Here is a 57,671-nt window from a genome sequence, read left to right on the forward strand (position 1 = left end):
GCGCCCCACAACGCGGCGCTTCGATACGAGCTGCGCGAGCGCACCCGCGAAGAGGCCGCCGCCATCCGCCGGGTCGAAATTCAAGATGCACTGCGCGCGGGCGACGTCGATCCCAACGGCGTGCTCCTGCCCGCGATCGGCGTGGCCGATCAGGAGGCCACCCTGCACATGCCCGAAATCGCGCACGCCCTCCAGGAGCACTTTGCCGATCTCGGCACCACGGTGGTCGTCACCCATCCCTACGAGGGCGGTCACCCGGATCACGATGCCACCGCCTTCGCGGTGCATGCCGCCGTCGCGCGATCGCCGTTTCCCATCGCGCTGGCCGAAATGTCCTCGTACCACACGCGGCAAGGCACCTTGGTCACCGCCGCATTTCGGAGCGAGCCTCCGCCGCCCTGTCCTGCGCGGCTCGATGGCGCGCTCGATGCGCAACACCGAGCGCGCAAGCGGCGCATGCTCGATGCGTACCGCACACAGACGAAAATCCTGGAGCCCTTCGGCACCGATGCCGAGCCCTTGCGCTGCGCACCTTCCTACGATTTCACCCGGCCGCCGCACGAAGGAAAGCTCCACTACGAGAGTCTCCCCTTCGATTGGACCGGCACCCGCTGGCGCGAGTTCGCGCGCGAAGCCCTGGCTGCGTTGACGTAGACAGCGACTCAGCGGCGCGGCTGGAACCAGCGTTCGACGCGTGCGAGCAACTTGTCGGCGCCGTCGTACGCGGTTTCCATTTCACGGACCACGGATTCGTCGGCACCATTTTCAGGGGCGGAGGCCTGCAGGATCGCGAGGCGCTGGGCAAGCGCCGCGTGTTGCTGCTCCACCATCGCCAGGATGCGGGGAGAATCGCCTCGCTGGCGCGGATTCGTCTTTTCGACCCGTGTGCGCATGGCTTTCATCCGGGTGTCGAGGTCGCGAACGCCCTCGCGGAGGATCGCCATCCGAACGCTGATCGGAATCTCCTTCGGCTCGGTCGCGTGCGCCGCCTTCGACGCAGCGGCCGAGGTACCCGCAGGAGGGGTAGGATCGGCTTGAGCGGAACGAACAGCCGCAAACGCAGCAACCGCAAGAGCTGCTGAGAAGAAGCGATTTGGAGTGTTCATGGAGGGTTACTCTCCTCAGTGCATCCGATGTGCTCACACGAGTAACCCGTTGCGCTGGAGCGGATGATCAGCTTGCCAGCTGTTCGGTCCGACGGCGCTCGAAGCAGCTCGAGAGGAACGGTTCGGCGTGCCCGAGAAACTCCTCCGCGCGATCCTCATGCCCCAAGAGACCGGCGTCGGGGAGCACCTTCAACTGAGCGCCCCCTCGGAATTGGTCCGCCATGACCTTCGCCTTGGCCAATGGAAAGAGCGTATCCCGGCTACCCCATATAAGGAGCGTGGGCGCTTCGAGGTGACGATGCACCTCCGCGAGGTCGTCGACGACCCTTGGGTCGAAGCGCTGGAGCAACCGCATCTGCCCCTCGAGCACCGGGTGTGCATCGAGCATCGGTTGAACGAACCACTCGCGGAACTCTCCCTCGATGGAGCGCGGATCGGTGAAGAACGAACCGAATGCGCACATCGAATTGCGAAACCATTCCATGCGCAAGCACGCCCCATAGAGGCGGAGTGCCCCGGGGACGATCCGCAAACCTTTCATCGCCGTCTCGATGAGCCATGGGTGATGGCCGGGAATCTCGGTGTTGCCCAGCACCATGCCCGCCACCCGCGCGTCGCCCTTCGCTGCAAGGCGCACCGCGCTGCCGCCGCTGTCGTGCGCCACGTAGGCGAAGCGCGAGAGCCCGAGCTTGTCCACCACCCGCCGCACGGTCTCGGCGTGCTCCATCAAGCCGATGGGCGGATTCGACTCGGACGTCGTGTGGCCGGTCCCCGGCAGGTCGATCAAGTGACACGAGAAGCGCGCCGCGAGGCGAGGCACCAAGTGGCGAAACGTGGCGGCATGCAGTGGCCATCCGTGAACGAAGAGCAGATCCGGCCCTCGCCCGAAACGCCAGTGTGCAATGCGGCTATGCCCTACGTCGATGACGTCGTGGGGTCCTTTTTTCAGGGTTGCGCAAACTGCGCCCAGCTCCTCGGCCATGGTTTCATCCTCCGGTGCTGGGACGATGCGACCTTCGTCCCGATGCGGCAATTACCCGCCGAGGTAAGCGACGCCCTGACGCGATGACGCTAGGCTGGGCGCATGCGCCCCGACATCGGACTTTTCCCCGCGGTTCTTCGCCATTGGCGCGTACGCCGCGGGTGGAGCCAGCTCGATCTGGCCCTGCACGCCAACGTTTCGGCCCGGCACGTGAGCTTTCTCGAAACGGGACGCGCGCAGCCGAGCCGGGATATGGTGCTGCGCCTGGGCGAGACCTTCGATCTGTCGTTGCGCGATCGAAACGCCATGCTGCGCGCCGCGGGTTTCGAGCATGCCTTCGCCGAGCCCGCCTTCGATGGAGGCCTTCCGCCGCCGCTCGCCCAAGCCATCGAGCGCATGTCGGCGCAGCAGGAACCGTATCCGCTGATGGTGTTGAACCGGCAGTACGACGTGCTCCGCGTCAATGAAAGCGCCGGTCGGTTGTTCGGCCTTTTTCTGGCGCATACGGCGCCGGTTTCGCCGGGCGGGTTGAACTTGGTGAAGCTGATGTTCGAGCCGTACATTGCGCAGCATGTGCTCGTCGATTGGGAGCGCACCGCGCGCGAGGCCATTTCACGCATCCACCGCGAGCTGCTCGCACGGCCGAACGATGCGGGCCTCGCTGCGTTGTTGCAATCCCTGCTTGCCCATCCGCACGTCCCGAAGGAGTGGCGCCAACCAGATCTCTCCACACCGAGCGAGCCTATCGTGGTGTTTCGATTGCGCCACGGGGACACCGAGCTAGCGTTTCTCACGACCATCACGGTGTTTCAGGCCCCGCAGAACGTATTGCTCGATGAAATCGTCATCGAGAGCTACTTCCCATTCGACGACCGGACGGCTGCCTTCTGCACCGATCTTGCGCGCGCATAAAAGCAGCGGCGCTGCTATCGTGCGCGGCGGGAACGACAATGCCGAAAAACCCGCGATTCTGGATCATCTTTGGCGCGCTCATCGTCGGAGGCGCCTTCCTCTATGTGCGGTTCAAGAGCCCCCACACCCAGGAAAGCACCGGTGGACCGGCGGCAGATTCGTCCCCGGCGGCAGCCTCTGGGAGCGGAGAATCTCCCGCCAAAGGCAACGCCGTCACCTCCAGCGGGGAGCCGCCGGTGCGGATTTCGGCGCTCAAGCCGCGCTCGGGAAAGCCCCTCGACGAATACGTGAATCCGTTCATCGGCACCGGCGGTGATGGACACACCTACCCCGGCGCCACGGTGCCCTTCGGCATGGTGCAAGTGAGCCCCGAGACGGACGTGCGGCACTTCAAGGAGAGCTGGCCCTGGGCAACGGGCTATCGCTACAGCGATAAGACGATTCTGGGATTCGCGCATACGCACTTCAGCGGCACCGGCCACTCGGACATGGGCGACGTGCTGCTGATGCCCACGGTGGGCACGCTGCAGCTCGATCCCGGAACGCCGGACAATCCCGATGCGGGCTACCGCTCGCGGTTCTCGCACGAAGATGAAAAGGCGAGCCCCGGCTATTACTCGGTGATCCTCAAGGACTCGAACACCAAGGTGGAGCTCACGGCCACGAACCGCGTGGGCATGCACCGCTACACGTTCTCGCAGAACGATCACGCGCACGTCATTTTGGATTTGGTGAGCAGCATTTACAATTACGAGGGCAAAGTATTGCTCTCGCAGCTCCGCGTGGAGAACGATCGCCTGGTGACGGGCATGCGGCAAACGCGCGGGTGGGCGAAAAACCGCACGGTGTACTTCGCCATCGAGTTCTCCAAGCCGTTCGGCTCCTATGGCATCGCCAACGACGCCGAGGAAGAGTACCGAGGCATGGGGCGGCAAGGAAAGCTGCTGGAGAATTACCCCGACGTATCGGGCAAGAAGCTGAAGGCGTATTTCAACTTCGATGTGGCGGCGGGCGATGTCATCCAGGCCAAAGTCTCCATTTCGTCCGTGGGCATCGATGGTGCGTTGAAGAATCTGCGCGCGGAGGCGCCGAATTGGGACTTCGACGGCATCCGCAACGCGGCGAAGGAATCCTGGCGCAACGAGCTATCCCGGATGGACGTGGATGGCGACGACAAGAAAAAGACGATTCTGTACACGTCGCTCTACCACACGATGCTCGCGCCGGTAACGTACATGGATGTCGACCATCGCTACCGCGGGCTCGACCAAGCCATTCATACGGCCGATGGGTATACGAATTACCATATCTTTTCGCTATGGGACACGTTCCGGGCGGAGCATCCGCTGTTTACGATTCTGCAGCCGGAGCGCGATGGCGAGATGATTCGCTCGATGCTGGCGCACCGCGAACAGAGTGTGCACCACATTCTGCCGATCTGGTCGTTCGGCTCCAACGAGACATGGTGCATGATTGGCTACCACGCGGTGCCGGTCATTGCCGATGCATTCCTGAAAGGGATCAAGAACTTCGACGGCAAGGCCGCGTACGAGGCGATGAAGGCCAGTGCGACGTATGCGCCGTACGGCGGATTGGGCGACTACATGAAGTACGGGTACGTGCCCATCGACAAGGAAAAAGAGGGTGCGTCGAAGACGTTGGAATACGCCTACGACGATTGGACCATCGCCCAGGTGGCCAAGGCCATGGGCAAGACGGACGATCAGCAAGAGTTCACCAAGCGCGCGGCGTACTTCCGGCACGTGTACGACAGCGCCACGGGCTTCATGCGCGCGAAGAAGAGCGACGGGCACTTCCGCGAGCCGTTCGACCCGCTGTTTGCGCAGTACGGGAGCGACTACACGGAGGGCAATGCGTGGCAATACTCCTTCTTCGTGCCGCACGACGTGCACGGGCTCATCGAGTTGATGGGCGGCAAGGAGAAGTTCGTCGAGAAGCTCGACAAGCTTTTCACGCTGAAGGCGAGCGACGACAAGTTCAAGCAGGTGGAAGACATCGGCGGCTTGATTGGCCAGTACGCACACGGCAACGAGCCGAGCCAGCACATTGCGTACATGTACAGCTACGCGGGGCAGCCGTGGCGCACGCAGGAGCGAATCCACCAGATCATGTCGACGATGTTCGACGATACGCCGGAGGGCATGAGCGGCAACGAGGACTGCGGGCAGATGTCCGCGTGGTACATCTTCAGCGCGCTCGGCTTCTATCCGGTGAGCCCGGGCAGCCTGGAATACGTGTTCGGCACGCCCACGTTCCCGCGTGCGGCGCTGGACGTGGGCGGCGGCAAGGTGTTCACCGTCACGGCGGAGAACGTCTCCGACACGAACATCTACATCCAATCCGTGACGCTCAACGATCAGCCTTACGACAAGGCCTTCTTGCGCCACGAGGACATCATGAAGGGCGGCACCCTTCGCTTCACCATGGGCCCCCACGCCAACCGCGAATGGGCCACTGCGCCGGCCGCCGCCCCGTACTCGATGAGCAAATAAGGACGCCCCAAGGGGGGCGGCATTCGTCCCGCAGAAGAAGGTAATCGCCAAGACGCCAAGGCCGCCAGGATCGCCAGATGAATCGACAATAAACCTAAAATGAGGGTTTATTGTTGGTTCACCTGGCGATCCTGGCGTCTCTTTTTGGCGTCCTGGCGGTTCTCTTTCTTCTAGCCGCTATTCGGCGGCCGTGGGCGTCGCAGGAAGGGCGGCGATCTCCACCTCGGAGACCGGTTCGACCTTTCCGAGCTCGCTGCCGAAGACGCCTTCCCAACGCGAGATGACCACCGACGCGAGGCCGTTGCCGATGACGTTGATCATGGTGCGGGCCATGTCCATCAACTCGTCGACGGCGAGAAGCATCGCGATGCCGGCCTCCCCGGGGAGACCGAAGCTGGCACAGGTGCCGGCAATGATGACCAACGTCGCACGCGGCACACCGGCCACGCCCTTCGACGTCAGCATGAAGGTCAGCATCATCATCAGCTGCTTGCCCAGCGGCATGTCCACGTGCGCTGCCTGGGCAATCGTCAGGCTGGCCACCACGAGGTAGAGCGTCGACCCGTCGAGGTTGAACGAGTAGCCCGTCGGAATGACGAAGCTCGCCACACGGCGCGGTGCACCGAATTCGACCATGCGCTCCAAAAGGCTGGGAAGCGCCGCCTCGCTCGAGGCCGTCGAAAACGCGGTCAGCGCCGGCTCCTTGACGGCACGCAGGAACTTGCTCAGGCGGATCCCGGCGATGAGCATGATCGGGATGAACACGAAGCAGAACAGCGCGATCAGCGCGAGGTACAGCGTTCCCACCAAGGTCGCGTACTGGCGAACCAAGTAGAACACCGCCGACCAGCCTTTGAGCTCGACCCCGCCAACCTTGTGGCCCGCAGCCATGTGGCTCACGTTGTAAGCCATCGCGCCGAACACGCCGATCGGCGTCAGGCGCATGATGATGTCCGTGTACTTGAACATCACCTTGGCGACGGCGTCGAAGAACTTCAGCACCGGCTTGCCTTGCGGCCCGATGCGCGTGAGCGCGACGCCGAACAAGGTCGCGAAGATGACGACCGGCAGGATGTCGCCGTCGGAGGCGTGCTTGATCAAGTTCGACGGGAACGCGTGCAGCGCAATGTCCCAGCCGCTCAGCGACGCGTTCGCCGGCGCCACACCGTGGGCCGACATATCGAGCGGAAGGTTCTCACCCGGCTTGATCAGATTCGTAATGATCAATCCGAGGACGAGCGCGATGGTGGTGACGACTTCGAAATAGAGAAGCGCCTTGCCGCCCATGCGGCCAACCGACTTCAAGTCACCGGTCTGCGCGATACCGACGATGATCGTCGACACCAGCAAGGGAACGATGAGTCCCTTGATGAGCGAGATGAACGCCTTCGAACAGAAGTGGAAGATGTGATAGACGGTCGGATACTGATCCTGCGGGAAAAACCCGCCCAAAACGATGCCCAGGAACAGCCCGACGAAGATGTAGAACGTACCCGATCGGTACCAGCGTCGCGGTGTGGGCGTATCGACTGCCGCTCCGGCAGAGTGGGCGTGATCCAGCATCGAGTCTCCTCCGTGAAAGGCTGCACCTTATCTCGAGTCGCGGGCACGTGCCGCGGCTTTCATTTGAGTCGGAGTCAGATACGTTTTCTCCTGAAAGATTCATGGATACTGTTTGCGATTGACGCGCGCCGTTTTGTGATGCAAGTGAAAGTCGTTTTCACTTGATCCTCGAGGATGTTCTTATGCGTCGCGCCTATTTTCTCGCGTCTTTCGCTCTTCCGGTGCTCACGTTTTTCGCGTGCGGGGAGGGAGATGGGATCGCCGTCTTCCCTGGACCTCCTGGACATGATGCTTCGCTTCCGCGGGAGGACGCATCCAGTTCCGATGCGGGTGTTCAGGACGGCAACATCGTTGACGCAGGTTATGACGCGGCGGGCGACGGCGGGTGGAAGCCTCCGGTGGCGTGCGGCGCCGCATTGCCGGGACCGCCGCTGGCGCCCAACCTGACCGAGGCCGAGCCCGGGTATGGCGAGCAGCTCGCGCAGACGGAGACGGCGGGGGTGCCCGACCCCTTCGATTACGGCGGGCAGTCCGAGATGATGCGCGCCGTGGTTCACTACATGTTCGAAGAGCCGGCAGATCGCCCCGCAACGGCGACGCGTGCGCAGGCCGCAGAACACGAGAACATGGGGCGCGCGTTTCTCGCCTCCGCGGCGCGCGGCCGCGACGGACGGCTCGACGTTCCCTTTTTGCGACGTGGTTTGCACTACCATTACCCGTGCAGCCGTCCGCTGCCGGCGACGCTCGACGAGCTACGCGCGCGCTACGGCGACTACCGCACGTGGTCCGACGAGACCATCGCGTGCTCGAAGCCAAAAAACGGTCCCCGCCGCATCTTCGCCAACGGCGAAAAAGGCATCTTCGTCGCCGAAACCCTGGTCGACGCCGGCGTGCGCGAGACCGAAGTCATCTTCACGCGCCTCCGCAACGACGGCCAACTCGACTTCGCAGCCTACACCGCCGAGGGCCAACTCACCGACCGCAGCACCTTCGCCACGAACAGCGGCGGCACCATCACCGCCGCCGCGCCGTACATCTGCATGACCTGCCACTTGAACAGCACCAACGGCGGCTTCACGACCCTGCGCCCTACGGGCACCGGCGCGGGATGCAAAGACGCCGGCCCTTGAGATCGTGATCGTCTCACGTGATCGTCTCACGTGATCGTGATCGTGATCGTGATCGTGATCGTGATCGCGCACGCGCTCGTGCTCGAAGAGACAGCGGGAGCGCTTCGCACGGACCGCTTCGTGCACGAGCGCGTGCGCGTGCACGACCACGATCACGTAAGACGATCACGATCACGTAAGACGATCACGATCACGTAAGACGACCACGATCACGTAAGACGATCACGATCACGTAAGACGATCTGGTGACACGATCACATTACGGAATGACGAAATCCCGTACGACCGCCATGTGCTGCATGTTCGTCGCGCCGCTGTCGCTCGAGCGGACCGGCGAAACGCTGGAAAGCGGCGTAAAAACGCGTGAATCGAACACGAGGCCATTGGCGAACGAGGCGCTGCCGATCGTCACGGATGTAGCAAGGTTGTTCAATTTGCCATTGGCCAGAACCCAGTCGTACGGCTTGCTGCGGCTCGCATTCGTGTTCGCGTTGCCGGAAGCATCCGCAGGATACGGACCCGAAGTGACGAACACCGAGGAGAACTTCCCGATGGCTGCTTCCGTGCGGCTGCTCGTATTGAAATCGCCGCCGATGGCCACGTAATCCGTCGAGGGCACGTTGTTCTTGATGAACGACACCAAGGCGGTGGCCTCCGTCTCACGGGTCGCCGCGCTCGACGTCAGCAGGTGCACGCTGATGGCCCAGAGATCGGCGGTGCCCGGGATATCGATGCGCGCCCAGGCGAACTCTCGATTGCTCACCTGCGGATCGTCCCATGCGCCCGCGGACTTGATCGGATATCGGCTCACGATGCCATTGGGAATCTGCTTGCTGCCGCCCTCGCGAAAATAAGAAAACGAGGTACCGAACGCGGTGTTCACGAAGCTTCGAATGTCCGCCGACGAATTGGAGCCGTAATTGAACTCCTGAAGCATCGCGATGTCGGGGTCGAGTCCCTGGAAAATGCGCGTCCCCTCGCCCGGCGTGTACGACTGCGCATTCCCGCTGGTGATGTTCGCACCCATGATTCGGATGCGGGTGCCCGCGAGGCTCGAGGCAACTGCGGACTCCGACCCATCTCCACATACATCGTCGCTACATGCACCGTCGTCACCAGCACATGCGATCGCGGTGCTCGCGAGAAGCAGGAGAAGTCCAGCCCGCATAATTTTTTCTAATAATTTCGCCCGTTCCGCCCCTGTTCGGTCCGTCAGCATGGGACCGAACCGTGGCGCAGTCTGCCTGATGCTGCAACGACAACTTTCGAAACTGGCCCTTTTGTGCGCCCATTCTACGGAAAGCTGCCGAAAGCTGCGCCGTTGATGCGCGCGCCGGCCCACTGGGCGTGGCCTATTTCAAATTAGCAAACCGGGCTCAATCGCGACTTCAAAGCACCACACCGCAACCTCGAGCGATTTGCGCACATCGTATTCGCCGGACGATCTCGCGAAAATGCCACACCAATCGCGATTTTTCGTGTTTTTCGCATTTTCGTACGGACTCGTCCATTGCCGTCGGAGCCGAGCCACTTAGGTTTTCATTCGTGCGGGGGGACGCACGCATAACGCGATGGGTGCAAAACATCTTTGGATATCGTTGGCGGCCTGCCTGGCCGGCCTTTCGGCTTGCTCATCCGACGCATGGGATCATGCGGCGGCGGATGAAATCGCCGGTAGCGCCAGCGCGCCGATCATCAACGGGGTGAACGACACGACGCACGGCGCGGTCGTGACCGTTTACAACGAGCAGGGCAAAAGCGCGATGCTCTGCAGTGGAACGGTCATCCACGTCGATGCAGAAAGCCGCGTGGGGTATGTCCTCACCGCCGGCCACTGCGCCGCCATTCCGCCGAAGTACGTTTACGTCGGCGACGATTTCCATGCGCGCGCGACGTTGCGTTACGAGGCCATCGACGTGCGCAAGCACCCGCTTCACGACGGCAGCGTAACATCGTCGTACGACTTCGCGATCGTGCGGTTTGCAGGTGCCGAGGCCAGCACGCCGACGATGCCCATTCTGACGCCCGAGCAGGACAAGCTCGCCGAAAAGAGCGTCGTCACCTGCGTCGGCTTCGGCCACACGAATGCACCGCCCGAGTCGAGCGACAACACCGTGCGACAGAGCATCGACCGCAGCCTGAACGCGGTGAGCCCGACCAAATTGTCGTATTCGATTTCCAATGGCGGCATTTGCAACGGCGACAGCGGCGGTCCGGCGCTCATCAGCGTCGACAATACGGAATACGTTGCCGGCGTGCACTCGTACGTCACCGGCAATTGCGATGGCGTCGGGGTGAGCGGTCGCATTTCGGCCGCCTTCGAGTGGGTCCAATCCATCGTGACGGAACCCGCCCCCGCCGATTCGTGCGAGCTTTGCGCCAAGCGCGAGGCCTCCGGCACCGGGGCCTGCCGCAAGATGGAGCAGGCATGCCTCGCCGATGCGCAATGCGGAAACTACGCGCGCTGCATCACGGCCTGCTCGAACGACAGCTGCCGCACGGCATGCGAGAACAAGTACCCGCTCGGCGTGGGACCTTACAACGCCAGCAAGCAGTGCGCATGCACCTCCGAGGTTTGCGCGAACGTCTGCGCCGGGTCGACCATGTGCGCGGCCACACCGGCATGCGGATATGCGGGCGCCTCGTCGGTGGGCAATGCGTGTGCAACCTGCACCGACTCCGCGTGCTGCAGCGAGCTCGCCGCGTGTGCGGCCGATGGCACCTGCTACGACTGCCTCCAAAAGGACGATGCCCCGGCGGCCTGCGCGACCAATGCGAAGCGCGTCGCCCTCGCGCACTGTCGTGAGCGGTCGTGTGCGCCCAGTTGCGACATGGAAAATGCAGCGTGGGCCGCGACCGAAAGCGGCGAAATGAACCCGCTCAGCACCTTCGGCCCCGTCTCGGGCGGCGGTTGCGCAATGTCGCCCACACCGGGCAATGCGGCGGGGCCCGCCTCCGTTGCCGCGACTTTGGGCGTGGTCCTCGGAATGTTCCTTCGTCGGCGGCGCCGGAGCGTGCGATGATTCGCTCGCAAAAATGGCAGCTAACGCAACAGTCGATGGCGTCCGACGTTGGACGTGGCACCTCGCTCGTTTTCTGACACCCGCCGTTCTCGCATGCGCCTGTGGTCCGAGTGCCAAGAGCCCGCCACAAGCCGGCTCGGAAACGCGCACCACGCAATCGACGGGCCCCTCGCACCGTGTGGTCGTCAGCTTCGTCGTCGATCAGTTCGCCGCCTGGATTGCGGCCGAGCGCCTTCCGCTGTTGCCCGAAACCGGGGGCTTTGCGCGGCTTCGGCGTGAAGGAACGTGGGTGCAGCGACTGCGGTACGCGCACGCGGTGACCGACACGGCCCCGGGCCACGCGGCGCTGTACACGGGCGCGATGCCGCGCGATTCGGGCATCTTCGGCAATGAGGTGCCCGATGCCGACGGCAAACGGGTGACCATCCTGCTCGACCCGAGCGTGCGGGCCATTGGCACGGAGGGTCCGGGCAAATCGCCCTCCTCGTCGATCGCGCGCTTGCGCGTCGAGACGGTGGCCGACTCGTTCCGCGCGGCCAACCCCAATGCCCTCATCGTCAGCATCTCGCTCAAGGATCGCGGCGCCATCTTCGGCGGCGGACGGCGGCCCACGGCCACGCTTTGGTACGACTCCGCCACCGACCGCATGGTGACGTCGACGGGGTTCGCCCAGAGCTTTCCCGCCTGGGCGGCCAAAGGAAGCTCGACGGAGGCCATGAAGGCCATCCGCGCGCCCCGCTGGGACCTGCTCGATGCCGAATTCACGCGCACGCACGCCGCAGGCCCCGACGCGCAGCCCGGCGAGGGCGATGCCCCCGGCTTCGGTATCACCTTTCCGCACGAGCCGTCGCAGGCCAAAGCGCCGGCGGCCGGTATTCGCCTTTCGCCCAATACCGATCAAGCGCTGCTCGATTTGGGGCTCGCCGCGCTCGATGCGGAAAATGCCAAATCGCGCGATACGCTATTGGCCATTTCGCTTTCGACACCGGATTACATCGGCCACGTGTTCGGGCCCGATTCGTGGGAAGCGTGGGACGAGTTGCAACGGATCGATCGGGCGCTCGCCGCGTTTTTCTCGGAGCTCGACAAGCGGTTCGGGGCCGATGGCTACGCCGTGATCCTCGCCGCGGATCATGGCGGCGTCTCCCTTCCCGAGTTGCCGACGGAGGCGCGCACGTGGTGCAAGCCCGGTGCGAAGCCGGATCGTTTCGAGCGCCCCTGCAAAGCGGGCGAGCGGCTCTTGCCGGACGACCTCACGCGCGAGCTGGCCAACGCGACGCAACAGGCGCTCGGTGAGGGCGGGTGGATCCAAGGCGTGGCCGACCCGTACGTATTTCTCACGGCGAAGGGCCGCCAGCTCCTTACCGCACCCACGCCGTCGTCGTCGCCGTCGGCTTCGGCAGCCGCCGCGGATTCCGTCGCCAAGGAGCGTACGCGCGCCGACAAGCTCCGCGAGACCATCAAGAAGACGCTGCTCGCGCACCCGGGCGTGCTCTCCGTGCGCGAAAGCGCCGAGTTGCGCCGAAGCGGCGGGAGCGATCCCATCGACGAGCTGGTGGCCAACTCCATCCCGCCGGAGGCCGGCGAGTTCTACGTCGTTCCGCGCAATGGGAGCTTCTTCGACCCGTCGCAGGTCGTGGGATACGGCTCCAGCCACGGCACGCCCTACCTCTACGACCGCACCGTACCGCTCTTGGTGCGAGCCCCCAAACGCGTTCGGGCCGGTGTCGTGAAGGAGGAACCGATTCCATTCGGGGCGTATGCTCGTACCCTCGCCGATCTCCTCGGCGTGCCGCCGCCGTCCGCTGCCACCAAGGCACCTTCCCTCGCCAAAGGACCATGACGCCGCACGAGACTCCTCGGGACATTCCCCACTTCGAGGGGATGATTGTCGGCGGCAAATACGTCGTATTGCATTTCATCGGCGCCGGCGGCATGGGCACGGTCTGGGCGGGCACGCATCGCACCTTGGGCACGCGCGTGGCCATCAAGTTCATTCGCGAGGAGCACGTCACCAACCCCGACTCGCGCCGCCGTTTCGAAATCGAAGCCCGCGCCGCGGCGCGCCTTCAGAGCCAGCACGCGGTACACGTCTACGACTACGGCGTCACCGCCGATGGATTCCCTTACATCGTCATGGAGTACCTCCAGGGAGAATCGCTCTCGGAGCTCATCATCCGCGAGGGGCCCGTCGCGCCGCGCGAGGCGGCGAACATCATTCGACAGGCCGCGGTCGCCTTGGATCGCGCGCACGCTGCAGGCATCGTTCATCGCGATTTGAAGCCGGACAACATTTTCCTCACCACGAGCGCGGAAGCCATCGGCAGCGAATATCCGTACGTGGTCAAATTGGTCGACTTCGGAATTGCGAAAATCTTCGAAGAGCCCATTCGCACGGATCGTGCGCCCGTGCCCATGGGAGGGCCGACGCAGGAGGGCGCGGTCATCGGCACACCGAATTTCATGAGCCCGGAGCAGCTCACCTCGGGCGGCATGCCCGGTGTGCTCACGGATCTGTGGTCCCTCGGCGCGAGCACGTTTGCCGCGCTGACGGCGCGCATTCCCTTCGAGGGCGAAGTGCTCGGCGACATCGTGCTCAAGGTCTGCGCGGAGCCGATGCCCGTGCCCTCGGAGGTGAATCCCAACGTGCCGCCCGGCTTCGATGCGTGGTTCGCCAAGGCGTGCGCGCGCGAACCGCACCTGCGCTTTCAAAGTGCCGCGGAGATGTCGCGGGCGCTCGATCAGGTGTGCGGCCTGAGTGCCCCGGCGCCCGCCGCCGCGCAGCTCCTACGCGACGAGCAGGTGCAGTATGCCTTGAAGCCCGCGAGCCCCGAGGCGCTCGCTGCCCTGGCGGAGCTCGATGAACCGCGATCCATGTCGCCGCGGACGGCGCTTTTGGCCGGGCTGGTGCTCGGCGTGGCCGTGATGATCGGCGTGGCAGGCTTCATCGCGTACCGCGACAAAGTTGCAAGTGAGACGCAGGAGCAACTTCGCAATCCGCCGGCCGCCGACGCCGGGCGGCGCTGAATGGTCCACCCGAAGGCGTCAAATTGGACCTGGTGAAGACACCGCGCATGCCTCAAACAGGGGCCATGTCCCATCGATTCTCGTTTCTCCTGGAAATCCCCGCCGCATCGCCCGAGGAAGCGCACCGGCATTTCGCGAGCAAGCTCGCCTTCGAGACCGATCCGGCCGACGTCCATCTGGACCTCGAACGCAAAACGGCGGACTTCACCTTGGTCGACGTGCGCAGCGCCGAGGCGTACGCGGACATGCACATTCCCGGCGCCATCCACATCACCGCGCGCGGCATCCACGAAAGCTCGGTGGCACCGCTGCGCGGCAAGCTCGTCGTCGTGTATTGCTGGAGCATCTCCTGCAATGGCTCCACGCGCGCGGCGGCGAAGCTGAGTGCGCTCGGGATCCAGGTCAAAGAGATGATTGGCGGTCTCGATGCATGGGTCCGGGAGGGATACCCGGTCGAAGGCCGATTGCCCCAGGGCACCTCCTTCGACGATTATTTGCGTAAGCACCACGCATGAATCCTCGCATCGCATTCGCCACCTTCGAAAAGATGCCCGTGCTCGACCCGGACGACGTCGTCGCCGCGGCCGCATTGCAGGCGCGGGGTGCGGCGGTGGAAGCCGCGGTGTGGAGCGATTCGCGGGTGCGGTGGCGCGATTTCGACGCCGTCGCGCTCCGTTCGACGTGGGATTACCACCATCGCCCGACGGAGTTCGTCGCGTGGCTGCAAGGACTCGCGGCGGACGGCGTCCACGTGTGCAATCCGGTGGAAACCGTACTCTGGAACATGGATAAGCGTTACCTCCTCGAGCTTTCGGCGAAGGGCGTTCCCATCGTTCCGACCCGCTGGATCGAGCAGGGAGAGAACGCCTCGCTCGACGACGTGCTGCGCGAGCAAGGATGGTCGAATGCGGTGGTCAAGCCCGCCGTATCCGTCAATTCCTTCGGGACGTTCCGCACGTCACTCGCCGAGGCGCCGAAGCGGCAGCTGGAATTGGGCCGGCTGCTCGAAGAATCGGGGGTGCTGGTGCAGCCCTTCGTGCGGGAGATCGTCGACGACGGCGAGTGGTCGCTCCTTTTCTTCGACGGGGAATTCTCGCACGCGCTGGTCAAACGCCCCGCGCAGAACGACTTTCGCACGCAGTCGAACTTCGGCGGCAAGCACACACGAACCGCGCCCTCGGAGAGCCTCGTACGCCAAGGCCGCAGCGTGCTCGACGCCATTCTCGCGCGCCCGGTCTATGCGCGCGTCGACGGCGTGGTGGTAGGCGGCCAATTCCAATTGATGGAGCTCGAGCTCATCGAACCCAGCTTGTACTTGGACGGCGATGTCGCTGCCGCGGAGCGGTTCGCCGGCGCCCTGCTTCAATCGATGCGCGAGCACCCCCGTTGACGCGGCGCTCGACCGCCCCCCTCGTGTCGATTCACGTGGCCCGGGCGGGGGCCGGTTCGATTGCCCAAGCGCTGCGGGAGGCCATCGCACGCGGAAGCCTTCCGCCCGGCTCCCGCCTTCCCGCCACCCGCACCTTGGCGAGCGATCTCGGCGTCTCGCGCACCACCGTGGAAGCCGCCTTCGCGCAGCTCGATTCCGAAGGCCTTCTCGTCCGCCGCGTCGGCGTCGGCACCTTCGTCGCCCCCACCGCCTCGCGCGACGTCAGTCCCCTTCCCGGAAAAGGCCAATCCCACGAGGCGGCGCCACCACCGCTCTCCACCCGAGGCCGCGCCCTCGTCGATCAAGGCCGCGAGAACGCCACCACCCTCACGCGCGCCTTCACCCCGTGCATCCCGAACCTGGACGCCTTCCCCTTCGGCATCTGGAATCGCCTCCTCGCGCGGCGCGCGAAGTCCTCCGGCCCCGCCTTGGCCGGCGCCATCGACCCCGCCGGACTTCCCGCGCTCCGCGAAGCCGTCGCCGCCTACGCAGGATCGCACCGCGGCGTGCGTTGCACGTACCGGCATGTGCTCATCGCCTCCAGCACGCAGCAGGTGCTCGACCTCTGCGCGCGCGTCCTTCTCGACCCCGGTGACGCGGTCTGGATGGAGGAACCCGGCTACCTCGGCGCACGCAGCGCCTTTCGCGCCGGTGGAGCGGACCTGGTGCCCGTTCCCGTCGACGCCGATGGCCTATCCGTCGATGCGGGCATCGCACGCGCCCCGCATGCGCGCCTCGCCTACGTGACGCCTTCGTTTCAGTATCCGCTCGGCGTGACCATGGGCAGTGCACGCCGTCGGGCCCTTCTCGCGTGGGCACGCGACGCTGGGGCGTGGATCTTCGAGGACGACTACGACAGCGAATTCCGCTTCGCCGGGCGACCGCTCGCCGCCATCCAGGGCACCGATGCGCACGCGCACGTGCTCTACGCGGGCACCTTCAACAAGGTCATGTTCCCGTCCTTGCGGCTCGCGTACCTCATCGCACCGGTGGACGTCATCGACGCCCTCGTCCTGGCGCGCCTCGCGAGCGATGGCCCGCCGCCGGCGCTGCTCCAAGCCACGATGGCCGACTTCATCTCCGAGGGCCACTTCGCGGCGCACATTCGCGCGACACGGACGCTTTGCGAGGAACGACGCGACACCTTGCTCGACAGCGTTTCGCGCGAGCTCCAAGGCACCCTGACCGTCGACCGAACCGAGAACGGCATGCATTGCGTCGGCTGGCTTCCGCGCGGCGAAAACGACGCCACGGTGAGCCACCGCGTGCACGAGCATGGGCTCGATCTGCCGCCCCTATCGCGGTACTTCCTCGAGTCTTCGCGTGCGGCGCGCCCCGCCTTGCTGGTGAGCTACGCCGCCGCCAGCCCCGCCGAAATCCGCGCCGGCATACGTCTTCTAGCTACGCTGCTCTAGAAGAGGACTATGCCGCCTGCACCATCCGTTTCTTCAACTCGACCCTCATCGTGTCGAAGCTGGGGGCATCCATTCCGCGCGCGCGGCGCAGAAGGAAGTACGCATGATGCACTTCGGCGTCGTCCGGCGAAGAGCTCGTGCCATCGAGCTTGTTGCGGTCGGTTGCGATGGCAACGGCCGCTTCGAGCTCGTCTCCGTTCGCCGCGTCCAAGTACGCGTGCGCTTCGTCGAGGGTCAACGTATCGATGGTGCTGATGGTGGGGATTTTCATCCATTCACCCGGATAACCGTGCGAACGAGGTTCGCGCGGGTTGAGGATCCTCTTGGGATCGGTTGCTACAAAAAGAGCCGCCTGAGCATCATCGTTGCTTCGCAAGCCCGATGCCGTCGAACGACCCAATCCTCCGGGAGATAGCGCGGCGCCAGGCGACCGTGCTTGCTGCGACGCGGCGCCATCAGCGTCGTCGAACCACTGCGTCAGTGCGAGACCTTCAGGAGCCTTTCGCTCCCGGCTTGCCTCTTGATACGCAATCGACGATCGCTCGCCTTTCGTCATCGCCCTCGTGCAAGGCCCAAACTCTGGACCCTACGAGATTAACCTTAACCCTCGCTTTGGCGATGACCAACCCTTCTTTGTGCTTTTGTAGGAGAATGTGAATCGCCTCTGTTTTGTTTCAAGGATGTGACGAGAGGTCAGGGGCCACCGCGAGCCAGCGAATCATGGCACTTCCTGCATGTTGCGCGTAATCGATGCGGAGTTGGAAATCGACGGGGCTTCCGGGAATCGCGCCATGAACCGCGGCCGGATCGGCAAAGAGGTGCGTTGGACCGGGGCGAAATTGATGGCGAAGCAAGAACGCCAACGCGCGCCGCGTCTGGAGATCGATCGCGCGCCGTTCGGCTTCCGGTAACCCCAACCGCGTCGCCGCGTCGAGCGTCGCCACGGCGGCTTCGCAACGCGATGCAACGGGGGTCAAGCGCGGCGTGATCATCGGATCAATGCCCAAGGATCCGTCCGTATCCTGTGGCGAATCGCCATCCTGGTGCTGCATGCGCCGGCCGAAGCGCTGCCAGCGAACGCAGAAATCGAGCGCGGGATCGTCTGGACTCTCGACGAGATCCGCCATCGTCTGACACGTCCAGTGCTCCTCGCCGAAGTAATAGCGATTGCCAAAGAACCGCCACGCCGGCCCCACGATGAACGCGAGCGCTCGCCGCGCCGCATCGCGATCTTCGGTGCTCTTGCTCAAATGGTACGAGCGCGCCAGGGCGAGTGACGCTTCCCCGGTGAAGTAGACGAACTGCACGTCGATGGGACGGCGCGCGCCGCGGTCGTATTGGTGCATGAATTCCCCGTCGGCACGCTGTTGGCTTCGGAGAAAACGCGCCAGATCGGCGATGAGGGGGCGGTAAGATTCATCGATGCCCGTGCGCACGATTTCGACGAAGGCAATGATCGCGAGGGAGCTCGAGCCCACTTCGACGATGTCGTCCTGGCCAATGCATTTGTAGTCGCCGCACGCGACCAAGCCTTTGTCGCGCAACCGCGCCGCTGCCCGCAACGTGGCATACCGCAAATCGGCATCTCCCGAGAGCGCGGCCGCCTGGGCGAGAAAATACGTGGCCCCGGCGTGGCGCGGCCAATCGTATCCTGCCAGGGTGCGATTTTCCGTGGCGTCGACCATGTAGCGAAAGCGACCTCCGTCATCGAGGCTGCGCGCCAGATAATGCGCAATGTCGAGCGTGGCCTCGCGCACCATGGCGTGGGTCATGTTGTCCGCCGTGATGCGCTCCGGGCGCGGTGCGGAAGGAACCGTGCGCTCCACGCGAATGCGCCGCATCACCGCCGAATCCGCGATGTCGCGCGCGCTCGCGTGCAGACGCTCCGAGAGCATCGCCAGGATGAGCGGTATATCTGCCCCCGCCGCGAGACCAATGGCCTCGTGGTTGATTCCATGGTCGTAGGCCTGGCGCGCGAGAAGGTCGTCCGGCGTCACGTACGCCGTCTTTCCATTCAAGCGCGCCATGACGCCGTCGCGCCCCGGAACCAGGGAAATGGCAAACAGCCAATGCGGCTTCGTCGCCATGCGCGATTCGCCGGTCACGGTCTCGTAGACGAGCTGGGGCGAGGCCGCCTCGGCCATCGCGCGGTCGACCTCGGCCGTGCGCGCACCCATCGAGGCCACCTCCGCACGCGCCACGAGCTTGCCCGCGCTCCACACGCTGGCGAGCACCACGGGTCGCTCGGGCGAGCCCAGCGAGTACGTGCGCGCAATGACCACGCAGAGAGCGAGCAACGCCCCCGCGTAGATCGCGAGCAGGCGCACCAAGCGCGCCGTCATGGGCGCGTGCCAGCCCGCGAAAACCAGAGGAACTGCGCCACCGGCAACGCGATCAGGTAGGGAATGGCGAGCGCGATGATGAGCCCGAAAATGAGTGCGCCGCCCTGCCCGACGGGGCCGTAAATGCCGTACAGGTAGCTCGCGCCGATGGCGAGCAGCGCGATGAGCAGAAGCCCGAGCCCCAGGGCCACGACGGCGGTCGCGCGCGCGACCTTTTCGGCCCACGCCGTGCTCGCAAAGAGGCCGACGGCCGTCAGGCCGAAGAGAAGCATGAGAAGGCCGGCCGGAAGATCGACATAGAGCCACCGATCGGGCAACCCGACGAAGACGCCGAGGCCGAGAAGCACCGCACTGACGAGATCGAGCGCGGCGAAGAGTCGACGAATGCGCAGGCTCACGGTCGGCGTCCTTTCAGAATTGTCCATAGACGAAGGGCTCCGCTTTGCTTCCAGCAGCGATGTGCAATCCGTATGCGGCCACGGCGAGCATGATCCCTTGGAGCCAAGCCGGTGTCAGGACGAATCGATCGCGCAAGGTCTCCGAGATGCGCCGGGGCACGTAGTGCAGCACCATGGCCGCGAGCAACACGACCAGGACCTTCGGCGCCAGATTCTCCGTCCCAAAGGCGCCTTGCGCGATGCGCGCGATCATCAGCTTGGCATGGGCGAACGTGGGCGCGCGGAAGAAGATCCATGCAAAGCACACGTATTGGAAGGTGAGAAACACCGCGAGCGGCCGCGGGAAAAACACCGAAGGCCGTCCTTCCCTCGCCCGCTGCCACATGCGCGTCGCCGCGAGCGCAACGCCGTGCAATCCGCCCCAGATGACGAAATTCCACGATGCGCCGTGCCATAGGCCGCCGAGGAGCATCGTGATCATCAAATTGCGATAGGTGCGAACGGACCCACCTTTGGAGCCGCCGAGCGGAATGTAGAGGTAATCGCGAAGCCAGGTGCTGAGGGAGATGTGCCAGCGATGCCAGAAGTCCTGCAGGCTTTTGGCCGCATACGGCGCATTGAAGTTCTCGGGCAGCTCGTAACCAAAAAGGGCCGCGCTGCCGATGGCCACGTCGCTATAGCCGGAGAAGTCGGCATAGATTTGCACCGCATAGGCATAAATGGCAACGAGCACCTCGATGGAGGAGTAGCGCTCGGGATTGTCGAACACGCGCCCCACGAGGTTGACCGCGAGCATGTCGCCAATGGCAATCTTCTTGGCGAGGCCGATGGCAATGCGGTACAGGCCGCGCGCTTGCTGCGCGGCATCGACCACCGGCGTGCGTTCGAGCTGCGGCAGCATTTGATGCGGGCGCACGATGGGCCCGGCGACCAAATGCGGGAAGAAGCAAACGAAGAGCAGATAATCGAGGTACCGCTTCGCGGGCTCGATTTCCCGGCGGTACACGTCGATGGTGTAGCTCATCGTCTCGAAGGTGAAAAACGAGATGCCGAATGGGAGGACCAGCCTCAAATGCAGCGGCTGGAGATGGATTCCCATCGCGCCGAAAAGCGCGACGAAGGAGTCGACGGCAAAGTTGAAATATTTGAAGAGGGCGAGAACGCCGATGTAATAAAAGATGGATAGGAGCAGCAGCGCCTTGCGCGCGCGCGGGTTCTCCGTCCTTCCGAGCGCGCGGCCGATGGCATAGTCGAGGGTGCTGCCCACGAAGATGATGCCCAGACAGAGCACGCTCCAGGCGATGGGCCCGAGCGGCGTCTCCTGCTCCAAGGCCGTGTCGTACGTGCCAAAGAAGTAGAACGCGTAACTGGCCAGGACGAGAAAGACGGACCGCCACAGCCTTCGCGCGCGCAGCGCCCAAAAGACGAGAAAAGTCCCAACGAGAAAGAATCCGTACAGCGCGCTGTTGAAGAGCATCCGAAAAAACCCGAAAAACGCGCCGGACGGTAGCAAGATGGCTCGCTTTTCGCTATCTCGCGGGGGTGTCGCACGCAAAAGAGCCGTCTGTGCCTTTTCCGGGAAAAACAGCACTCGCACTGGGCGTGATGGCGCTTCTGCTCGCCATCCCCTACCTGTCGCCCAAGCTGCGCCCCCTGCGGGTTGCCGCGGCGCCGTGGGATCCGCCGGCGGAAACGGAGACCGCCGCGGGCGCGCCGGAAAAGAACGCGACCGCACCGGTGGCGAGCGCGGTGGGCGAGACCACCCTGCGGGCCACCGAGAACCAGGGAACCGTGACCAACGCGCTTCCGGCCGAGAAGGCCAAGGAGCCGCCGCCCGATCCTGCCGCGCTCGCGAAGATGGCCGGATCCATCGCGGTGGAAGACCCGACGGGGCACGCGCTGGACGCGTTCTACGGGCAGCTCTCGCGCACGGATCAGGAAAAGGGCAAGGCCGACGGGGCCATCACGCGCATCCTGCATTACGGCGACTCGGTCATCACGAGCGATCTCATCTCGGGCACGCTGCGCCGGCGCTTTCAGGATCGATTCGGCGATTCGGGCCACGGCTTCGTACTCACGGCCAATCCGTGGGAGTGGTACTTCCACAACGACGTCGTGCACTCGGCATCCGAGGGCTGGAACATCAGCCGCATCACCGGGCCCTTCTCGGGTGATCATATTTATGGACTCGGCGGCGTTTCGTTCCATACGAACGGCGGCGCGAGCGCCACGTTCGGAACGCCCGCCAAAGGCGATTACGGGCGCAAGGTATCGCGCTTCGATGTGTATTACCTCGAGCAGCCGTATGGCGGCGATATCGAATTATCGGTCGCGGGCCAGGAGCCCGAAATCGTGTCCACGCGCGGCCCGGAAAAGGTCTCGCGCGTCTACACGAAGCACGTGCCCGACGGCGCCGCGACCCTCACCTTGCGCACCCGCGGAAATGGCGATGCCCGCGTATTCGGCGTGGCCCTCGAGCGGGACGAGGCCGGCGTGGTCTACGACGCCCTCGGCGCAAACGGCGCGCGCGCACGCCTTTGGGATCAAATGGACGGCGGCCATTGGGCCGATCAAATGGCTTTGCGCAAGCCGGCGCTGGTGGTTCTGCAATACGGCACCAACGAAAGCGAAGACGGCGGCATTCAAGTCGATGCCTACGTGCAAAAGCTCGGCGCACTCATCGAAAAGGTGAAAACGGGCGCCCCCGGCGCCTCCGTCATGGTCGCCTCGCCATTGGACCGCGCCGAGAAAACCGAGGGCGGTGGCTTCCGTACGCGCAAAATCATCGTGCAGCTCGTGGAGCTTCAACGAAAGACCGCACTGGAACACCAGGTCGCGTTCTTCAACACGTACGAGGCCATGGGTGGCTCTGGGTCGATGGCGCGCTGGGTCCACGCCAATCCGCAACTCGGCAGCTGGGACCTAACCCACCCAACCCCGGCCGGCGGCGAAATGGTGGGTAACCTCATGTTCAAAGCATTGATGGCCGGCTACACCGCGTACGGCGCCCGCGAGAAGAATCGGAATTAGAAGGAACCGGCTCCATGGACCGCTGAAGACCCGCGGAAGAAGGACATCGCCAGGACGCCAAAAGAGAGTCGCCAGGATCGCCAGGGGAATACCCCAAATACCCAATCAGATTTGGGTTTGTTGGGAGAAATCGCGTTTCCGTTGGCGCACCTGGCGACCCTGGCGGCCTGGCGGTTTCCTCTTCAGTTCTATTTCACCAAAGTGGGCTAACGCTTTGACACGAGGTTCGAGTCGGAGCGGGAGGCGTCGTAGGCTCGCAAAAGATCGCTGGCCATGGCTTGACCCAGTTGGGTGTAGCCCTCGCGTGTCAGGTGGACGTAGTCGCGGCGGGCGCGGGGTTGGGGCTCGTCGACCCAGGCGGCGATGCTGCCCGGGCCGCCCATGGCGTCCAGTTGGCTGTAGAAGGCGCAGCCCGCGGCTTTGGCCACGTTGCGCTGTGACTCGATGATCTCGAGGAGGCGCGGGACCGTTACCCAGCCTTGCGGGGTCTCCAGGCCGCGGTCGGGCGGGCCCAGAAGGAGGCACGAGGCCGTGGGGACGGCGCGGGAAATACGGCCGAGCACATCGAGGAGCTGCCGCTCGTAAACCGGCAATGGGATGTCGTCGCCCGCCTCGTTCGTGCCATAGGCGAGGATCACCAGGTCCGGGGCCTGGTGGCGCAGCTGCTCGGCCATGTGAGGCTCCTGCCATTGCAGCACCGTCGTCGCGCGCGCGCCGTTGATGCCGAGCGCGTCGAACACGAGGCCCACCTTGGAGCGGCCCAAATCGAGGCCGAAAAGGCGAACCGGACCGTCTCCGCGGGGGCGGGCCTCCACGTGGTGCGGGCCCTCCCCGACGTCGAAGGCCCGGAACCCGGACTTGGCCGTCTTTTGGCGCGTGGAAACCACGCCCTTTTTCACGTCGTCGATGAAGACCTCGAAGGAGCCGCCGCCGGGTTGCTCGAGGAACGAAAACTCGATGCGCGACGCCGACGCGCTGAGATCGCTCCAGGCGCGGCCGCGTTTGCGGTTCGATTCGATGGCGAACCCGGCCATGCCGTAACGGCCGTCACCCACGAATTGCCCGAAGGAGAACTTGCCGCGCTCGCCTTTGAAGTCGCGCGTCATGCCCCCGCGAACGCCGTCTTGCACGTACGTCGGCCAGGGCCGGCCAAACGCCACGAATCCGCGCCCGCCGTCGCCGAAGCGCGCCTGCAACGCACGCCGCGCGGCGGACGTCCCGATGTCCGCCGCGGTATGCGAATCGCCCAGCTGCATCACGAGCACGTCCTCGCGCGCGCTCCCATCCTCCAGGTGCGACAGCGACTCGAAGAAGTGCCGCAGCGCTTCCGGGTGTTCGACCACCGCCGGACGAATGGGCGGCACCTCCACCTGCGCCGACAGCATGGAACCGCGGGTTTTCGCCTCGTTCGGATCGTTCTGGTCCTGGCCGGCAGGGGCCACGTCCGCCGTCGAAGAGGACAGCCGCGGAGCCGGTGTACGCTGTCCTCGCGCCGCCGTGAGGGCAGACGCGCGATCGGCCGCATACGGACCTTGATTGCCGCATGCGAAGATCAGCAAGGCCACGGCGACCGAAAACGAGGACCAACGACGCACGACGATACCTAGAGAGCCTGGCATGCTCTGGGCCAAAGCGCGAGTTTTTCGATAGGCTCCCGCTGGGTGATGCCGGTGTTCGGTCGCAGGATGGCGTTTGCCGCGCTCTATCTCGCAGGGCAGCTCGCGCTGATCCTCACCGCGGGAGACCGATCGGACAACGCGTTTGGCTTCCGGATGTTCCACGAGTCATCGACCCTGAATGTGAGGCTCGTACGCTACATCGAAGCCCCTTCGGGGCACGGAACCGTCGCCGTCCCCGTCGAGGGCACCACCTGGCTGGCCCACGATGCCGCGGGCGTGCTGCACCGCTTCGACTGGCGCGATCGCGTGCGGGAGTCGGCGCTCTCGTACTTCGGTGCGACGTTCCACGCTTCGTACGGGGCCAATGCCCAGCTCGCTCGATTTCAGGCGGCACTCGACGATGTAGCCTCGCACACTCCGTACGATGCCGAGACGCGCCAACTCGGCCTGGAGATCGACGTGCGCAAAAACGGGCGCGACCCGGTGCACGTTTCGCTGACGAGCCGCCCGCGCATGGCGGAGGGGCCATGAGCCTTTTCCGGCGCTTGCGAGCTGCGATGAACGAGACGGCCGACGCGCATGTGCTCGGGGTCATCCGCATCGCCATCGGCGGCATGCTGCTGGTGCAGACGCTCGCCGCGGCGAATGGGCTGCTCGAGCAGGGCTACTTCGGCGACGTTTTTCACATGCCCTTCATCCCCGAGGCGTGGGTGCCTTCGCGCTCCATCTACGTGGCGATGCTTGCGGCGCGCGTGCTGCTCGCGGTGCTCGTGGTCATCGGGCATTGGGCCCCGCAGGCCGCACTCGCGAGCGCGCTGCTGGGCCTCTACACGCTACTGTGCGATCGCCTCGGCTATCATCACAACCGCTACGCGCTTTTCTGCTTCGCGTTCCTGCTCGCCTTCACCCCGTGCGATCGCACCTTGTGCATTCCGCGCAGTGCGGAGCCGCGCATCGGTCCGCGCTGGGCGGTGCGCCTCGCGCAAATTCAGGTGGCGCTCATCTATTTGGCATCGGCGGGTTCGAAGCTGCTCGATGACGATTGGCGCGACGGCCGCGTCATCCTGGATCGCTTCGCGCGCTACGGAAGTGAGGCGGTGGCGCGAGGAATTCCGCCCCGCGTGGTGGAGGCATTTTCGCAGCCCATCGTCACCAGTGCGCTGGCGAAGCTGGCCATCTCGACGGAGCTGTTTCTCGCGGTGGCGCTCTTCAGCCGGCGGCTGCGCGTCTTCGCGTTGTGGTGGGGGCTCATGTTTCACCTCACCATCGAGATCACCAGCAAGGTGGAGCTCTTCACCTGGCTCACGCTGACGTCGTACGCGTTTTTCGTCACGCCCGATACGCACGCGCGCAAATTCTTTTTCGACCCGTCGCGACCGCGCGGACAATGGATTGCGCGCATCGTGGCCGGCTTGGATTGGTTCGCGCGGTTCGAGATCCGTCCGTGGACGCCGGATCACCTGCGAAAAGGCCATACCATCGTGATCATGCGCCGCGATGGCTCGCGCGCCACGGGGTTGCGCGCGCTGACGATGATTGCGCGCTGCACGCCGCTTCTCTTTCCTTTGTGGGCGCCGCTGGCGCTACTTGCGAGCTTCACCCGTGGCGGGGAGGCCAACGCTCGTCTTTAGAAGGGCCTCGCGCCGATCGAGCTCGTTCGAGAGGATCGCAATCGCGTCGTCGGCCTGCACGCTGATGGGGCCAATGCCGATGGGTGTGGCGCCGATTTCGGAAAGGCGCGCGCGGGTTGCCTCGTCGAACCCGAGGTGATCGCCCAAAAAGAAGACGGGCCGCTCCCGATCGAGCTCGACCCCACGCACGTCGGCGGCGCCTTCCTCGAGCACGTAGTACGTCGACGGCCCGAGATCGGCGAGCACCACGTCCAGCCCTCCATCGGCGATGCACGCGCCCCGCCGCAGCGGCACGAAACCTTCGCCACCCGACGGCACCGAGAGCATCTTCTGCGCGAGCACAGCGAGGGTTCGCTCATCGGGGCGCAAAAACCGCACGATCGCGCCCTCAATCCGCAACGTGCGCGGCGCCTCGGGCAACCCGAGCAGCACCAGGTACAGCACCGTATCGCTGCGCAACCCATGCGATACGAGCAGCGCCGCCCGCAGACACCGGAGCAGCACATCGAGCCGCCCGCTCGACCCGGCAATGTCGATCAGCGAAAACTCCGCCGACGCCCTCGCCTTCTGCCCAACGACGACGATACGCCGCATCAGAAGGAAACCGCCAAGACGCCCAGGACGCCAAAATGGGTTGACCTGCGGAAGCGCCGAGAAACGCCCTGGTTCACGAACCCTAGACCTTGGCGCTCTTGGCGTCTTGGCGTTTTTTCTCGCTCGCCCGAAGAATGTCGTCCACGTCCCAATCCGGTTCGTCGCTCACGTCCTCGGACTCCCGCGATCGAGCATCGAAGCGATGCGCTTCGTGCGATCGATCACCGAAACGACGCGCGTATCCTCGTCGGAGGGCGTTTTGACGGTCTTGGAAGGGCGTGCAGCCATCGCCTCAACGATAGCAAAGTCTACGAGGGCGAAAAAGGGCGCGCGCGGGAGAAGACGCGAAAGAGCCAGATCATCGAGGGGATGACCAACAGCAGGCCGAACGGCATGGTGTAGAGCACGAAGTCCAAGGTGGCCGGTGGCGCGGCGGCTTCGTGCAGGGTGAGGCTCGGGAAGATCAGATACGGGTATTGCGACAGGCCCCAACCCGCGAGGAGAAAGGTCACTTGGGCGGCGGCGGCGATGCGTGCCAGGAGGAAACGGCGGAACAGGAGGGCGCCGCCCGAGGTGAGCGCGGCCAGCACGCCGGCGCTGACCACGAATGCGCCGGGCGACGAGGTGAGACCGCCCCAGAGATGCGGCGCCGCAACGTACGTCAATGGCAGGACCACGCCCGACAAGGCGACCACGAAGGTGCCCGCGTACAGCGCCTTGCGGCGAAAGAGCTCGCGCAGCTCACCCTCCGTTTCCAGCGTGAGGTACACCGCCGCGAGGTACGCGCAGATGGACAAGGCCAGCGCGCCCATCGCCAGCGGCAGCGGTGCGAGGACGCGCAACCCCGAGGACACCGCCCCGAGCGACATGCCGAGCAGCACCGGTGTGATGACGCTGGCCCCGCCGAAGACGACACCCCACGCCCGCGCATGCACTCGCTCCCCGAGATAGCCGCCGTGTGCACGAAAGACGAAGGCGCCGCCGCGCAACGTGATGCCCACGAGGACCAAGTGGAACGGGCCGAAAAGCCCCACGCTCAACTCGGCATAGGCGCGCGGAAAGGCGGTGAAAAGAATCACGATGACGAAGATGAGCCACACGTGGTTCGCTTCCCAAACGGGACCCATCGTGTGCGCGATGGCATCGCGCTGTTCGGACTTGCGCGGGCCGCGCGCCAGAATGTCCCAAACGCCGCCGCCGAAGTCGGCCCCGGCGAGCACGCCGTAGGCGATGACACCCGCTAGCGCCATCCCGCCCAAGAGGATCTCATGCCCCATGGGCCGCCTCCGCCGTCGCCGTTGTCTCGGCTGTCTCCGCGGTACGACGCGCCATGCGCCGCAGGAAGAACACCAACGTCGCACCGAGCGCCGCGTACAGAAGCACGAACAGCGCGAACGTCAGCTCCACCCCGGCGGCCGGCGTCACCGCATCGCGCGTGCGCATCACCTTGAAAATGACCCAGGGTTGCCGCCCCACCTCGCTGACCATCCACCCCGCCTCGATGGCGAGAAATCCCAGCGGGCTCGCCCACACGAGCGTGGACAAGAGCCACTTCGGCGCCGTCCAACCCTCTTCCCGGCGCGCCCTCCATCGCATCAGCCAATAGCCGAGGCTCACCGCGATGAGGCCCATGCCGCTCGCCACCATCACGTCGAACGCGATGTGCACCAGCGCCGTCGGCGGCCGCTCGTCGCGCGGAATGCGATCGAGCCCCGTGACCTCCGTATTGGGATCGTGCCCGATCAGCAGACTCAGCGCGTAGGGAATCTCGATTCCATAGTGCACCGTTTCCGTCGCATCGTCCGCGAAGCCGCCCAGCATGAAGGGCGCGCCGCGGCGCGTCTCGTAGTGCGCCTCCATCGCTGCGAGCTTCGCCGGCTGGTGCTCGGCCGCGACACGGGCCGCAATGTCACCGCTGGGGAGCTGAAGCACCGCGGCCACCGCGCCGACGATCATCGCAAGCCGCAGCGCCGAGCGGTGCTCGTCGTCGGCCTTGCCGCGAAGGATGCCCTTTGCGTAGACGCCCGCAATCGCGAAGGCGACGGCCACGTATGCCGCCAAGGTCATGTGCAGCGACATGGGCAGCCACGAAGGGCTCTGAAACGGTCCCCACGGATCGATGTTCACGGCGCGCCCGTCGACCAAGTCGAATCCGCGCGGCGCCTGCATCCATGCGTTGGCAGCCAGCACGAGCACGCCCGATGCGGTGCCGCTCAAGGTCACCGCGAGCCCGCAGAACCAATGCGCGCGCGGCGAAATGCGGTCCCACCCGTAGAGGTAGAGTCCGATGAAGATCGCCTCCACGAAGAACGCGTAACCCTCGAGCGCGAAGGCCGAGCCGATGATGCCGCCGGAGAACTCCATGAAGCGCGGCCAGAGCAAGCCCAGCTCGAACGAGAGCGCGGTTCCCGAAACGGCGCCGATGGCAAAGAGAAGCGAGGTCGCCTTCGACCATCGTTTTGCAAGCGCCAGGTAGTGAGGCCGGCCGGTGCGGAGATAGAGAGCTTCGGCCACGCACATGAAGCCCGGAAGCGCAATGCCCAGCGCTGCGAAAATCATATGGAAGCCGAGCGATACCTCCATCTGCGCCCGCGCGGCGGTGAGCGCATCCATCGCGGGGGAGTGTGCGGCCTGTTTCTTCCGGAGACCAGCCCCTAAACACATGCCTGCGACAACCCGCCGCGCCACCTTCGCACGACGGGCAAACCACCAATCCGGGGGGATGGGGAATGAGAACGAGGGTTGGTCAGTCCACGGACCAGGAGGATTGCTTGGGAAACCCTAGCTACCAGGCGTTCGCTGCTGTAACACTGGGCAACGTGAACGCGGAAAGCTCTGCGCCTCTGGTCCTGATCGTCGACGATTACGAGGACAGCCGTTACATCTACGTGCACGCGCTAACGGCCGCCGGCTACCGTGTCGAGGAAGCCGAAGACGGGCAGCAAGGGCTGGACAAGGCGTTTCACGAAACGCCCGATGTGGTGGTGATGGACTTGTCTCTACCGGTCCTCGACGGCTGGGAAGCCATCCGGCGCCTGCGCAAGGACGAACGGACGCGCCACATTCCCATCGTTGCGCTGACCGGTCATGCCGATGTCGAAGGCGACGACAATCCGGGATTCGATGCGCTGCTGGTCAAACCGTGCTCGCCGGACGCGCTGACCGAGCAGGTCAAAACGCTACTCGCCGGTACGAAAGGTCCGGAAGCGCCGTAGCTTCCTCCGTACCATCGCCGACGGTCCCCTTCGGCACCGGCATGGAGTACTTCGGGACGTATTCGGACGGGGCCACACCGGCCTGGGCCAAGTCGTAGCGATCCGGAGCCGATGGCGCGAGAGGCGCCCAGAGATCCCCGAGCTTGCGCACGCGCGCAGGCACGTTCTCGAGACGGAAGGCCTCCATGGAGATGCCCTCGGCGACCTCCGCCCACGTGACCGGCGTCGACACCGTCGCGCGTGGCATCGGGCGCACCGAATACACCGACGCGATGGTGCGGCCCCACACGTTCTGATTGTAGTCGATGAGCACGCGCCCTGGCGGCCGCTTGGCAATGCGGGATTCGGCGGTGATGATCTTCGGGTGGCGCTCGGCCAAATCGCGTGCGAGATCGCGCGCGAAGGACCACACGTCTTGCTGCGTGGGCCCGCGCACGATGGGCACGAACACGTGAAGCCCGCGCGAGCCGCTCGTCTTCACGTAATTGGGCATTCCCAGTGCGGAGAGTGCCTCGTGCACCACGAGTGCAACCTCGCACGTGCGCTCGAACGTGGCCTCGCCCGGGTCCAAATCGAAATGCAGATAATCGGGGCGCTCGATATCGTCGCTGCGCGCGTACCACGGATTCAAATCGATGCATCCGAGGTTGATCATCCACGCCAAGGTGGCCACATCGCCCACGATGGGAAATTCGATGACGCCCGCGCCCGTATGTTCGATGGGACAGGTGCGGATCCACTTCGGGCGCGGCGCCGGCGCTCTCTTCATGAAGAAGAATTTCCCACTCATCCCATTGGGATAGCGCTTCATCACCATGGCGCGCTGGTCGGTGTGCGGCAGCAAAACCGGCGCAACATCGAGATAATATTGGAGCAATGCCCCTTTGGTGATGCGCCCCAGCGGGAAGAAGATCTTCTGCAGATTCGTGAGCCTCACGCGATGCCCGGACAACTCCAGCATCGCTTCGCTGCGATCGATGGGGATGCGCGGAATCGGTTCGTCCGGAATCAGGGCCGGCTGCGTACTCGACGCGGGCGGCTCTTCGTGCAGCGAGGTTTCCGCGGCGTACACGATGCCGCTAGCTTGCCCTGTATTTTCCATGGTGGCATATCGTCCAAAGGGATTCGGCGACTCTTCGCCCGAGTGCGCGGTCCCCCACCGCTCTTCCGCTGTGACCCGAGTCTGTGGCTTCAAGGTACGTTTCCCATGGAGGCCGTACAGTACTGCCCTGTAGACCTTCCTCTTACTTTTGAATGCATCCCTCTTGCCAGCCGGGAGCCTTTCATCTTTCTGACGAAGTGAGGTATGGCGTCCGCAAGTAGGTCACGAAACGGGTCAGCCACGTGGAATCGTGCCCGCATGGCTGCCACATATGTGCAAAAACGTCCCGCTCGTCCGGAGCGTAGCGTTATCATTTGCACACGGTTCCGATGTGGATCCGTCCGCAATCAGGCCACACTTTTGCGGCCGATGAGCACGGACACGACGGCCAACGCGAGGAATGCGAAAAAGAGAATCTTCGCAATCCCCGCCGCCCCGGCAGCGATGCCGCTAAATCCTAGAATGGCGGCCACGAGCGCGACGACGAAAAAGACGGCAGCCCAGTACAGCATGGCTCCATGCCTTTCTCTATTGCTTGAGTAACGGTCGCCCCTCCCGATTCGTCAGCAACGCGGTGCAGCTTGCGTGCCTCAGCGCACCTTACGCACCACGACACTACCGATCGAGTAACCCGCACCGAAGGAACAGATCAGCCCAATGTCCCCTTCGGCCAAGCCGTTACGGTGCTTGTGGAAGGTGATGATGGAGCCGCATGAGCTGGTATTCGCGTAATCCTCGAGCACCGAGGGCGCTTCTTCCACGGTGGCATCGCGGCCGAGCACCTTGCGGGCGATCCATTGGTTCATGGTGGCATTGGCCTGGTGGAGCCACATGCGTCGCACGCGCTCGGGCGGAATGCTCAAGCTGTCCAGGTGACCGGCGATCAGGTCGGCAACGAGCGGCGAGACTTCTTTGAAGACTTTGCGGCCCTGCTGAACGAAAAGCTTGTCCGCGTCGTCACGCTGCTCGGGCGCGGCGCGGTTGAGGAAACCGAAGTTGTTGCGAATGGCATTCGAATAGCGCGTCGATAGCCGCGTGCCGAGGATCTCGTACGCCTCGCGCGAGCGGCCCTCGCTCTCGGAAAGGGATTCGACGATCACCGCGGTGCAGGCGTCGCCGAAGATGAAGTGGCTCTCGCGCTCGCGGAAGTTGAGATGGCCGGTGCAGATCTCCGGGCTCACCACCAGCACGCGACGCGCACTCCCGCCGGCCACCAGATCATGTGCGACGTTGATGCCGAATGTCGCCGAGGAGCACGCAACGTTCATGTCGAAGGCAAACCCGCCAAGTTTGGCGGAAAGAGCTGCCTGCACTTCGACGGCGATGGCGGGATATGCCCTTTGCATATTGGAACAAGCGACGATGACGGCGTCGATGTCTTCCGATTTCAAGCCTGCCTGTTCGAGCGCCTCGCCAGTGGCGGCAAGGGCCATTTCGCATTGCAGCGAATGGGCGTCGACCGGACGCTCGGCAATGCGTGGCGCCATGACGCGCGGGTCGAGAATGCCTTCGCGATCCATGACGTAGCGGCTGCGGATGCCCGACGCATTGACGATGAATTCCGCGCTGGAACGCTCGAGGGCTTTGACCTCACCGCGCGCGATGCGATCCTGGTTTTTCTCGTTCTCGGCGTCGACGTACGCGTTGAACGACGCCACGAGCTCCTCGTTGGAAATCGATTGGGGCGGGGTGTAAAGGCCAGTGCCGGTTATCGCGATGGATGACATTCTGATATCGTCTCTAAAGCAGGTGTAGGTGCCATAATCAACGGGCATATCGGCCGTGTTCGTTCTATGGTGGCGAGCATGACGCATCGCTCGTTGCGCCGCACACCATTTTTTCTTCTATTTCCACTGCTCGCCGCGTCGACTGGGTCGTGCACTTCGCACCAGCCGGAAGACGAGCGACTCGTCGCGCTCCGCGTCGTTCCCGCGGATGCGCGCAGTCAGGATCGCCCCGCAAGCGGGTCGGGGGCGCAGAACGAAGCGCAGCGTCTTCGGGACATGGGATTCGATGTCGTCGAAGGGTCGGAGCATGGCCCCTCGTTGGACATCATCGCCACCCGCGGAGAGATGGATCGTCTGCACGAGCTCGGCTATCAGGCCGAGGTCACGGGTGTGGGCGCGCCGCTCGCGAGCACCGGCACGGACGCGGTGCCTTATCCGACGTTGACGCAAATGCTGGATACGTTGCACTCCATCGAGACGCAATATCCGGATATTGCCAAAGTGGTCGACCTCACCGAGAAATACGGCGCGCCGGTCACGGCCAATGGGCGCCATCTCTTTGCATTGAAGATTTCCGACAATGTCGCCCAGGACGAGGACGAGCCCACGTATCTTTTGGTGAGCAATCACCATGCGCGCGAGCTGGGTCCGCCGGTGGTGGCCATGTTGGCGGCCGAAAAGCTCACGAAACAATACGCAACGGACGAGCGTATCAAGCGGGCGGTCGACTCGACGGAAATCTGGATTGCGCCAACGTGGAATCCGGACGGCCTGGAGCACGTTCACACGGTCGATAATTTCTGGCGCAAGAATCGGCGCCCCAATACGGGTGGCAGCTTCGGTGTGGATTTGAATCGCAATTATCCATTCCTATGGACGAGCTCCTGCACCGGGGATACGCGGCCGAACTCCGACGTGTACAAAGGTCCGAGCGAAGCGTCCGAGCCGGAGACGCAGACGATGGTCGCATGGTCGACGGATCGGCACTTCTCCAAGGTGCTCGATTTCCATTCCAGCGGGCGCGAGGTGCTGGTCAATTATTCCTGCGCGAACTTCGCGTTGACGGATTACTTCCAGACCATCGGCACCGAGCTGTCGCACCAAATGGGTTACGACGGCAGCACGCGCCGGCCATCGTCGCAAGGCGAACACCCCGATTGGCAACTTGGCAATCTGTCCAATTTGGCATTCCTGGTGGAGATCAATACGCAATTCCAACCGCCTTACGCGTCCGCGCAGGCCGAGGCGGAGCAGATCTGGCCGGGTATTCTGTGGCATTTGGAGCGCCCCACGCCCTTGAGCGGGCACGTGACCGACGCCTCGACGGGCACACCCGTGGCCGCGACCGTCCTCGTCAAAGAGGTGCCCTATACCCAGGGTGAAAAGAACTCCAGCGGCGGGCCGTTCGGTCGCTACCAGGCGTACTTGCCAGCGGGCACGTACACCGTGGAAATCTCCGCCGCGGGCTATCAAACCGAATCGCGCACCGTCACCGTTACGGCCGACGGCGAAGCTACATTGGATGTCGCGCTGACGCGGTCAGAGTAACGTTGGCCAAGGCATGGAGCGCCGGCTTCCAGCCGGCGGACCGCCGGCCTCTGGCCGGCTGGCGACCCGCGTCAAGCCGGCTGGAAGCCGGCGGACCGCCGGCAAGATGCCGGCGCTCCATCGGGCGCGCCGTTAGCTGGCGGTCCACCTACTAACGCCGTTTCTCCGGGTCGCCAAAAAGCGATAACTGGTTCGCCGGAGGCTCTTTGGGCTTTTTCTTCCGCGGGGCCTTGGGCTCACGCGGGGGAGGCTCGAGGGCCTCCGTTTCCTCGCGGTGGCCCGTTTCGACTTGGGCGGCGAACAAGGCTTGGACGGCGTCGAGGCGATCGGCTTCTTCGGGGGCCTTGTCGTCGCGGATTCGGACGATGCGCGGAAAACGCAGGGCGAAACCGCTCTTGTGGCGCGTCGAACGCTGGATGCCGTCGAAGGCCACCTCGAGAACGATCTCGGGTTTCACCATGCGCAGCCCGCCGTGGCGCTCCAAGGTGATCGCCTCGAGCCGCTGCGTCATCTCATCGATCTCGACGTCGGTCAGACCGCTGTAAGCTTTGCCCACGTTGACGAGCACGTCGTCCTTCCACACCGCGAAGGTGTAGTCCGAGAGAACGCCCGCGCGCTTGCCGTGCCCTTCCTCGGCCGCGGTGATGACCACGTCCAACGTCGCGAAGGCGCGCTTCACTTTGATCCACGCCTGCCCGCGACGCCCTGCCTCGTAGGGCGAATCGATGCGCTTGAGCACCACGCCCTCGTGCCCGCGCGCGCGGGCCTGCTCGAAAGCGCGATCGAGCTGCTCGGGCAACGGCGCCTCCGTTCCGAGGCGGACGGCGGGGTTGATCAAGAACGCCGACCGCGGCCCGCGCTCGCCGGAAAAGCGGTCCATCGCGTTGCGCCGTTCGAGCCATGGCAACGCCAGGAGATCGCCGCGGCCATCGTGCAGAATGTCGAACGCCACGAACGTCACCGGCGTCTTTTCGAGCATCTCGTCGGTGGGCGCCAGCCGCCGCAAACGCGCCTGCAGCGCCTGAAACGGGCGCGGTCGCCCGTCGGGGGTCATCACCACCAGCTCGCCGTCGAGTGCCACATCGCCCTCGATCGCGCGAAAGGCGTTCACCACCTCGGGAAATGCCGTCGTCACGCGCTCCAGCCCGCGCGCGAACATCGCCACGTCGTCCCCCGATTTGTGCACCTGCGTGCGCACGCCATCGAGCTTGTCCTCCAGGACGAAGGCCTCGGGATCGAGCGGCTGCACCACGCCCTCGAGCGGCGTCGCCAGCATGTACGCCACCGGCCGGCCCAGCTCGAACCGCGCCTCCCCGAGGCGCCTCGCCTTCGCCAGCACCGCCACCGTGCCCGGATCCGTCACCAGGGCCATCGCGCGTCGCACGTCCTCGATGGGCACGTCGAAGGCGCGCGCGATCGCCGCCTCCGTCACGCCTCCGAGTGCGCCCACGCGCAGCGATCCCAGGATCACCTTGGCGAGGTACGTCGTCTCGAGCGCCGTCGCCCGCGAAAACACGCCCTCGAGCAGGCCGAGCTTCTGCGCGCGGTTTCCCGTGCCGGCCAGCGCATCGAACATCGCGGCCACTTCATCGAGGGAGACTTCGGCGCCGGTGGACTCGCCGCCTTTATCCTGAACGAGCCGCCCGAACGCCTCCCCGAGATCGCCCGTTTGCCGCGCGGTTTCCCACACCTCCGCGGGGGCTGCGCCGGTTCGCTGCACGATCAACTCGGTCATCAGCGAACCGCCCACGCCGAGCGAACGACCATCGCCCACGGGCAATGTCCGCCCCGTCGCGATGCGCGCGGCCGTGGCCAGCTGCTGGCCGTCGAGCTCCCGAAAGGCCCCCGCCAGCGCCTGCTCCTTTGCAATCCGAGAGCGCGTCGTTCTCGCTGTTTCGAGGGCCGCCGCTAGCGACCGCACACGCACTCGAATTTCTTGACCGACGCCTGCGCGCAGTCGGCGCGCACCAGCCACTCCTCGCGGTACCCGTTTGCAGACGGGATCCAGCGCGTCGTGAAGTGCCGCATGCCGATGGTCACCACGCCCGCATCATCCACCGCCATCGAGGTGGGATACAACACGTCGTAGCGGGCAGGTGCAACCAGGCTCATGTCACCGCATGCGGTAATGCGCACCAAGCCGCTCGTCGTGAGCACGAGCATCGTCTCCGGCGATTCGCTCACGAAGGTCTGCGAGGCCCCCCCGAGATCCACCCACGCGGCCACGCGCCACGTGTTCGAGCTGTTGTCTGGCGACAGGCGGATCACCCGCCCCTTGGAGATGCCGGTCTGCGCGAGTCCGGTGATGGCCACGGGCACGCCGCCGAGGTCCGCGAAGCCGATGACGTTCTCCTCCGAGAGCCGCAACCGCCGCTCACCGCTCGAGCCGAACCACCACAACGCGCCGCCATGCTCGCCTGCGTCGAAGCCCACGAGGAAGCCATTGTCGACGGGCTTCACGCGTCGCGTGCCCGCCAGTCCCTCGCGCGCCTTGCCCGTCAGCGGAAACGGCAGCGGATCATCCACCGGGCGCCGGTTCGCCAGCGCGATTTCCACGTCCCGCGCGCCGCGCTTCACCGCCCATTCCCGGCGCGACAAGTTTCCGCACTTGAGCGCCTGCGGATCGGGTGCGCCCGGCAAGGCGACCCAGCCGGCAGGCGGAGGCACATGCGCCACCGGCTCGCGCCGCGGCACGCGTGTGGGGCACGCAATCTTCGGAGCCACACCTGCGACAGGCACGAACGGCGGCGAGATTGCGCCCGGCGCCATCGACACCGGGACCGCTTCTCCAATGGGCACGCTCGATTCGGTCGTGCTGATCGGCTCCGGAAGCGGTGCCGCCGGTGGCGGGCCCTCCGCCGGCGGATCGCACGCCGCACCCAACGTAACTGCCCCCACCAGAAGCACCGAGAGAACTGCAGAAAATCGTACACCCATCGTCATCGTCGAACCGCGGCTCGTGCGGCTCAGTATCTCACTTCGCGCATCGGAATCCCATGCTCACGCGCGAGTACCATGGCTCGTAGAAGTCGCGTGCCGAAGCGCGCTGCCACACGCCCTCGCTCAAGAACCCACCGCCGCGCCCTACGTAGGCCTCACCCTCGGTCGGTCCCGTGGGATTGTCGTTCGGCGAGCCTTGGTAATAGGTTGCGCTGTACAAATCCGAGGTGAACTCCACGGCGTTGCCCGCCATGTCGAACAAACCGAACGGGCTCGCCCCCGCCGGCTTGCTTCCCACGGGCGTGGGGCCACCGCCGCAGTCCAAAAAATTGGCGTGCGCGCAATCGAGGGCTTCGTTGCCCCACGGGTACTTTCGCCCGTCCGTACCGCGGGCCGCATACTCCCACTCGGCTTCGGTCGCGAGCCGCTTGCCCACGAAATCGCAGTACGACTTGGCCTGCCCGAAGACGATGCACGCCATCGGATGGTCCGGGTTTTTGCACGGGTCCCATTCACATTTGGGAAACGTGCACTTTGCATCTTTGACGCACGCGAGGTACTGCGCGAGCGTGACCTCGAATTTGTCGATGGTGAACGAGCTCACGTGCACGGAGTGAGGCGGATCTTCATCCGGCTTGCACTCCTGGTCGACCGCAGGATTGCACCCCATGGTGAAGGTACCCTCGGGGATGTCGACCAGTGGATTCGGCACCATCTTGGCCGGATCGGCGTCCGAGCACGCGGGCGGGAATCCCGGCGGCTCGTCCTTACCGCTTCCGCTGTCCTGATTCGAAATGTTGGTACCGCTCCCGCCTTCCAGGTTGTCGGAAGCCTTCACCGAAGGACTGCCGCACGCTGCGCTGTAGACGACTCCAAATCCGAGCGACGCTGCGAAGAGAACATATAAGACGCGACCCATGGGCCCTCGTTTCGATGCCACACACAGCAACTTGTGAACCAGCTTCGGCCCTGATCGGAGAAGACATTCACAGGGAGGCGGGGAGGCGGGGAGTTTTTGTGGGTTTTCAGTCGGCGCCCTCAGCCGATTGAAATCCTAAAATCTCCCCGTCTTCCCGCCTCCCTGTGAATCTTCTTCTGCTTCGAACGACGTGACACTTTCGCCGGCGCGTGGCGATCCGCTACGGTTCGCCTACGCTGGCCTCGACGGTGTCGCGCGTCGTTCGGTAGCGCCGGTAGTAGCCCGTCACCTTGGAGACGTACTGGCGCGTCTGTGCGTACGGCGGGATCCCGCGGAAGCGCTGCACCGCTTCCTCGCCCGCGTTGTATGCCGCCACCGTGAGCTCCAGATCGCCGTTGAAGGCGTTGGCCAGAATGCGCAACAGTCGCACCCCGCCGAAGATGTTCTCGCGCGGATCGTGGATGTCACGCACCTGCAACCGATCCGCCGTATCGGGCATGAGCTGCATCAGACCGCGGGCACCCGCCACGCTCACCGCGCGCGCATCGTAGTCGCTCTCCACCTTGATGACCGCCCGCACCAGCGGCTCGGGGATCTGGTAGAGCGTCGCCGCCTGGCGAATCCACTCGTCGTAGCGGGTGAAGCGCTGCAGGTTTTTGTCCTGCGGGGCGAATGCTGCGACCGCAGGCTTGTTGGCACGGATCCCAGCAGCTGCCATCACACCCGACGCGGGCGAGGCCGCCTTCCGATTCGAAAAATGGATGACCCCGTTGGCGTCTTTGTACTGGAAAATCTCCGCCGATGCGTCTCCGCCCATGAAAAAGGCGAGCGCGAGAACCATCGATACGGGAAGCACACGACCGGGACGAATCATCGAGACCTGGGACCTGGCGGAGAAGGTTAGCGGATTGAACAACCCTTTGCGCTAGGATGATCTTCCGCACATGGACTCGTACGTCCTTCTCGGCGCCACCATCGTTTTTGCGGTTTACCTCGTCTTCCGGTTCCGCCCGGCTTTTTCCGGCCTTTCGCGCGGAGGAGCCCGCAGCGCCGCACGTACGGCGTTGAAGGACGCGAAGGCGCGCCTCGCGGCCGCCAAGACCGACGAGGAGCGGGCCCTCTGCCTCGGCGACGCGGGCGATGCCAGCGCAAGCGCGGGCAGCACCAACGGGGCCGTGGGCTATTACATGCGGGCCATGCGGCTCGATCCGCGCTCGGCGGCGTTGGTCGATCGCGCAGCGACGCACCTCGAGGACCATCCGCATGCGCTGGAGACACTGCTCTGGCGTCGCCTCGGTGCGGAAAGCTGGACGGGACCTACCGCGGCCCCAGCCCACGCGGCACTTCGCCATCTTGCGAAGCTCTATGCCCACGGTTCACTGCGGCACTCGGTGCGGGCGCGCGTCTTTCGCAACGCGCTCGCTGCCGTGGCGCCGTCGAGTGATCCGGCGGCGGAAGAGGCTAACCCGGAGCCCAGAACTGGGTTGGCAACGCGTGACGATGGCTCAGCGCGAGCCAATCCATGAGCACCGCCACGGTCACGTGCACCAAGAACCCTTGGTAGATGCTCTTGGTCTTCATGCTGAGTGAGCCCAGCGCAATGCCGGCCACGATGGCCCCATTGGCCTCGAGGTACGGCTTGCCGTAGTGGATCATGCAATAGGGCACGGCCATGGCGAAAATGGCGCCCGAACCAAAGCTTTTTCGCAGCGCCCCCAGCCACCAGCCGCGGAAGAAGATCTCCAGCGCGAAGAACTGCGCGATGTACATCGCCTCCCACAAGAGGAAGTCGCACCAGCTGCGCGAGCTCAGTTTGTAGAAGGGGTAGTACGTCCCGAAGTCCGGATTGCGGCTGACGATCCACATCGCCGGCAGGACGATGGCGAGGAACATCCCGTAGATCCACGCATGCTTGAAGAAGCCGCGCGTGCGCAGGCCGAAGTCGAGCAGCGAGTCCTGGCGAAAGGCGATTTTCCAGACCGCGAAGGGCACGAAGACGTAGCCCACGACGCGCGCCGTGACCCACCAGGCGAAGCCATAGAGCTCGTCGTACTTCGCCAGCTTGAACGCACCGGGGTGCGTGAGCTCGAAGTCGGCCAGGTACGGCTTGATGACCTCTTCGAAGAAGAAGCGACCACCGTAGTAGTCCTGCATCGTCAAAATGAGCGCGCAGAGCGGCAGGGCGACGAAGGGCCGCAAATCCGTGACGCCCAGCGAGATCATGTGCCCGCGATGCTCGTGCGCGTCTTCGTCGAGCTCACGCCACGTGTTGCGGAAGAAGAGGTAAATCAGCGGCAGGACGACCAGCAGCGCGGGCACGGGGAAGAACACGTGGCCGATGCGGGCCAAGGTGCTCGTGCCACCGGCCGCGAGGGCATCCGCGGTGTGCGGTCGGAGGAACAAGTCAGGCCTTCGGCGCGGGTGCTTCCGCGCGCTCGGCGCGCTCACTCGCCCGGCGAAGGCGCGCGATCGACACGTCCTTGCCGAGCACGGAGAGCACTTGGAACAAGTCCGGCGATTCGCCACGGCCCGAGAGGGCCACGCGCACCGGCTGCCCGATGTCCTTCATCGCGAGCCCCCGCCCCTCGACCCAGCGCACGATGGTCTGGCCGATGTTTTGCTCCGTCCAATCGTCGACGGGGGCGAGAAGATCGGCGAGACCGCGCAGGTTCGCGGCGTGCGCCGGCACGAGGAACTTGCGCGTCGCCTTCTCGTCCATGACCGGTTCGTCGCGGAAGAAGTAATCGAGCCGATCCGCCGCATCGGCGAAGGTCGTCGCCCGAGGCCGCACGGTGAAGACCGCGCGCTTCACGCGCTCCACGTCGAGGCCCGTGAAGCCACGCTTCTCGAGGAACGGCAAGGTACGCGCGGCGTATTCGTCGTCGGGCATGAGCTCGGGCGACTTCATGTGCTCGAACTGCACCGCGAGGAACTTCTTCGGATCGAATTTGCCATCGGCCCGCCCGGCCGATTCCCAAGCAAAGGATTCGACGAGGCTCGGCACCGAGGCGCCTGCGACGGGGCGCACGCTGAAGATCTCCTGGTCGCCCATCGACCATCCGAAGCGGACCAGGTAATTGAGCACCGCCTGCGGCGAGTAGCCGTCGTCGCGGTACTGGAGCACGTTCACGGCGCCGTGGCGTTTGGAGAGCTTTTCGCCATTGGGTGCCAGCATCATCGGCAGATGCGCAAAGTCGGGCACTTTGGCTTCGAAGGCCTGATAGAGCAGGATCTGGGGGGGCGTATTGATCATGTGATCGCGCCCGCGCGCCACCAGGGTCATCTGCATGAGCATGTCGTCGACGACCGCGCCGAAGTTGTAGAGCGGCACACCGTCGGAGCGAACCAGCACGAAGTCCTGGTGCGTGTGATTGGGCGTCGTCACCTCGCCGAAGACTTTGTCGACGTACGTGATGCTGCCCTCCGTGGGCGCCTTGAAACGGATCACGAACGGCTTGTCCGGCTCGTCCGTGCGCGTGCGGCACGTGCCCGGGTAGCGGAACTGCGCCTTCGGATCCTTCGCCTTCAACGCGGCACGGGCGGCGTCCAGTTCTTCTTTGGTGCAATAGCAGCGAAAGGCCTTGCCCGACTTGATGAGCGCCTCGGCGTGGTCCTTGTAGACGGCCAAGCGCGCCATTTGCTCGTACGGGCCGAAGTGGCCGCCGACCTCGGGTCCCTCGTCCCAGTCGATGCCGAGCCACTTGAGCGCGTCGAAAATGACTTGCTTGCTCTCGGGCGTGGAGCGCTCCTGGTCGGTGTCCTCGATGCGCAGGACGAAGGTGCCCCCGGTTTTTCGGGCCCAGAGCCAGTTGAACAGGGCCGTGCGGACGCCACCGATGTGAAGATAACCGGTCGGCGAAGGTGCAAAACGGACGCGGGTCGACATCGCGGACGGACTGATAGCACGACCGCCACTTGCGAGCCCTCGGGAAAACCGCTAAGGATGCGCGCTCCTGGGTATCGCCCGGGAGTCCTCACTGACCGCGTAAGTCATCTTACGCACCCTTCCTAAGGAGAATCACTCATGACCGCTCGCAAGTCTGGCCCGTTGGCCGCCGTCAAGGCGAAGTTCGGAGACAAAGAGAAGCTCGTGGCCGCGGTGAAGGAGTTCACCTCGGACGACCTCTGGGTCTCGCGCACCAACAAGGGCAAGGGCCTCGACCACGTGTCGAACGCCAAGCTTCTGCGCCTCCACGCCACGTTTTCGGCGGTGAAGGAGAAGTTCGGTTCGCGCGCCAAGCTGATCGACGCCATCCTCGAGCTGGAGAAGCGCACCAAGGACGAGGGCTACAAGACCCGTCTCTCGGCCTACCCGGTTCCGCGCCTTTACGATCTCTACCGCTCGACCAAGAAGCGCACGGACGCGAAGAGCAAGCCGGCCGCCCCCGCCAAGAAGGAAGCAGCCCCGGCCAAGAAAGCCGCCGCCAAGAAGGCGCCCGCGAAGAAGGCCGCCGCGGCCAAGAAGCCCGCCGCCAAGAAGGCGGCTGCCAAGAAGAAGTAAGCCCTTTTCGCTTAACCTTGAACGAAGGTCGAGAACGCCATGGCCCAGGAATTCAATGTTCGTAACGAGTTCTTCTGCGACGAAGACACCTTCTGGGACGCGTTTTTCGCCGAGGAGTTCAACCGTCGGCTGTTCTTGAACGAGCTGAAGTTCCCCGAGTGGAAGCGCCTTTCCTTCAAAGACGAAGGCACGGGCGCTTCCCGCAAGGTGGCCCACACGTTCTATGCGCGGCCGGCGCTCGTGGGTCTCCCCGGCCCGCTGCAGAAGATCATGGGCGACCGCTTCGCCTACGAGGAAACGGGCAGCTACGACGGCGCCACGCACAAGTACAGCTTCACCAACAAGCCGAACACGATGGCCGACAAAATCGTGTGCCGGGGCGTGCTCGCCACGGAGAAACTCGGCGAAAAGCACATCGTGCGCACCGCGAAGGTGAACCTCGAGGTGAAGGTCATGATGGTGGGCAAGGTCGCGGAGGATCGCTTCATCGCTGACCTGCACAAGTCCTACTCGACGGCCGCCGCCTTCACGGAGACGTACCTGAAGGAAAAGGGGCTCTGGTCGAAGTAGGCTCCGGCTTACCGGCGGGTAAAGCACTGTAAAGCGGCGAGCATTCGCGTCTCTTCGCACGTCAGACTGGGCGAAGGAGATTCGAACATGATTCGCCGCTTTTCCGTTTTTGGGCTCGTTTTCTCGGCTTCCACGATGATGGCCTCGCTCGGGGCCGTGGGTTGCAGTGGCGCTGTTTCCGACAAGCCGGCCGAAACGGCCGCGTCGGCGCAAGCCATCACCACGACGAGCGAGCATGGTCCCGTGAAGGCGCTTGCCGACGCGCTCGGAAAGGTGTCCCTGCGCGATGCGCAACGCACCGAGATTCAAAAGCTGTTCGCCGAGGCGGATGCGCGCCACACGACCGCGAAAGAGCAAAGCAAAGCCGGGCGCGCCGACTTGATGAACGCCGTCGCCGCGCAAGTGCAGCAAGGCAAGATCGACCGCACCGCGCTCGCGCCGAAGGAGCAGGCACTCGCGACGACGTGGAAGACCGCCCGCGACGCGGACCGCGCGGCCATCGAGAGGCTGCACGATCTGCTCGATCCCGCGCAACGTGTCGCGCTGGTGGACGCGATCCAAGCGAACAAGGGCGACGGCGGCCGCCGTGAAGGCGGCTGGCACAAGCACCACGGCGGCCCCGGAGGCAAAGAGCGCTTCGACAAGCTGGCCGACGAGTTGAAACTCACCGAGGACCAGAAGGCGAAAATCGGCGACGCCCTCCGCGCCGAGCGCAGTGCGAAAGGCGAGCGGCCGCACCACGATCCCACGAAGGTGCAAGCGCTGTTCGAAGCCTTCAAGAGCGACCGCTTCAAGATGGACGAAGTCGCGCCGAACACCGAGTTCCACGAGCCCATGGCCCGCGCCATTCACCTCGCCGAAATCGCCGTACCCATGCTGACCCCCGAGCAGCGCACCACGCTCGCCGCCAAGATCCGCGAGAAGGCGCAGAAGGCGGACTGAACAGTCGTGTGTGATATACGTTGGGTATGGCCGCCATCGCGCAGCACAAGTACTCGTTCGAAGACTATCTCCAGGTCGAGGAGATGAGTCCGAATATCAAGCACGAGTTCCTTGCAGGCACCATTCGGGCGATGGCGGGCGGCACCGTCGCCCACGGAAGGATTTCCGTCAACGTATCGACCCTTCTCAATATGCAGCTTCGCGGCAAGCCGTGCGCTGTGCATAGCTCCGACGTTCGCATTCGCGTCCGGAAGTCGGGCGTTGCAACCTATCCGGACGTGAGCGTCATCTGCGGGCGAATCGAGCTCGATCCGGAAGATCGAACGAGCACGACGGCAACCAACCCGAAAGTGCTGGTCGAAGTCCTAAGTCCTTCGACGGAGCTTTACGATCGCACCGACAAGCTCGAAAACTACAAGCAGATCGAGTCAGTCCAAGAAGTCGTATTCGTTGCACATGACACGCGTCGCATCGAGGTCGTGCGCCGGGTGGGTGACTCGTGGAAGCACTTCGAATACGTCGAAGGCGAGGCCGAACTCGCGTCGGTGCAATGCACACTGCCCCTCGCAGAAGTCTATAGAGACCCTACGGCGTGAGGTAGCGCGTGTAGATCACCAGGTCGCGGCCCGCGGCATAGAAAGCGCGAATCGTGGCTGTACATTCGTAACCAATGGCCTCGTAGAAGGCGCGTGTCGACTCGTAGGCGGGGCCGCCCTCGGTTTCCACGCGCACCAAGCGGGCGCCTTCGCGCGTGAGCTCCGACTCCATGTGCGCGATCAAGGCGCGGCCCACGCCGTGGCCTTGGAACGAGGGGGCGACGGCGATCCAGTACAAGTCGTACGTCCCCTCGGTCATCGGCGTCGGCCCGTAGCAAATGTAGCCACGGACCCCTTCGTCGGCGTCGACCCAGATGACGTAATCGCGATCCCCCTCGAGGCACGCATCGAGCAACTCGATGGCCACGTCGGCCTCCTCGCGTGAAAACTCCGGCGTCGCGCGAATCAGCTCGATCAACGGCGCACGATGTTCCGGCGCGAGAGGCTTCATCATCCCTTGCGCGATACCGAAAGAGGCGCTGCCTTCGTCGCACTGCGACGCCGCACGGCGTAGCGCACCACCAGCTTCAACAACGCCGGATAGTCGATACCGACCGCCGCCGCCGCGCGGGCCATCCCCGCATTGGGCGACAAATCGCAATTCGGATTCACGTCGACCACGTACGGCACACCGCTCGGCGCGAGCCGAATGTCCACGCGCCCGTAATCGCGCAGCCCCAGCGCGCGGAACGCATCCACCGCCACACGCCGCACCCGCGCCGCGATCCCCGCGGGCAGCTCCGGGTTGTGCACCGGCTGCGTCCCTCGATCCTCGGGCGAGTCCGTCTTCCATTTGGCATCGTACGAAACGATGCGTGCCGCGCCCTCGGGCAGCGCCGAAAAGTCGATCTCGCACAGCGGAAGCACCCGCGCCGCCGGGAAGCCGAGCATCGCCACGTTGAGCTCGCGCCCCGCGATGTACTGTTCCACCAGCACCGGCTGCCGATGCCGCGCCAAGGTCTCCTTCACGGTGGCGCGCAGCTCCGTCTCTTCGCGCACCACGCTTCGCTGCGTGATGCCCACCGAGCCGTCCTCGTGGACCGGTTTCACGATGGCCGGAAACGGCAGATCGCACGGCTCGTCGGCACGCTTGAGCACGCGACCCGGCGGCGTCGGCACCCCGGCGCGCTGCAGGCTCTCCTTCACGCGATCCTTGTAGAGTGCACGGCTCAGCGCCTCGGGCGGCGAGCCCGTGCACGGGATGCCCAAGGTCTCCACCAGCAGCGGCACCGCGCTCTCCAGCCGCGCATCGCCCGCCAGCGATTCGCATAGATTGAACACGCAATCGGGCTCGATCTGCCGGAGCCGCTCGCGGAGCGTCACCAGATCGCCATCGACGGCCACGAGATGCGACTCGTGGCGCGCGTCGGCGAGCTGGTCGGCCACGATGCGCGCGACGAACTGCACATCGGCGCGGGCGGCATAACCTGGATCGCCGTCGGGTGACGCCTCCTCGTAGTCCGTGTTGTGCACCACGGCGACGCGCACGACCTTGCGAGACGGACTTCCCACGGTCACGTTGGTAAGGCAATCTCACCCTATCTTTTCATGAAGGGTCAAGACCGGATCCGAGACACGCCGTCGCTTTTGCCATCGCCCATGCAGGCCGCATGGCTCGTCGCCGCCAAGGACCTGCGCATCGAGCTTCGGACGCGCGAGATCGTCACCACGGCCGGCTTCTTCGCCACCCTGGTCGCCATCATGACCAGCGTAGCCTTTCAGTCGGGCGCGGAAACCACCCGGCGCATCGCTCCGGGCGCGGTGTGGCTCTCGATCGCGTTCTCCAGCGTGCTCGCGCTGGGCCGCACCTGGCAGCGCGAGCGCGAAGACGGCGCCCTCGTGGGCCTTCTGGTCACCCCCATCGCGCGCGCGTCACTCTTCCTCGGCAAAGCCATGGGCGTCTTTGCCTTCGTGCTCGCGGTCGAGGTCATCGTGGTCCCGGTGGTCGCGCTGCTCTTTCACATCGACCTGCCCGATGTGCTCCTGCCGCTCGCGGTCGTGCTTGCCCTGGGTACGCTCGGCGTCGCGGCCACGGGCACCCTCTTCGGCGCCATGACCGTGCGCACGCGGGCCCGAGACCTGGTCCTCGCCACGGTCCTTTTTCCCCTTCTCTCGCCCACCCTGGTCTCCGGCGTCGCCGCGACCCGAGACATTCTCTCGGGCCTCCCGCTCGGCGAAATCACCGACTACCTCATCCTCCTCACCGCCTTCGACGTCCTCGCCCTCATCGGCGGCCTCACCTTGTTCGGCGCGCTAATCGACGAGTGACGCCACACGCGCGGCTTCTTCACCCAGCGCCGTTAGCTCGAGAGCGGTGCCCGCAGCTTCGCCGACGGCCCAAAAGCGATCGCGAATCTTCCCGCCGAAATCAGGCCGCGGCACGAAGCCATAGGCGCGATGTTCCAGATCGGCGCCCGCCTGCGACAGAAGCTCGTACGCGGGGGCGCGCGGCGCATCGAGAACCAAGGCATCGGCGCGGATCGACTTCGTCGATTTGCCTTTGCGCACGGCCACCTCTTTCACGACGGAACCGCCGCTCGCAGAGATGGGCTCGCCCTTCAACACGGTGACGCTCACCTCCTCGGGTGCCATTTTGCGGAGCGCCTCGGCGTAGGACTCGCCGAAAGGACCGCCGCCTTCGGTCACCACCACCGCGATGCGGTAGCCCACCGTCACACCGTGAGCGAGGAACCCCAACGCCGCGCGCGCGCTCATCACACCGGGAAGATCGTTCCCCTCGAAGGCCAGCACGCCATCGTGCGCGCCCGTCGCGAGCACCACCGCGCGTGCTTCGATGACCTCACCGCCCTCGGGTCCGACCACCAGCAAATCGTCTTTGAAGATGCCGCCCGCCGTCGTCGAAAGACGCAACCGCACCTTGTGATCGCGCACCGCGGCTTCGAAGCGCTCGCGGAGCTTGCGCCATTCGTCGCCCGCCACGCCCAACGCCAGCGCCGATCCGCCGAAGGTCACCGCGTCGTCGACGACCTCCACCCGGCGTCCGCGCGCCACGAGCTCGAGCGCGAGCAGCATGCCCGATGGCCCCGAGCCCACCACCACCACATCGGCCTGCCGGCGCTGCGCCGGGCGCGGTGGAGCCACGTCGCTGGGCAGCTTGCCCAGACCGGCCACGCGGCGGGCGAACGCCATCATCACTTTGTCGAGCCCGAACACGCCGGCGAACAGCTCGTGATGGTTCATCCCCTGCGGGAAGAACCAGTCGGTCATTTGCAGGAGATCGACATTGCGCGACCCCAGCGTGTTCTGCGACTTGATCTCCATCTTGTCGCGCGCCGCGACCATGCAGGTCATCACGTTGGGCACGCCGTCCACCCGCGCGAGGCAACCGTCGCAGGCGGCACGAAGGCACGACGGACCGCGCGGTCTATGGAACTTGGGGCTGCGCGCCAGCGCCAGATGCCCGGCGCCAACCAGCGAGACGGCCAACGGCTCCCCTGGAGAAGCCGGAATTTCGGCTCCGTCGAACGTTATATGAATAGGCGATGAAAGTGGTGCGAGGCGACCGGCCATAGGACGAAGTTGAGTGTACACTCGACATCCCTTCGATGCGCCTTGGATTCCTCGGTCCCATTCTTTCTTCCTCCGCGGGCGCTTCCGGAAACGGATCGACAACGCCCTTGGAGACGGCTTCGAGTCTCCTGCTCGGCAAGCATCGCGTGGGCCGCGCCATCTACCTCGGGGCGGACGACGCCCTCGAGCACATGGTGGAGGCCTGGGCGCGCCGCCTCGTGGGTGACGATCCCACGGACGATGCTGCATGGCGCCGAGCCGCCCAGCTCGCCGCAAACGGCACCCCCGAGGACATCGACGCCTTCGTGAAAGGCGAGCGCATGCGCCTGCGACTGCGCTCGCTCGAGAGCCTTCCGCACCGCATTTTGCGCACGATGGAGATGGTCGGCGACCGCATCGCCATCTTGATCCACGACAAGGAGCTGCTCGACGAAGAGGACATCTTCGCCGCAAGCCTCCTCATCTACGGCAAGAGCGACGTTCCGCTCGTGCGTAAGATTGGCGGCCGCTTCTTCATCACGCCGGGCATGCTCGGCCCCCGCGGTGGCATCTGCGTCCTCGACGACACGGGGGACGAAATCGCCGTGGCCGTGTACAACATCGAAGGCGAAGCCGTGCTCCACGAACGACTCGCCCTTCCACGGGCCTCGCGCCCGCGAGCAGGAACGGCCCCGCAAGCGGGGCCTGGGACTCATGGCGGAACGCCACCCGGCAGCGTCTCCGGGAGGCCCGAGTGACATCGGAGTCTGCACGCGAGCTCGTCGCCGTCTTCGGCGGGAGCTTCAACCCGCCGCACATCGCCCATGTGATGACGGTGCTGGTCGTGCTGAGCACCCACCCCGTCGATCGCGTGGTGGTCATCCCGACCTTCGCGCATCCCTTCGCGAAACAGCTTGCTCCCTACGAAGATCGCGTTCGCATGATCGAGCTGGCCATGGCCGGCATCGCCCGCGTCGAGATTTCGCGCATCGAAGAGACCCTCGGGGGCGAAAGCCGCACGTTGCGCACGCTGGAGCATTTGCAGAGCGAACACCCTTCGTGGAATCTCCGCCTGGTCATGGGCGCCGATGTCTTGGCGGAGACCCCCAAGTGGTACGCGTTCGATCGCATCGCCAAGATTGCGCCCCCCATCGTGCTCGGCCGTGCCGGCTTCGAATCATCGGCTGCACCCACGCCCATTTTGCCGGCCATCTCGAGCACGGACATCCGCGCGAAGGTCGGGCAGGGTCGCTGGTCCGACCTCGAACCCATCGTCCCCCGCACGGTGCTCGAGTACATCCGCGAGCACGCGCTCTACGAACATGGCCATTAAGAAAAAGCTTTCCGTCTACATCTTCGGCGCCGGCAAAGTCGGCGTCGCCCTCGCGAATGCCCTCCGCCGCGCCGGCGTCCGCGTCACCCTTCGCGCAGCACGCGCCGGCATTCCCGGGCGCCGTATCGATGCCGATCTTCTCATTCTGACGGTGCGCGATCGCGATCTCACGCCCACCGCATCGCGCTTCGCCGAAGCCCGCATCGTCTCGCGCACCACGGGATGCGTGCATGTTGCAGGTGCCCAGCGCGCCGAAGTCCTCGAGCCCCTGCGCGCTGTCTCTGCGGGCATCGCGCAGATGCATCCCATGATCTCCTTCGCCTCGTTGCATCGCTTCCCCGCGTTGACCGGTGGACACGTACACCTGCAAGGAGATCCGGGCGCCATCGCCCCCGCCCGCCGCCTTATTAAGGTGCTCGGCATGACCGCACGCACATTCCCCGACCTCGACCCCGTTGGTTACCACGCGGCCGCGGGGCTGGTCGCCAACGGTGCCGCTGCACTGGCAGCCGTGGGTGTCCGGGTGCTGGCAACCGCCGGCGTACCCCCCGAAGTGGCGCCCCAAATGCTCGGCCCATTGCTGCACAGCGTTGCGGACAACGTTATGCAATTGGGCTTTCCCGACGCCCTCACTGGTCCCGTCCGCCGTGGAGAATCCCAAAGCGTTTCGCGGCATTTGGAGGTACTTCGCGCCCGCTTGCCCGATGCCGTTCCTCTCTTCGTGGCCGCGGGTCTCGCCCAATTGCCATTGGCTCGCGCCCTTGGCGAGGCCCCCCGCGCATCCTTCGACGCCATCGAGGCGGTGCTTCGTGACGCAGCGAATATGGCACCTACCCCGTCCACTGCATCGGTGTTCACCTCTTCGACGGCCAGGGAATAATCGGCCGCCGTTATCAATTTGTCATTTCTGTGTCTTGCAGAACAAAGGGCCCACGGTAATCTCTTTTTACCTTGCTGCGGGCACCACACCTCGTTCTGCCTAGCGCCACTGACCGAGCCGCCGGCTTCGCGGAGTTCGACACCCAGCTTGCCGAGCGCAAGTCCGGTGTCCTTTTGGTACGTGCCGGTTCCGAGGAGGTAGCCCGCGCCGTCACCGCACACGCCGCCCGCCGCCTCACATCACTGGGCATCCGGACGATTCGCGCCCGCAGCCGACTAAGCACGCCACTCTGGCACCAAGTCAGCGCACAACTGGGCATCTCGGATCTCGACGGCAACGCCCACCGCTGCGCGCAGAAGATCCTGTCCGCCGGATTGGGCCACCCGTTTGCGGTGATTGCCCCATTGCCCCGCGCCGGTACGTGGGATCGATTGGTCGCGACCGAATTGGCGACCCAGCGAATGGGCTCCGGCGCCGAGCACACCGGCATCACGCCGCCCCTGTTGATCTTCGCGACCAACGAGGGCGACCTCGCGACGGACTTGTGCGCCGAGCCATTCGACATCTCGCCATCGTTGAGAGAAGACGAGAAGGAGCGCTGGTTCCACGCACTCCTCGACGACGCCGAGCGCTTGTTCGATTCGAACGACATGGCCTCCTTGGAAGACGCATGGCAAGCCATGCGCTCCGCCCCGCGCGAGCGCAAAGCGATCCACGCCGCGCTTCCAGAGGAAGTGCGGGAGTTGTTCTCCGCGCTCGCCTTGATCAAGCGCGCATGGCCGAAGAGTGACATCGCGGCATTGGGTGGCGAGCGCGCAGTCTTGAAGACGCTTGTATCCATGGGCGTCGTCGATGCCGAGCATGGCTGGGTATCCATCGGGTCTTCGGGCGAGGAATTGGCCAAAGAGGCCGAGGCCAGCGCCAACGAAGAGACGTGCAAACGCGTCGCCTTCGCACTGACGCAACAGTGGCCAACGGATCCATGGGCGCAAGCCCGCGCCGCGGAGTTGTTGCTCGTCGCAAACGACGTGGACGGCGCCGACCGGGCACACTCCGAGGCATTGGCTCGATTGCCGGATGCATTGGCGCGCCGTGATGTGATTGCGCGGTGGATGAAGGCGGTTGATGGGCTCACGCATGGCGACCGGCAGCTTGTCTTGCGGGTCGGAGCCGCGGAGCGCGCGTTGGGTGTAGGCGAGGCGGAAGAAGCCCTCCGTTGGGCCAAAAATGCTGCCGTTAGCGCGCCGGAGAATTGGAGTGTTGCGCTGTTGTTCGGGCGTGCGGCGGCTGCGACCGGCGACCTTGTCACCGCCAAAGTTGCATTTCAGCGGGCGACGAGCTTGGCCACACGAGCTGGAGAAAACCTTTTCCCGATCATGGTGGAAGTCGCGGACGTCGCTTATTTGAGTGGCGATCTCGACGGGGCGATGCGCGAGGCCAGCGTCGTCGCGACTCGGGCACCTTCTGTGGGATTGCAGCTTCGCGCGCGAAACACCCTCGGAAAGATCTTGTTGGCCAAATCCAAATGGGACGACGCTGAACGTCATTTCGCAGAGGACGCGTGTAGCGCAGCTCAAATAAGCGACAGTCTCTCTGAACTGCGTGCCCGCATAAATCGCGGTATCGCTCTCATGTCGAAGGGCATGTATGGCGAGGCGCGGATGATCATCGAAGCGGTACGCGACGAAGCCGAGAAACTGGGCGAGGTGCGAATGGCCGCCTTTGCCTATATCAACCTCGCCGTTGTCGCAATGTCGAATCATGACTACGGCGATGCACTGAAGTTCTCCGAAGCCGCGCTCAAATTCGGTCAGCGCGTCGGAGACCGACTGCGCACCATGCAGGTTTTGTCGAACCTTGCCGAACTTCGGTACAAACTCGGTCTCTTCGAGCACGCCGAGCATGCCATTGTCTTCGGACGGCGAACAATCGCATCCGGCATGTCGCCCGGCGTGGCAGCACGTTTTAGCATTATGGCCGCCCTGTTGGCCATGGACAGGGGCAACACGGCAGAAGCCCGACGCGAACTGCTCCGCGCACTCTCGGAGGGCGAGCGCGCATCTGATAGGAGTTTGATTCTGAGCTGGGCACATCGCACCGCAGTGCGGGTGGCCCTCGAAGATGGGGATCTCGTCTCTGCAAGGGAATCGCTGGAAAAGGCGGAAGCCACTGCTGCAGCCGATGTTCAACGTTGCCAGGCCGCCGTGCTCCGCATTCGAGTCGCGCGCGCAGAAGGTCAATTCGATCTCCCCTTTGCGCTCGATACTCTCGCGCTCGCACGGAATGTCGGCGAAGAAGAGACCTTACGCGATATTCATGTGCTGCTCGCTGAGCACTATCGCGGAGAAAGGATTCTCGGCCTCGCACGTACGCACGTGGAGCAAGCGATCGCGCTGCGAGATCAAGTTGCCCAGGGTCTTCAAGGTGAGGTGCGTACTGCGTTCTTGCAGCGCGCCGACGTTGCTCGCCTCACTCCTATGCTCGATGCGATCTGCGAACAGGAGAAAAGTCTTCGAGGTGCGTCGCCCTCGATCGCGGCGTACGAAGAACTGCCCCCAACGGTTCGCTTTGGCCGACCTCAAGGAATTCTCCCCCAATCCGACGATGGTGGGCGCGCCGCCAATTCGAGCGAATCGGTTCGAGGCCGACTCTCCAATCTGGTGCGACCGCAGCGGCATCTGGTCGGTGATGACCCGACAATGGTCGCGCTACTTGGTGCAATCCGAAAAGTGGCCCGTTCGGAGAGTACCGTCCTTATTCGCGGCGAGAGTGGAACTGGTAAGGAACTCGTAGCCGAAGCGCTTCATCGGGCGAGCCTGCGTGAGAGCGGCCCGCTCGTGACAGTGAACTGCGCTGCGCTCGTAGAGACATTGCTCCTATCTGAATTGTTCGGACACGAGAAGGGCGCGTTCACGGGAGCTATCGCGCGTCGACGTGGACGATTCGAGCTGGCTGAGGGCGGTACGCTTTTCTTGGACGAGATCGGCGATATTTCGCCGCGGACCCAGGTCGCCCTCCTTCGAGTTCTTCAGGAACGCACCTTCGAACGGGTGGGCGGCACCACACCAATTCGAGCCAATGTGCGCATCATATGCGCTACGCATCGCGATCTTCGCGGGATGGTGGAGCGAGGCGAGTTCCGTGAGGATCTCTACTACCGACTTCGTGGCATCACCCTTGAGGTTCCGCCCCTTCGAGGACGGCTCGGGGATGTGCCCACAATCAGTGCCGCACTGCTGGAGCGAATCGGGAACGAACGCGGAGAGCAGCCAAAGAAACTATCGGAGCCGGCAACGCAGCTGCTCATGCGACATCGTTGGCCCGGAAATGTGCGCGAGCTGGAAAATGCACTGCGTGCCGCGTCTCTCTTTGCGGAAGGCGAGACGATCGAACTCGAAGATCTGATTGAGAACGTTGAGGATTTGCGTGGTGCGGCAGCGATTTCATCAGAAACACCGCGCCATAACACCGACTCGGCATCCAAGTTAGCGTTACGCGATAGCTCGGCATCCTTGGCTGTCGACGGTAATGACGCGGCGGACTTTCCGTTGCCAGACGGAGACGACGATTCGGGGGACGAAATTTCAAGTGGTGTCAACGAAGAAGCATTGCCAGATTTCGAAAGCGCTGGTAGCATCGCCGCTGGCGAGCAAACGGGTGCGACCACCGTCGCCTATGCCTGCATCAAGCAAGGTACCCTTTCGTTGCCGAATCTTAAGCGCCAGATTGAGCGAGATTGCATAGCGCGTGCGCTCGCCGAGACCAGAGGGAACATCACGCGAGCTGCTGCGCTCCTAGGGATGAAGCGACCGCGCCTCTCGCAACTGGTCAAGCAATACGGACTTCTTGCTGTGGTGGAGGGGTCGTGATGAAACGGTCCAACATTATGTATCAGCGTTCGCTCTGGGTATTTGTAGCGGCGGGCATGATGATGCTCGGCTCAGCTTTCGTCTTGACCGGATGTGCCGGAGACACAGACCCTGGCGAGGAACAACGCGCACCTCAAGTTGAAGACGAAACCGTGAACAGCGGAGGACAGCCTTCGCCGGTTCCTGCTTCGCCCGCACAACTGATTGGCACTGAGACTCAGTCCGAGCCGACCCCCGTCCCGCCGGTCGCCCCCAAGGGGCTAGATGGCGTTAGCGGCACGGCGGACGCTCAACCCTCCCCGGTACCGCCGCACCCGTCATCGTTCAGCGCGCGGAGCCCAAACGAGGTTCCGACTGAACCGACTCCCGTTCCAGCGTTCACCAAATAGCGGGTGGAGGATCTCCGTCCCCGGACGACGCTCTTCTGTGCAGTCCTGGCGCTCGCGATTGCGCTTTCAATGCTGCTTCGCGGGCGCCGCGGCGTCCATTGGCTCTTCGCGGCCTTCTCTCTAGAAGTCGCACTTTGGTGGGGCAGTCAATCGCTCTTCGGGCTGTTTCAGGCGACCATTTGGGCACGTGCCACCGCGGTGCTCACCGTGCTGTTGCCACAGTTCGCGGTGCACCTATTTCAATCGATCGTACCGCTCGACAGTGACGCCGAGCGGCCCTCGACACTGACGAAGTTCGCGACGGCGGTCGGTATACCGGTCCTCGTTCTCGAATTATCGCCGTATCACGAGACGCCGTTTGCATTGGGGCTCACGTACTTCTACGTGTTCGGCCTCATTGCGGCCGCATTGGTATCATTGGCGCTTCGCGGGCGAAAAAGCCCTTCACGCGCGGTGCGCGATCGCGTGAACTTCCTCGTTGCCGTCGGTGCCGCGGCCACGACGTTTACGCTCGCCGACTTTCTCTCATTCTTGGGCGTGTACCTGCCGCCGATCGGCGCAGTGCTATCCATCGTCTTTCTCTTCGTGCTCGCCGAGTCGCTTGCGCGGCCACGGCTAGCAGACCTCTACGAAATGGCGGGCCGGCTGCTCGTGGCTACGGCGCTCGCCTTCGCGCTGGCCGGCATCTTCTACGTATTCGTCACGTACATTGGCCGCTTCAACACGATGTATTTGAACGCGGTCCTCGCCGCCATCGTATTCTTGGTCCTCTTCGAGCCGCTGCAGAACGAAGTCGAAACGCGGATGCATCAGTTCTTCTTCCGCGAGCGCTACGACCTAGAGACGAGCATCGACGAGCTGAAGCGCCGTCTTTCGCACGTCCTCGAGATCGACGAAATGGCCGAAACGGTGCTCGCGGGCCTGGAAAGCTCGCACCGGGTCACTTCGTGCGCAATCTACCTGCGCGATCAGGACGGCAACGGCTTCGACATGATCGGCAGCGTCGGGGACGAACCGGTCATGCGACTCGAGACACTCTCGGTTCGCCCGCTCCTCGATCGCCTTCAGGCGACCGTCTCCCTTTCGCTGGAGGAGATTGCTCGCGAGCAGAAGGATTCGCCGTTGCTGACGGTTGCCTCAGCAACCCTCGGACCGCATAAAAACTCCGTCCTTTTGGCCGTCAAAGGCGACGAAGGCGAAATCGTCGGTGTCATTTGTATTGCCGATGAGCGAATGCGCGATGCCTTCACACCCGAGGAAATTGCCCTACTCGAAACGGTTGCATCCCAGATCGGCGTGGCCATCGCGAACAGCCGCATCTATTCGCGAATGAAGGAACGCGACCGCCTCGCCGCACTCGGCGCCATGGCGGCCGGTCTCGCCCACGAAGTCAAGAACCCATTGGGCGCAATCAAAGGAGCCGCACAACTCCTCGAGGAAAGCGAAGAGGGAGCATCCGCCCCGGGCGCGTCCGATAGCCGTGAGTTCGTCGGCATCATCCTCGAAGAAGTGGACCGCTTGAACCGCGTCGTCGCGAGCTTCCTCGACTACGCGCGTCCTCACGCCGGTAATCCCATTCCACTCGATATCAACGCGGCCGTACGCCGCACGATGCAGATCCTCACCAGCCAAAAGGCCGAATCCCTCGAGTTCCGAATGGAGCTCACCGAGCCGCTTCCTCGGGCAAAAATCGACGCCGAGCAGTTCCGCCAGGTTCTCATCAACGTCATTCAAAACGGCGCTCAAGCCATGGATGGCCGTGGACGCATCACCGTGAGCACTGCACGCCGCACCCGGCGCCGGCCATGGCCTTCGCGCCAAGAGAGCGAGCGCCCAGCCGTGAGCGAGCGTTCCTTGACGAACGAAGTCGAAATGGTCGAGGTCTCCGTCCGCGACACCGGCCCAGGTATCTCGCAGAAGGTGCTGAAGCACATTTTCGTCCCGTTCTTCACGACGAAAGAGCAAGGAACGGGGCTCGGGCTCGCGATCAGTCAAAGCATCGTCCAGAACGCGGGCGGCATCATCGACGTCCAGACGCAGGCAGGAGCAGGAACGACGTTCACGATTCTCCTCCCGGCGGCTACGGACACGCTGCGCACGCCGCTCGGAACACCGACACCGACGAATCTGCTGACAAGTAGCTAACCTTCGCAGCCCAACGCTTTGCTGCGCTTTTTGGCTTCGTCAGCTGTCACGGATCGCGGCTTTGCCTTACCCCACCGCCGCCGGACGACACCATACGCACTGCAGGCGCCCGGCAGGTCACCGATTCGTTCCCTTGCCTGACCAAGCCAGAGATACGTCCGTGTGTTGTCGAGCGGATTGAACATCATGCCACCCGCGCCGACCAAACGCTCGATGCGATACTTTCCCAAGTTCGCTCCGACTCTCGTCAGGAGGCGCTTGGGGGGAACAGGCTCGGTCGCTTCCGCGTCCTTCACCGCTTGCACCCAAGGGCCCGAACTCGTTTTCGCGCATCGTCCGCCGTGAGAGAGCGCGGTTTGGCTTTGCCCCATATCTTGAGCACGGCGTCGTAGGCAGCGCAGGCACCAGCCGCATCGTTGACGCGCTCTTTGGCTTGCCCGAGCCAATAGTAGGCGCGCGGTCCGTAGAGCGGATTGTGGATACCGTTGCAATTCTTGGTGGCCGATTCGAGCACCGCGACGGCCTCCTCGTTCTCACCAACGGCCAATGCAATTCGCCCTTCCGCAAGTCGAGCTTGGCTCCGCGCTTCGCGTCGTTCGCCCAGCAACGATGCACTTGCGAGCTCATTAGGCCGCTGACTCCAGGCTTGCTGCGCAAGGTCTCGAATGGTGCTCACGGGTCCCCAGCGATATCCCCAGAGCTGCCGCAGGGTAAAATTCGAGTGAACGCGAGCTGCCCACAAATCCGTTTCGGTTTGCCAGCGTGAAAGCG

General features: G+C 64.4%; 51 protein-coding genes and 1 pseudogene (2 of these 52 cut by a window edge). 27 read left to right on the forward strand and 25 right to left on the reverse strand.

Going from position 1 to position 57,671, the window contains the following annotated elements:
• Positions 1–654, forward strand: partial view of a PIG-L family deacetylase gene (locus LZC95_41955; protein ID WXA93004.1) — the 3' portion only. 180 nt of this gene lie to the left of the window's left edge; 654 of the gene's 834 nt are visible here — the last part of the coding sequence; its start codon lies beyond the left edge, outside the window; it ends in the stop codon at positions 652–654.
• 8 nt (positions 655–662) lie between these two features.
• Here LZC95_41955 and LZC95_41960 read toward each other — a convergent pair whose 3' ends face one another.
• Both LZC95_41960 and LZC95_41965 read right to left on the reverse strand, forming a co-directional pair.
• Complete coding sequence (locus LZC95_41960; GenBank protein ID WXA93005.1) at positions 663–893, reverse strand: hypothetical protein; 231 nt, start codon at positions 891–893, stop codon at positions 663–665.
• A gap of 280 nt (positions 894–1,173) precedes the next feature.
• Entirely contained in the window at positions 1,174–2,088 is a 915-nt protein-coding gene (locus tag LZC95_41965; GenBank protein WXA93006.1) for an alpha/beta hydrolase, read from the reverse strand.
• 102 nt (positions 2,089–2,190) lie between these two features.
• Here LZC95_41965 and LZC95_41970 point away from each other — a divergent pair, with 102 nt between their 5' ends.
• Positions 2,191–3,000, forward strand: a complete 810-nt coding sequence (locus tag LZC95_41970; GenBank protein WXA93007.1) for a helix-turn-helix transcriptional regulator — start codon at positions 2,191–2,193, stop codon at positions 2,998–3,000.
• Between the two features lie 38 nt (positions 3,001–3,038).
• Positions 3,039–5,513 carry a GH92 family glycosyl hydrolase gene (locus tag LZC95_41975; GenBank protein ID WXA93008.1) on the forward strand — a complete coding sequence of 825 codons (2,475 nt, stop codon included), beginning with the start codon at positions 3,039–3,041 and terminating at the stop codon, positions 5,511–5,513.
• Between the two features lie 177 nt (positions 5,514–5,690).
• Here the strand turns inward: LZC95_41975 and LZC95_41980 are convergent, their stop codons facing one another.
• Complete coding sequence (locus LZC95_41980; protein ID WXA93009.1) at positions 5,691–7,076, reverse strand: cation:dicarboxylase symporter family transporter; 1,386 nt, start codon at positions 7,074–7,076, stop codon at positions 5,691–5,693.
• 182 nt (positions 7,077–7,258) lie between these two features.
• On the opposite strand from LZC95_41980, the gene LZC95_41985 reads away from it, so the two are divergent.
• Positions 7,259–8,206 (forward strand): hypothetical protein, encoded by a 948-nt coding sequence (locus LZC95_41985; GenBank protein WXA93010.1) that lies wholly within the window; start codon positions 7,259–7,261, stop codon positions 8,204–8,206.
• A gap of 259 nt (positions 8,207–8,465) precedes the next feature.
• Here LZC95_41985 and LZC95_41990 read toward each other — a convergent pair whose 3' ends face one another.
• Positions 8,466–9,233: an endonuclease/exonuclease/phosphatase family protein gene (locus tag LZC95_41990; GenBank protein ID WXA93011.1), complete on the reverse strand. Its 768-nt coding sequence runs from the start codon at positions 9,231–9,233 to the stop codon at positions 8,466–8,468.
• A gap of 544 nt (positions 9,234–9,777) precedes the next feature.
• On the opposite strand from LZC95_41990, the gene LZC95_41995 reads away from it, so the two are divergent.
• From LZC95_41995 to LZC95_42020, 6 genes are all read left to right on the forward strand, one after another.
• Positions 9,778–11,229, forward strand: a complete 1,452-nt coding sequence (locus tag LZC95_41995; GenBank protein ID WXA93012.1) for a trypsin-like serine protease — start codon at positions 9,778–9,780, stop codon at positions 11,227–11,229.
• A 13-nt stretch (positions 11,230–11,242) separates the two neighbouring features.
• Entirely contained in the window at positions 11,243–13,072 is a 1,830-nt protein-coding gene (locus LZC95_42000) for an alkaline phosphatase family protein (protein WXA93013.1), read from the forward strand.
• Complete coding sequence (locus LZC95_42005; GenBank protein ID WXA93014.1) at positions 13,069–14,256, forward strand: serine/threonine protein kinase; 1,188 nt, start codon at positions 13,069–13,071, stop codon at positions 14,254–14,256. The genes LZC95_42000 and LZC95_42005 overlap by 4 nt, the downstream gene beginning before the upstream one ends.
• A 65-nt stretch (positions 14,257–14,321) precedes the next feature.
• Positions 14,322–14,771 carry a rhodanese-like domain-containing protein gene (locus tag LZC95_42010; protein ID WXA93015.1) on the forward strand — a complete coding sequence of 150 codons (450 nt, stop codon included), beginning with the start codon at positions 14,322–14,324 and terminating at the stop codon, positions 14,769–14,771.
• Entirely contained in the window at positions 14,768–15,646 is an 879-nt protein-coding gene (locus LZC95_42015; GenBank protein WXA93016.1) for a hypothetical protein, read from the forward strand. The genes LZC95_42010 and LZC95_42015 overlap by 4 nt, the downstream gene beginning before the upstream one ends.
• The gene (locus LZC95_42020) at positions 15,643–17,100 is read left to right on the forward strand and encodes a PLP-dependent aminotransferase family protein (protein ID WXA93017.1); all 1,458 of its coding nucleotides are present in this window, start codon (positions 15,643–15,645) and stop codon (positions 17,098–17,100) included. Before LZC95_42015 ends, LZC95_42020 begins: the two co-directional genes overlap by 4 nt.
• Positions 17,101–17,107: 7 nt before the next feature.
• Here the strand turns inward: LZC95_42020 and LZC95_42025 are convergent, their stop codons facing one another.
• The 4 genes from LZC95_42025 to LZC95_42040 form a co-directional block, all read right to left on the reverse strand.
• Positions 17,108–17,371 (reverse strand): hypothetical protein, encoded by a 264-nt coding sequence (locus LZC95_42025; protein ID WXA93018.1) that lies wholly within the window; start codon positions 17,369–17,371, stop codon positions 17,108–17,110.
• A gap of 403 nt (positions 17,372–17,774) precedes the next feature.
• Positions 17,775–19,442: a hypothetical protein gene (locus tag LZC95_42030; GenBank protein ID WXA93019.1), complete on the reverse strand. Its 1,668-nt coding sequence runs from the start codon at positions 19,440–19,442 to the stop codon at positions 17,775–17,777.
• Entirely contained in the window at positions 19,439–19,840 is a 402-nt protein-coding gene (locus LZC95_42035; protein ID WXA93020.1) for a hypothetical protein, read from the reverse strand. Before LZC95_42035 ends, LZC95_42030 begins: the two co-directional genes overlap by 4 nt.
• 13 nt (positions 19,841–19,853) lie before the next feature.
• The gene (locus tag LZC95_42040) at positions 19,854–21,317 is read right to left on the reverse strand and encodes an MBOAT family protein (protein ID WXA93021.1); all 1,464 of its coding nucleotides are present in this window, start codon (positions 21,315–21,317) and stop codon (positions 19,854–19,856) included.
• 89 nt (positions 21,318–21,406) lie between these two features.
• Between LZC95_42040 and LZC95_42045 the strand changes: the two genes are divergently transcribed.
• Entirely contained in the window at positions 21,407–22,870 is a 1,464-nt protein-coding gene (locus LZC95_42045; GenBank protein ID WXA93022.1) for a GDSL-type esterase/lipase family protein, read from the forward strand.
• Positions 22,871–23,076: 206 nt separating this feature from the next.
• Here LZC95_42045 and LZC95_42050 read toward each other — a convergent pair whose 3' ends face one another.
• Positions 23,077–24,465, reverse strand: a complete 1,389-nt coding sequence (locus tag LZC95_42050; GenBank protein WXA93023.1) for a GDSL-type esterase/lipase family protein — start codon at positions 24,463–24,465, stop codon at positions 23,077–23,079.
• 66 nt (positions 24,466–24,531) lie between these two features.
• Here LZC95_42050 and LZC95_42055 point away from each other — a divergent pair, with 66 nt between their 5' ends.
• Complete coding sequence (locus LZC95_42055; GenBank protein ID WXA93024.1) at positions 24,532–25,020, forward strand: hypothetical protein; 489 nt, start codon at positions 24,532–24,534, stop codon at positions 25,018–25,020.
• On the forward strand, positions 25,017–26,120 hold the full coding sequence (locus tag LZC95_42060) for an HTTM domain-containing protein (GenBank protein WXA93025.1): 1,104 nt from the start codon (positions 25,017–25,019) through the stop codon (positions 26,118–26,120). Before LZC95_42055 ends, LZC95_42060 begins: the two co-directional genes overlap by 4 nt.
• Here LZC95_42060 and LZC95_42065 read toward each other — a convergent pair.
• The 3 genes from LZC95_42065 to LZC95_42075 all read right to left on the reverse strand — a co-directional run bounded on the left by LZC95_42065 (position 26,073) and on the right by LZC95_42075 (position 29,327).
• A complete protein-coding gene (locus LZC95_42065; protein ID WXA93026.1) occupies positions 26,073–26,714 on the reverse strand; it encodes a hypothetical protein in 642 nt (213 codons plus the stop codon). The genes LZC95_42060 and LZC95_42065 overlap by 48 nt on opposite strands.
• A gap of 308 nt (positions 26,715–27,022) precedes the next feature.
• Positions 27,023–27,991, reverse strand: coding sequence for a cytochrome d ubiquinol oxidase subunit II (locus tag LZC95_42070; GenBank protein ID WXA93027.1), 969 nt, complete (start codon positions 27,989–27,991; stop codon positions 27,023–27,025).
• Positions 27,981–29,327: a cytochrome ubiquinol oxidase subunit I gene (locus LZC95_42075; protein ID WXA93028.1), complete on the reverse strand. Its 1,347-nt coding sequence runs from the start codon at positions 29,325–29,327 to the stop codon at positions 27,981–27,983. The genes LZC95_42070 and LZC95_42075 overlap by 11 nt, the downstream gene beginning before the upstream one ends.
• Before the next feature lie 206 nt (positions 29,328–29,533).
• On the opposite strand from LZC95_42075, the gene LZC95_42080 reads away from it, so the two are divergent.
• Positions 29,534–29,929 carry a response regulator gene (locus LZC95_42080; protein ID WXA93029.1) on the forward strand — a complete coding sequence of 132 codons (396 nt, stop codon included), beginning with the start codon at positions 29,534–29,536 and terminating at the stop codon, positions 29,927–29,929.
• Here LZC95_42080 and LZC95_42085 read toward each other — a convergent pair.
• The 3 genes from LZC95_42085 to LZC95_42095 form a co-directional block, all read right to left on the reverse strand.
• Positions 29,886–31,031, reverse strand: coding sequence for an ATP-dependent DNA ligase (locus LZC95_42085; GenBank protein WXA93030.1), 1,146 nt, complete (start codon positions 31,029–31,031; stop codon positions 29,886–29,888). The genes LZC95_42080 and LZC95_42085 overlap by 44 nt on opposite strands.
• Before the next feature lie 347 nt (positions 31,032–31,378).
• On the reverse strand, positions 31,379–31,543 hold the full coding sequence (locus tag LZC95_42090) for a DUF1328 domain-containing protein (GenBank protein WXA93031.1): 165 nt from the start codon (positions 31,541–31,543) through the stop codon (positions 31,379–31,381).
• Positions 31,544–31,621: 78 nt separating this feature from the next.
• Positions 31,622–32,758, reverse strand: a complete 1,137-nt coding sequence (locus LZC95_42095) for a beta-ketoacyl-ACP synthase III (protein ID WXA93032.1) — start codon at positions 32,756–32,758, stop codon at positions 31,622–31,624.
• Positions 32,759–32,836: 78 nt separating this feature from the next.
• Between LZC95_42095 and LZC95_42100 the strand changes: the two genes are divergently transcribed.
• On the forward strand, positions 32,837–34,306 hold the full coding sequence (locus LZC95_42100) for a carboxypeptidase regulatory-like domain-containing protein (GenBank protein ID WXA93033.1): 1,470 nt from the start codon (positions 32,837–32,839) through the stop codon (positions 34,304–34,306).
• A gap of 151 nt (positions 34,307–34,457) precedes the next feature.
• On the opposite strand, the gene LZC95_42105 is transcribed toward LZC95_42100, so the two are convergent.
• The 4 genes from LZC95_42105 to LZC95_42120 form a co-directional block, all read right to left on the reverse strand.
• Positions 34,458–36,233 (reverse strand): ATP-dependent DNA ligase, encoded by a 1,776-nt coding sequence (locus LZC95_42105; protein WXA93034.1) that lies wholly within the window; start codon positions 36,231–36,233, stop codon positions 34,458–34,460.
• Positions 36,215–37,243, reverse strand: a complete 1,029-nt coding sequence (locus LZC95_42110) for a hypothetical protein (protein WXA93035.1) — start codon at positions 37,241–37,243, stop codon at positions 36,215–36,217. The genes LZC95_42105 and LZC95_42110 overlap by 19 nt, the downstream gene beginning before the upstream one ends.
• A 37-nt stretch (positions 37,244–37,280) precedes the next feature.
• Positions 37,281–38,165, reverse strand: coding sequence for a formylglycine-generating enzyme family protein (locus tag LZC95_42115; protein WXA93036.1), 885 nt, complete (start codon positions 38,163–38,165; stop codon positions 37,281–37,283).
• 220 nt (positions 38,166–38,385) lie between these two features.
• On the reverse strand, positions 38,386–39,039 hold the full coding sequence (locus LZC95_42120; GenBank protein ID WXA93037.1) for a lytic transglycosylase domain-containing protein: 654 nt from the start codon (positions 39,037–39,039) through the stop codon (positions 38,386–38,388).
• Positions 39,040–39,109: 70 nt separating this feature from the next.
• Between LZC95_42120 and LZC95_42125 the strand changes: the two genes are divergently transcribed.
• Positions 39,110–39,691 (forward strand): hypothetical protein, encoded by a 582-nt coding sequence (locus LZC95_42125; protein ID WXA93038.1) that lies wholly within the window; start codon positions 39,110–39,112, stop codon positions 39,689–39,691.
• Here LZC95_42125 and LZC95_42130 read toward each other — a convergent pair.
• Both LZC95_42130 and gltX read right to left on the reverse strand, forming a co-directional pair.
• Positions 39,627–40,568, reverse strand: a complete 942-nt coding sequence (locus tag LZC95_42130; protein ID WXA93039.1) for a CPBP family intramembrane metalloprotease — start codon at positions 40,566–40,568, stop codon at positions 39,627–39,629. The genes LZC95_42125 and LZC95_42130 overlap by 65 nt on opposite strands.
• Position 40,569: 1 nt before the next feature.
• Positions 40,570–42,051, reverse strand: a complete 1,482-nt coding sequence (gene gltX, locus LZC95_42135) for a glutamate--tRNA ligase (protein WXA93040.1) — start codon at positions 42,049–42,051, stop codon at positions 40,570–40,572.
• A 138-nt stretch (positions 42,052–42,189) separates the two neighbouring features.
• Here gltX and LZC95_42140 point away from each other — a divergent pair, with 138 nt between their 5' ends.
• The 4 genes from LZC95_42140 (at position 42,190) to LZC95_42155 (ending at position 44,774) form a co-directional block, all read left to right on the forward strand.
• The gene (locus tag LZC95_42140; protein WXA93041.1) at positions 42,190–42,666 is read left to right on the forward strand and encodes a hypothetical protein; all 477 of its coding nucleotides are present in this window, start codon (positions 42,190–42,192) and stop codon (positions 42,664–42,666) included.
• A 39-nt stretch (positions 42,667–42,705) separates the two neighbouring features.
• Positions 42,706–43,236 (forward strand): DUF2505 domain-containing protein, encoded by a 531-nt coding sequence (locus LZC95_42145; GenBank protein ID WXA93042.1) that lies wholly within the window; start codon positions 42,706–42,708, stop codon positions 43,234–43,236.
• 87 nt (positions 43,237–43,323) lie between these two features.
• Complete coding sequence (locus LZC95_42150; protein WXA93043.1) at positions 43,324–44,178, forward strand: hypothetical protein; 855 nt, start codon at positions 43,324–43,326, stop codon at positions 44,176–44,178.
• Between the two features lie 26 nt (positions 44,179–44,204).
• The gene (locus tag LZC95_42155) at positions 44,205–44,774 is read left to right on the forward strand and encodes a Uma2 family endonuclease (protein ID WXA93044.1); all 570 of its coding nucleotides are present in this window, start codon (positions 44,205–44,207) and stop codon (positions 44,772–44,774) included.
• Here LZC95_42155 and LZC95_42160 read toward each other — a convergent pair.
• The gene (locus LZC95_42160; GenBank protein WXA93045.1) at positions 44,764–45,228 is read right to left on the reverse strand and encodes a GNAT family N-acetyltransferase; all 465 of its coding nucleotides are present in this window, start codon (positions 45,226–45,228) and stop codon (positions 44,764–44,766) included. The genes LZC95_42155 and LZC95_42160 overlap by 11 nt on opposite strands.
• Positions 45,225–46,286, reverse strand: coding sequence for an ATP-grasp domain-containing protein (locus LZC95_42165; protein WXA93046.1), 1,062 nt, complete (start codon positions 46,284–46,286; stop codon positions 45,225–45,227). The genes LZC95_42160 and LZC95_42165 overlap by 4 nt, the downstream gene beginning before the upstream one ends.
• Positions 46,287–46,322: 36 nt before the next feature.
• Between LZC95_42165 and LZC95_42170 the strand changes: the two genes are divergently transcribed.
• On the forward strand, positions 46,323–47,042 hold the full coding sequence (locus LZC95_42170) for a heme exporter protein CcmB (GenBank protein WXA93047.1): 720 nt from the start codon (positions 46,323–46,325) through the stop codon (positions 47,040–47,042).
• Here the strand turns inward: LZC95_42170 and LZC95_42175 are convergent.
• Positions 47,028–48,221 carry a 2Fe-2S iron-sulfur cluster-binding protein gene (locus tag LZC95_42175; GenBank protein WXA93048.1) on the reverse strand — a complete coding sequence of 398 codons (1,194 nt, stop codon included), beginning with the start codon at positions 48,219–48,221 and terminating at the stop codon, positions 47,028–47,030. The genes LZC95_42170 and LZC95_42175 overlap by 15 nt on opposite strands.
• Positions 48,222–48,340: 119 nt before the next feature.
• Between LZC95_42175 and LZC95_42180 the strand changes: the two genes are divergently transcribed.
• From LZC95_42180 to LZC95_42205, 6 genes and pseudogenes are all read left to right on the forward strand, one after another.
• The gene (locus LZC95_42180) at positions 48,341–49,042 is read left to right on the forward strand and encodes a hypothetical protein (GenBank protein WXA93049.1); all 702 of its coding nucleotides are present in this window, start codon (positions 48,341–48,343) and stop codon (positions 49,040–49,042) included.
• On the forward strand, positions 49,039–49,617 hold the full coding sequence (gene nadD / locus LZC95_42185; protein ID WXA93050.1) for a nicotinate (nicotinamide) nucleotide adenylyltransferase: 579 nt from the start codon (positions 49,039–49,041) through the stop codon (positions 49,615–49,617). The genes LZC95_42180 and nadD overlap by 4 nt, the downstream gene beginning before the upstream one ends.
• A complete protein-coding gene (locus tag LZC95_42190; protein ID WXA93051.1) occupies positions 49,607–50,497 on the forward strand; it encodes a DUF2520 domain-containing protein in 891 nt (296 codons plus the stop codon). Before nadD ends, LZC95_42190 begins: the two co-directional genes overlap by 11 nt.
• A gap of 2,729 nt (positions 50,498–53,226) precedes the next feature.
• A pseudogene (locus tag LZC95_42195) lies at positions 53,227–53,724 on the forward strand (sigma-54 factor interaction domain-containing protein).
• 78 nt (positions 53,725–53,802) lie between these two features.
• Positions 53,803–54,366: a hypothetical protein gene (locus LZC95_42200; protein ID WXB00265.1), complete on the forward strand. Its 564-nt coding sequence runs from the start codon at positions 53,803–53,805 to the stop codon at positions 54,364–54,366.
• Between the two features lie 458 nt (positions 54,367–54,824).
• On the forward strand, positions 54,825–56,900 hold the full coding sequence (locus LZC95_42205) for an ATP-binding protein (protein ID WXA93052.1): 2,076 nt from the start codon (positions 54,825–54,827) through the stop codon (positions 56,898–56,900).
• A gap of 292 nt (positions 56,901–57,192) precedes the next feature.
• Here the strand turns inward: LZC95_42205 and LZC95_42210 are convergent, their stop codons facing one another.
• Positions 57,193–57,671 carry the final stretch of a tetratricopeptide repeat protein gene (locus LZC95_42210; protein WXA93053.1) on the reverse strand. It continues 1,126 nt past the right edge of the window, so the window shows 479 of its 1,605 coding nt (coding positions 1,127–1,605); the start codon falls outside the window, past its right edge — the gene reads right to left on this strand; the stop codon is at positions 57,193–57,195.

This window comes from Sorangiineae bacterium MSr12523 (assembly GCA_037157775.1).
GTDB lineage: Bacteria > Myxococcota_A > Polyangia > Polyangiales > Polyangiaceae > Pendulispora > Pendulispora brunnea.

Excerpts from the sequence above, each read along its gene's own strand:
- LZC95_42040 (WXA93021.1), bottom strand. The coding sequence starts at position 21,317 with ATGCTCTTCAACAGCGCGCTGTACGGATTCTTTCTCGTTGGGACTTTT.
- LZC95_42000 (WXA93013.1), top strand. The coding sequence starts at position 11,243 with ATGGCAGCTAACGCAACAGTCGATGGCGTCCGACGTTGGACGTGGCAC.
- LZC95_41985 (WXA93010.1), top strand. The coding sequence starts at position 7,259 with ATGCGTCGCGCCTATTTTCTCGCGTCTTTCGCTCTTCCGGTGCTCACG.
- LZC95_42015 (WXA93016.1), top strand. The coding sequence starts at position 14,768 with ATGAATCCTCGCATCGCATTCGCCACCTTCGAAAAGATGCCCGTGCTC.
- LZC95_41995 (WXA93012.1), top strand. The coding sequence starts at position 9,778 with ATGGGTGCAAAACATCTTTGGATATCGTTGGCGGCCTGCCTGGCCGGC.
- gltX (WXA93040.1), bottom strand. The coding sequence starts at position 42,051 with ATGTCGACCCGCGTCCGTTTTGCACCTTCGCCGACCGGTTATCTTCAC.
- LZC95_42025 (WXA93018.1), bottom strand. The coding sequence starts at position 17,371 with ATGAAAATCCCCACCATCAGCACCATCGATACGTTGACCCTCGACGAA.
- LZC95_41965 (WXA93006.1), bottom strand. The coding sequence starts at position 2,088 with ATGGCCGAGGAGCTGGGCGCAGTTTGCGCAACCCTGAAAAAAGGACCC.
- LZC95_42075 (WXA93028.1), bottom strand. The coding sequence starts at position 29,327 with ATGGATGCGCTCACCGCCGCGCGGGCGCAGATGGAGGTATCGCTCGGC.
- LZC95_42205 (WXA93052.1), top strand. The coding sequence starts at position 54,825 with ATGCTGCTTCGCGGGCGCCGCGGCGTCCATTGGCTCTTCGCGGCCTTC.
- LZC95_41960 (WXA93005.1), bottom strand. The coding sequence starts at position 893 with ATGCGCACACGGGTCGAAAAGACGAATCCGCGCCAGCGAGGCGATTCT.
- LZC95_42155 (WXA93044.1), top strand. The coding sequence starts at position 44,205 with ATGGCCGCCATCGCGCAGCACAAGTACTCGTTCGAAGACTATCTCCAG.
- LZC95_42010 (WXA93015.1), top strand. The coding sequence starts at position 14,322 with ATGTCCCATCGATTCTCGTTTCTCCTGGAAATCCCCGCCGCATCGCCC.
- LZC95_42090 (WXA93031.1), bottom strand. The coding sequence starts at position 31,543 with ATGCTGTACTGGGCTGCCGTCTTTTTCGTCGTCGCGCTCGTGGCCGCC.
- LZC95_42180 (WXA93049.1), top strand. The coding sequence starts at position 48,341 with ATGCGCCTTGGATTCCTCGGTCCCATTCTTTCTTCCTCCGCGGGCGCT.
- LZC95_42160 (WXA93045.1), bottom strand. The coding sequence starts at position 45,228 with ATGATGAAGCCTCTCGCGCCGGAACATCGTGCGCCGTTGATCGAGCTG.
- LZC95_42120 (WXA93037.1), bottom strand. The coding sequence starts at position 39,039 with ATGATTCGTCCCGGTCGTGTGCTTCCCGTATCGATGGTTCTCGCGCTC.
- LZC95_42140 (WXA93041.1), top strand. The coding sequence starts at position 42,190 with ATGACCGCTCGCAAGTCTGGCCCGTTGGCCGCCGTCAAGGCGAAGTTC.
- LZC95_41975 (WXA93008.1), top strand. The coding sequence starts at position 3,039 with ATGCCGAAAAACCCGCGATTCTGGATCATCTTTGGCGCGCTCATCGTC.
- LZC95_42095 (WXA93032.1), bottom strand. The coding sequence starts at position 32,758 with ATGTCATCCATCGCGATAACCGGCACTGGCCTTTACACCCCGCCCCAA.
- LZC95_42085 (WXA93030.1), bottom strand. The coding sequence starts at position 31,031 with ATGGAAAATACAGGGCAAGCTAGCGGCATCGTGTACGCCGCGGAAACC.
- LZC95_42005 (WXA93014.1), top strand. The coding sequence starts at position 13,069 with ATGACGCCGCACGAGACTCCTCGGGACATTCCCCACTTCGAGGGGATG.
- LZC95_42145 (WXA93042.1), top strand. The coding sequence starts at position 42,706 with ATGGCCCAGGAATTCAATGTTCGTAACGAGTTCTTCTGCGACGAAGAC.
- LZC95_42100 (WXA93033.1), top strand. The coding sequence starts at position 32,837 with ATGACGCATCGCTCGTTGCGCCGCACACCATTTTTTCTTCTATTTCCA.
- LZC95_42070 (WXA93027.1), bottom strand. The coding sequence starts at position 27,991 with ATGGGGCATGAGATCCTCTTGGGCGGGATGGCGCTAGCGGGTGTCATC.
- LZC95_42115 (WXA93036.1), bottom strand. The coding sequence starts at position 38,165 with ATGGGTCGCGTCTTATATGTTCTCTTCGCAGCGTCGCTCGGATTTGGA.
- LZC95_42060 (WXA93025.1), top strand. The coding sequence starts at position 25,017 with ATGAGCCTTTTCCGGCGCTTGCGAGCTGCGATGAACGAGACGGCCGAC.
- LZC95_42110 (WXA93035.1), bottom strand. The coding sequence starts at position 37,243 with ATGGGTGTACGATTTTCTGCAGTTCTCTCGGTGCTTCTGGTGGGGGCA.
- LZC95_42190 (WXA93051.1), top strand. The coding sequence starts at position 49,607 with ATGGCCATTAAGAAAAAGCTTTCCGTCTACATCTTCGGCGCCGGCAAA.
- LZC95_41980 (WXA93009.1), bottom strand. The coding sequence starts at position 7,076 with ATGCTGGATCACGCCCACTCTGCCGGAGCGGCAGTCGATACGCCCACA.
- LZC95_42065 (WXA93026.1), bottom strand. The coding sequence starts at position 26,714 with ATGCGGCGTATCGTCGTCGTTGGGCAGAAGGCGAGGGCGTCGGCGGAG.
- LZC95_41990 (WXA93011.1), bottom strand. The coding sequence starts at position 9,233 with ATGGGTGCGAACATCACCAGCGGGAATGCGCAGTCGTACACGCCGGGC.
- LZC95_42200 (WXB00265.1), top strand. The coding sequence starts at position 53,803 with ATGCGACATCGTTGGCCCGGAAATGTGCGCGAGCTGGAAAATGCACTG.
- LZC95_42170 (WXA93047.1), top strand. The coding sequence starts at position 46,323 with ATGAAGGGTCAAGACCGGATCCGAGACACGCCGTCGCTTTTGCCATCG.
- LZC95_41970 (WXA93007.1), top strand. The coding sequence starts at position 2,191 with ATGCGCCCCGACATCGGACTTTTCCCCGCGGTTCTTCGCCATTGGCGC.
- LZC95_42150 (WXA93043.1), top strand. The coding sequence starts at position 43,324 with ATGATTCGCCGCTTTTCCGTTTTTGGGCTCGTTTTCTCGGCTTCCACG.
- LZC95_42030 (WXA93019.1), bottom strand. The coding sequence starts at position 19,442 with ATGACGGCGCGCTTGGTGCGCCTGCTCGCGATCTACGCGGGGGCGTTG.
- LZC95_42125 (WXA93038.1), top strand. The coding sequence starts at position 39,110 with ATGGACTCGTACGTCCTTCTCGGCGCCACCATCGTTTTTGCGGTTTAC.